Here is a 57,671-nt window from a genome sequence, read left to right as displayed (position 1 = left end):
AGCTTTCCGCGCGACGCTTAGAGCGTATTGACTCGCTTGCAGAGGCAGGTCTTCGGATGGGTGCCTATCCAGGCTGTCAGATCTTTGCTTTGCACGAAGGGCAAGTCATTTATGATCGTGCCTTTGGCTCAATGACCAAGCTCGGAGGGAAAGGTGAAGACCCGACAAATATTTATACGCTTTATGATCTCGCATCAGTAACAAAAGCTGCGGCGACAACACCAGCGTTGATGTTGTTGGTCTCAGAGCGTAAGGTAAAGCTAAATGCTCCGCTCTTGACCTACCTACCAGAGACGGGGGGGACACTACTCGGGATGGTTACCGTGAGGCAACTGCTCCTGCATCAGTCAGGCTTACCGGCTGGGATTAACTTCTACACCGATCTGATTGATACTGCCAGCTACGAAGGCGCACTGATACGTTACAAGGCGTTTAGTGGCGGGGTGCCGTTGGTTGGTAAGGCATGGGGCAACCCCAATTTCCGCTTCTTGGATGAATATATAGCAATGAAGCGGTCGGAGAAGCATGCGCTACGCTTTTCTCGAAATAAATACATCGCTCCAGACTTCAAAGAGCGTATGATGGAGCGCCTTCTCAACGTCCGAGTCTCATCAAACAAAAGCTACCGATACAGCGATTTGAACTTCCTGCTCCTACAGCAAATCATCGAGCGTGTATCAGGTCAGAGCCTTGATTCTTTCGTTGAGGAACGCCTTTTCCGTCCCATTGGAGCCCGACTTTATTATTGTCCTTTAGAGCATGGCGTGAAGGCCGAGGCAATCGCTCCTGCCCAAGATGATCGGTTCTTACGAGGAGAAGTGCTCAGAGGGACTGTGGATGACGAGACGGCAGCTTGCCTAGGTGGTGTCTCGGGGAATGCTGGTCTCTTCGGCTCGGCAAGGGAACTTGCCAAGGTTGCTCAGCTTCTTCTCCAGGAAGGTAAGTGGGAGGGCAAGACTATTATCCCAGAGCGCACGGTCAGGCTTTTCACCGAAACGCTCGGTGATGGCGGAATACGTGCCTTGGGCTTTGATAAACCTCGGCGTAGCGGTGGGCCTACGGGCGCGCTCGCTTCCTCTCGCACCTACGGTCACTTGGGCTTCACCGGTACGTGCTTTTGGGTAGATCCTGAGTACGATTTAGTCTTTGTCTTCCTCTCCAACCGCACTTATCCCTCGCGACAAAATACCCTGCTCATGCGAGAGCGTCTCCGACAGCAGCTGCAAGACTTACTCTACGAAGCAATGGGCATCTTCTCTCCTCGTGAATAAACTCCATCAATCTCCCTCTCTGTAATATCTTTCATCCCTATGAGTTCAACTATCTCGACCACGATTATTGGTGTGGCAGGCGGATCTGCCTCAGGAAAGTCCACGCTCGTACGCAAGCTCCAAGAGGCTTTTGTTGAAGAGCATGTCACGACGTTATGCCACGACTTCTACTACAAAGCTCATGATGAGCTGACATTAGAGGAACGAGCCAAGCTCAACTACGACCACCCTCACTCCTTTGATACTGATATGATGATCGAACATATCCGTCAACTCAAGCAAGGGGAAAGTATTCAGCGACCCGTTTATTCCTTTAATGACCACAATAGATTACCTCAAACCGTCCTCGTGCACCCAGCCAAGGTCCTTATCCTAGACGGAATTTTGATCCTAGAGAATAAAGAACTCCGAGAGCTCATGGATGTGAAGGTCTACGTTGATACTGATGACGACGTACGTCTAGCACGACGTTTGGTGCGGGATGTACAGGAGCGTGGGCGGGATATGAACTCTGTGCTCAAGCAATATTTCTCTACCGTCAAGCCTATGCACCGTGACTTCGTAGAGCCATCTAAGCGTTATGCCGACATCATTATCCCTGAGGGCGGGATGAACCCAGTAGCGCTCTCGCTCCTGGTTGAGAATATTCATTCGCTCCTTCGCTAAAGTTCTCGTTCCTATTTACTGGCTCCAGTGTGCTAAGTTCGTCCAAGTTGGATGTATTTAGCCTGCTGGAGCCAGTTTATTTAGAGCGTTATCGTAGGGAAAGTGTATTAAGCATCATAGAGAAACTCCTCAACGCTCCATCATAATTGCCTCTCCTCTCTACTGAAATTGCCTAATCTTTCTATCGAAAGCCGTTCTGCCCTCCACAGAAATTGCCTCATCTTTCTGTCGAAAGCCGTTCTGCCCTCCACAGAAATTGCCTCATCTTTCTGTCGAAATCCGTTCTCCGCTCCACCGAAATTGCCTTATCTTTCTGTCAAAAGCCGTTCTCCGCTCCACAGAAATTGCCTCATCTTTCTGTCGAAAGCCATTCTTTCCTCCACAGAAATTGCCTTATCTTTCTGTCGAAATCCGTTCTCCTCTCCACAGAAATTGCCTCATCGCTCTGTCATAACCTGCTTAGCTATCATAGAAATGTAGCTTAACTATTAAACTAAAGCCATTTCATGCTATATACGAAGTTACTAAGCTATAAAAGATAAGTACGTGAGGTAGATATTAGAATTAGCTCTAAAAGCAAAAGAAGGTACATTACAATTGTTTTCATTTACAAGTAAATCTAAACCTGAATAAACTGAGCAGACTAAGCGAATAAATTGGAGTTCTAAACGGAATAAATTGAGGTATCAATTGAGGTTAATTGATGCACCTTCTGAATTTACCTTATCAACCTAGAAAATTTACCTAATCAATCTGGAAAATTATTAGGTACTTTTTCCCGATTGATTAGGTACTTTCTAGAGGGTGGTCAGTTTCTTTTACTTGAATGGATGTTTACTTTCTGTTGTACAGTGAGTTACGTTGGGTTGAGAGTAGAGTGAGTTTGGGGTATAACTAGAGAAGATTTAGGGGGATTAGCAATGAAATCGCACGCAAAGAAGAGAAAGGCTAGAAGGGGACATTACCTTCTAGCCTTTCTCCTTGCAATGTAATGGCGGGAGCAAATTAGCTTTTACAAATGAAAAGTTCCTTTACATTATCCGCTCTTTACAGCCTCTTCTAGAGAGAATAGAGTATGCTGATGGACTCGTGATTAATGACTCGCTTGATGGCTTCAGCAAAGACAGCGGCGACAGAGACTACACGGATCTTATCAGAATGCTTACGTAGAGGGATCGAGTCAGTGAAAATCATCTCCGTTAATGCTGAAGCATCGATGCGCTCTGTGGCTGGGTCGCTGAGAACTGCGTGACTTGCGATGGCTCGTACACTGCGGGCGCCGTTCTTCATCATCAAGTCCGCAGCCTTACATATCGTACCAGCGGTGTCCACAATGTCATCAACGAGGATAACGTCCTTGCCCGTCACGTCGCCAATGATGGTCATTTCGGCCACTTCATTAGCCTTTGCACGGCTCTTGTGGCAGATGACCATGGGCACTCCGAGGAACTTTGCGTAGGAATTGGCTCGTTTTGCCCCGCCCACATCAGGTGTTGCCATCACGGTGCGATCAAGGTCGGAGGTCTTTCTTAAATAATCGATGAAGACCGTTGAAGCATAAAGGTGATCCACGGGGACGTCGAAGAAGCCCTGTATCTGGTCTGCGTGCAGGTCCATTGTGATGAGTCGGGTCACCCCGGCAGTGCTGAGGAGATCGGCCATGAGCTTTGCTCCGATGGAGACACGAGGTTTGTCCTTGCGATCCTGGCGTGCCCAGCCGAAGTAAGGTATTACAGCGGCGATGTAATGTGCTGAGGCGCGCTTGGCTGCATCAATCATGAGCAGCAGCTCCATAATGTTGTCCGAGGACGGATAAGTGGACTGTACGAGGAAGACATCCTTACCACGGATGCTGTCTTTGTAATAGACCGAAAACTCTCCGTCAGCAAAGTGCTCGACTTCCATGTCCCCTAGGTTGAGACCTAGGCCTTCTGCAATCTTGGTGGCAAGCTCCAGAGAAGCAGATCCAGCAAAGATGGCGACGTTCTTTGTGTCAATACTCATGAGGTGTATAAGTTTGTTTGTCCCATCACAAGCGGATGGGATGGGCCGTATTAATTGCGTTTTAGGACGAGTGCAGTGCGCGGTGGTAGGTAAAGTGAGATGGCATCCTTTACCTCACCATCGTAAGTGGTACTCTGAGTGTAGTGTGGCTGTGCATCATCAATAAGACTATAGCCACCGAAGTCCTTGGCATCGCTGTCTAGGATGATTGAATAATGCCCCTCAGGTACAGGAATGGCGTAGTCTGTATAGGCCAGCGTTGGGTGAAAGTTGAAGACGAAAATATAATTCCCTCGACCAAAGCAGAGGACTTGATCGTCTTCATGTGACCAGTATTGAGTGAGGGGTAGATTGTTGAATGAGCGGATACCATCGAGTAGATGTACCATTGCCTTATCGAAGTTCCTAAGGTCGTGGTAGAGGAGTTCACTATTGTCGGCAAGACTCCACTGGCGACGGGCATAGTGGTACGACCAGCCGTTACCCTCTCTGGGGAAATCAATCCACTCAGGATGCCCAAATTCGTTCCCCATGAAGGTTAAGTAGCCTCCGTTCATTGTTGCAGCGGTGACTAGACGTATCATCTTATGCAGAGCTACCGCACGATCCGTCGTGAGTGAACGTGTCGCATGGCTCATGTGCCAGTACATGTCGGCATCAGCGAGACGGAAAATGAGGGTCTTATCTCCAACCAATGCTTGGTCATGACTCTCTGCATAACTGATGGTCTTCTCATCCTCACGTCGGTTCGTGAGTTCGTACCATATCGCCCCAGGACTCCAAGCTTCGTCGGGGTGCTCCTTGATGAGCTTAATCCAGAAGTCTGGGATATTCATCGCAAGTCGGTAATCGAAGCCAAATCCTCCGTCCTCAATAGCAGAGGCTAATCCTGGCATTCCGCTTACTTCTTCAGCAATGGTTATGGCATGTGGGTGAACTTGATGAATGAGCTTATTGGCCAGGGTCAGGTAGGCCATGGCATCGGCATCCTGATGACCATTGAAATAGTCAGCGTAGGATGTGAAGGCTTCTCCTAATCCATGGTCGTAGTAGAGCATGGAAGATACTCCATCAAAGCGGAAGCCGTCAAACTGGAAGACCTCAAGCCAGTACTTACAGTTGGATAGTAAGAAATGAATGACGTTGTTTCGCCCGTAGTCAAAGCAGAGAGAATCCCAAGCTGGGTGGTCTCCACGTGGCCCTTCGTGGAAAAATAGAGTGCGAGATCCGTCATACTTGGCTAGTCCCTCAACTTCGTTCTTTACCGCATGGCTGTGTACGAGATCCATGATGACACGTAGGCCAAGACCGTGGGCAGTGTCGATTAGTTCTTTCAGTTCGTCGGGAGAGCCAAAGCGACTACTTGGGGCAAAGAAGCTTGATACATGATAGCCAAAGGATCCATAATAGGGGTGTTCCTGAATGGCCATAATCTGAATAGCATTATAGCCCAAGTCTACGATGCGAGGGAGTATCTGTTCCTGAAACTCTCGATAGCCACTTACCTTGCCTTCCTCTGATGACATACCGATGTGGCATTCATAAATCATCAGAGGTTCATCTTGGCATGTTGGGCGTGTATGTTTGAATTTATATTCTTCCTCTGGAGCCCATATCTGTGCGCTGAAGATGCCTGTTTCACTATCCTGTACAACTCGAGTTGCCCAAGCAGGGATACGCTCCCCACAGCCATGCCCCCAGTGCACAAAGAGGCGGTAGTGGTCTCCATGATGGAGGGCATCTTTCGCTACCTTGATCTCCCAGTTCCCATAGTCGTCGACGCGTTTAAGCTTCCAAACAGACATGGTTTGCCAACCATTGAAGGAGCCAATGAGGTAGACACTCTGTGCGCCAGGAAGCGACTCTCTGAGTATCCATGATCCTCGCTCATCACGATGTAGTCCGTAGTACAGATACCCATCGGCAAACTGCTCCAAAGGAATATCACCACCTTGTGTTATGGATCGTTCCCTTGCCCGAGTGAACTGCATGCGACGATGTATGCGCTCTTCGTAGGGCTTAAGCCAAGGGTCGTTCATTGCTAGCTTAGTCATAATTCTTTTGTGGTGACGGGTTAGCGACTGCGTAAGTCTTACTTGAGATTGAGGATAAGCGTAGAGGGAAGGCTGAGGAGCAACGCTTTATTATGATCAAAGGTGTCTCGCCAGAGCCTATAGTTGAGGATCATCAGATCGTATCCCTCTGGGGGCTTGCAACCATTATTGGGGCTTAGTCCCTTTTCAGAGTGAGTGTCAGGCTCTCTAGCAGTCCCCACGAAGCTATGGGGCAGTGTCGCTATTATCTCTTCACCTGTGTGTAGAGGTAGCTTTTCTCCTTGGAGAGCCTTGGATATGATGATGTGTAGTGTCCCCTGATTATTCTCTGCCATTGTGCGAGCATAGGGGAGCATACGTATATCTTCTCTAGTTGTTAGATAGAGTAGGATACGCTTGGGAGAATCAAAAGAGCGACTTAGGAAGATACCCACTGAGCAAGGGGCTTTCTCTATGAAGAACTCCATTTTATCTCGGAGCATACTATGTATGGACAGCAGAGCCTCTGTGGTACGGACAGAGAAGGCTCCCATACGTCTGCTCATTTGTTCACGCATCGTTGTTGCCTCGCGGTCATCTTCATCAGAGGAGAGACGTACACCAGCACCAACGATGAGTAGATTGTATCGCTCATTGATAAGCTTTGCGAGGATGGTGTTCTCTACGTTCCCAGAGACCTGGTAATCGGTCTCTAGTGGTTGGGCAAGTCGGTTTGCCTCCATAATGATGGGACGGAAGCTATCGTTGAAGTACTTGTCTGCATCAATGGAGTTAATGTCTTTATCGGTGGTGATATGTAGTGCCGTGACGTTGGGATGTGCTTCACCTCTCCTCAGGAGCTGATTTGTTAGACGGAGGAGGCTTGCTCCTGAGGCAGGACGACCAAAGGAGAGTAGCACCTTTGCTCCAGCCTGTTTACCAACTACATCGATTCGATCTGTTCGCCTTGTGCGTAGCTTATTGATTAGGTTAATCAAGTGGATCATGGGCATTGTCATTACCGTTGTAATGACGGTCATCATCACCAGAACGGTATAGATTGCGGGGGGAAGAATCCCCATCTCATAGCCAATCCCAAGGACAACGAGTTCCATTAGCCCCCTAGTATTCATGAATGCCCCTAGGTAGATGCTATTCTTTGGAGATTGACCACAAACTCGAGCCGAGATATATGTTCCTCCGACTTTCCCCACAATAGCGATGAGTGTGAAGGCTCCCAGAAGAGTCCACATGTCCACACCGCTGATGAGTCCCAGCTCAGTCTGTAGTCCGCTCGAGACAAAGAAAAGTGGTAAGAAAAGGAGAAGTGAAACGTCCTCAATCTTGTCCGAGATAATCTTACGAAACGATAGATCCTCGGGCATTACTAGTCCCAGCATGAAAGCTCCAAAGAGTGCGTGCATGCTGAGTAGCTCTGTGATATAGGATGATAGGAGAAGTAGAATGATGATTACCCCCACCATTCCATGGCTAATGACCTCGGTATTGTTGTACACCTTACCTGCCGCACGAAAGAGCGGACGAATGATGCCGAACATGACGAGGAGGTAGCCAATAAGGAAGAGAAGATTGTACCCAGTACTTAGGATACTGCCACTCTGTGAGATGGCAATAATAGCAGCCAGCATGAGCCAAGCGGTGATGTCTCCAGCCGCTGCTGTAGAGAGAGAAAGCTTGCCGAGGTGTGTACGCTGTAGGTTACTCTCCTGGATAATGCGAGCCAGCACAGGGAACGCTGTGATACTCATAGCAATCCCGATGAAGAGTGCAAAAGGAGTGAAGCCCGTGTATGCCGCTGCGTACTGGGTATAGATACTGTAGCTTAACGGAAGGGATAGTACAAAGGGTAGGAGGATACCTGCATGGCTGATAACTATACTCCCCTTTAGCTGGCGTCTTATGTCTCCGAGGCGGAGTTCCATCCCGACTGCAAACATGAAGAGGATTAGCCCAAAGTTGCTAAGCAGCTGGATATTTGGTAGACTTTCTTGTGGGAAGAGCATTGTGAAAAGCTCTGGCGAAAGCTTCCCAAATAGTGAAGGGCCAAGGAGAATGCCTGCTACAATCTCTCCTATGACAGCTGGTTGTTTGATTTTGCGAAAGAGCCAGCCCATGAGGCGGGCAGCAATCAGGATAACGAGTATTTGTAGGAGTAGTCGACCAATCGTAGACTCTCGGTGATGCGTGACGCTCTGCTGGAAGTCTGCAAAGGCTGAGGCAAAGGAGGCAGGACTTAGGTTTGTGTTGGCTGTGGCTGTAGTCGGTACTAGATGTTCACCTAACTGGAGCGTTCCCCAAAGGGCTGCCACAGAGGCGATCAGGATAATGAAGTAGAAAACAAAGGGCCAGAGGCCACGTTGCTTGGACATATATAAAGTACTCTATTCTTTTTCGTTGGCTCCTTGCTTGAGCTTCCAATAGCACGCTTGCTGAGCATACTTTCAAGCTCAAAGATACGAATTATCAGTTGAGTAGACGACTCCTACATGCCAAGTTCTCCCAAACAACTAGATAGTATACGACATATCCTAGCTATCAGGATTAAGCTCATTATTAGCATAGGTACAACCTAGCTAGGCTTTACGTCCCGAGAGATGTTTACTTACGCTAGACAGAGTAGAAGGTTAGCCTTTTCTCCCGTTCTGCCATTTCATTCTTGATGTGCTCTGTCGTTGTAAACAATATGCTCTCTTTGTACAGAAAGGACGGGAGAGTGATGATATAAAGACAGATTACTTCTTCCTCCAGTGGAAGAGCTCATGAGCTTTCGGGGTTTCTACTCCTCCTACGTAGTCGAGGATCACACGTAATGCTGGTGCAACCTCTGCTCCAGTGAAGCCCTTGATGTCTTCGTAGCCGACGTACTGCTGGTAATATTCGAGGTAGAGCTCTGCCGCAGGGAGGTAGGACCAATGCCACTTTTCTAGTTCGTAGCCTGGGCGCCCCTGCCCCTTATCAGTAAAGACTTGGGCAAAGCCATACTCATGACCATGCTTGCAGAGCCACTCATACTCGGCTTTACCCTTGCCAGAGGTGAAGTAAGAGTTCTCAAGATTATTGATGTCAATGTCTGTGCCCCAATGATGTCGAGAGGTCATGGGCATGGAGCTATAGCGTAAGATGTCACGAGCACGCTCCTCGGCTGAGCCCTTCCTGACAGCCCACTTTCTCTCCCATATACCTTTTTGTTGAGAGAAAGTGCGTGTGCCAGAGAGAGCTTTGAGGCTTATTCCATCCTTGGCTGCAGCATCGCTCATAGCCTCAAACTGATCAGCTACAACGTTCTGGAGATAAATCTGTCGAGAGGTGTAGCGTGAGCCAAGCTTTCGGAAGTGTGGACTCCTGAGGTAAGAAATCTGCCCCGTCACTAGAGCCTTGCTGGCAGGTAGGAAGGTTTTAGCCTTGATGCTATCTGTTGGGGCTTGCTCTTGTTTTGCCTTGGGCTGTATTGCTCTCCTCAAGCACTGAGCATTGAGGGGGGAGAGGCTGGGTGCAAGGGCTAGGACAAGCCCGAGGAGTAGAATAGGCTTAGTCCTCATACACAACGATACTATCATCGTCTACATCCTCAGCGAGATCAATGTAGCGAGCGAGTACCCAGCCCTTCGCTCCGGTTTTCTTGCGCTGGATGTAGTACCATTGCTCGTAGGTGATGGTCTTGACTGAGGTACGATCGAGCTTGGTATAGCCTTTCACACCTGCATTGACATAAGACACATGATACACGTCAGCCTCAGGGTCGAAGGCAAGGAGTTCGACGGCTTTTCCCTTAGGTAGAGTGAAGCGGTACTCGCCTTCTTGGGAATAGAACTTTGCGTCCTTTAGCAGGATGGCCTCTACGGCATCACTATTCGTACGTGATCGATTGAGGATTATTACATCTTCGTTTTTCTGTAGCTTTCCTACTACTTTAGACTGCGTCGTAGGATGGTTGCGCAGATTGACATTTGTAGCATTTACTTGCCCGAACTTGTCACTCTGTGCATGAATGTTTAGCACGAAACCAAGAGCTAAGCTAAGCCCAAGGAATGTTTTACAGATGTACTTCATATTGCTTGAAAATAAGAGTTATAGTTTGATGATTGAATGTAGGCCTAAAAACGGAAGAGATAGCTGAGGAAACCTCCAAAGCGTATCTCTGATGACTGCACATAGGGCTCTGTGCGCTCCGTACTCCAGATATTGCCAAAGCCATAAACAAACCGTCCCTCTAGCTCTAGGCGATGGTGTGTCCCGAGACCAAAGCTTAGTCCTGGTCCACCACCTAAACCCCAGAAGAACTTACTCTTGATACCTAGTGCATGGCGAGCAAGGTCTTTTTCGGACATATTGGCCTCACCAGATACAGAGCTTGTCTCGGAGAGTGCGTAGCCTATGAATGGCCCTGCATTGACAAAAACTCTTGTACTAGGGCTACCTAAGTAGAGGTGTGCCAAGAGTGGTGTCTCTATGTACGTGATATCTCGGGTATAGCTTGTGCCAGCAGCATCGTACTTCTCTCGCCATCCAGAGGTAAGATAGTTTGCCTCTAGTTGTAGTGATGCTCCACGCTCTACATCGTACCTGATCTTAAGACCAGCCATATTCCCGATATGGATACGCTGACTAACGCTAGGCACGAAGCTGAAGCGACTTGCTAGGACGCCACCGTGCACTCCTATGGAGAGGGCTTGATGAAAGGGCTCCACCTGCTGTGCCTGAGCCAAGAGGGGACAGAGGAGGAAGAGTAGAGTAGTGCGTATTACTCGAAAAGTTGTCATTAGAACGATTCTCGTAAGATGCTTCCAGAGCTGGTGTAGGTCACTAGGTAGAAACGCGTGTTTGAGTAGACACGACTACCATGAGGCTGTAGCTGGAAATCCAGCTGTAGCCCATCGTGGGGTAGGGTGGACGAACTGCTGATGAACCCTTTGCCATGAGCTGCATAGGCTCTAATGAAGTAGCGGGCAATATCGTAGCCTAGCACACTATACTTGGGGTATGTATTGCTGATTTTATGCCCAAACCAAGTATTGTATTGGGTGAGGAAATCCTTAGCCTCGGGCATCGTGGGGTCAAAGAAAAACGAGGAATAGATCGTCGTATTTAGCCTGTGTAGGCTCTGTTGAAATTGCCCCCCGTAGCTTTGCCATTGTGGATAACCGAAGAGTGTAACTCCAGTGCTTTGTGTGCCGATGGCGGCTACTGTTGCGAGGGCGAGATTGCGGTCTGCAGAGATGGGGACGACTACGGTATTGCTCCCGATACTAGGCATAGAGCCACTACCCACCTCAATCGTGCGCATCGTGATGCCAGCCTTCTGTAGTGCTGGGCGAAGCTGTGTGACGAAGGGCTCCTCTGTGTCTGTACGCCTCCGAGTGAAGACTACCTCACGCCCCTTGTATCGCTGAAGGAAGAAGGGAACAACACGCTCGATGATGTACGAGGACTGTGCATTGGCTAGGATGACATTCCCCGAGTGAGGAGTGAGATTGTCTATTCGGCTAAAGGGTACGATATAATGGTTGTAGCCCGAGGCATCAGCAATAGCTCGTATCTGAACGTCATTTACCCCACCAATCACAATATCTTGATCTACAAACTTGCCAGAGGAAATGTAACTAAGCAGGGTGTTGTCACTAGGTATGTCTAGTGTGGTAAGTTGGATGGAGATCCCGCTTTTCTTCAAATCATACATGCCAAGCAGGAAGCCCTCATAGAACTCAATGAACTTACGGTCCTTAGTCAGGGGCAAGAGCATCAAGACCCTTGTTTGTGCTGTTGCAACTTGGTTTGTAGGAGAACTCGGTTCTTCTGGCTCCTTTGCCTTAGGTGCGGTTGGGGTTACCTCAGCTTTACTAACGGGGATGAGGAGCTCCATCCCGACCTTGAGGCTTGATGTTGTTACCCCAGGATTAGCACGGAGTAGATCCGCTAGTTCTACACCATAGATTTTACTGATGCGGTACAGTGTTTCACCCCCCTCTACCTTGTGTCTCGTGGTTTTTGTGGGGGTGCTTCGACTTGTTTGTTGTGCACTGCTATCGGTAGGTATAAGGAGCTTGTCCCCAACCTTTATCTGCTTTTTTGCCCAAGGATTGAGTTCGTAGATCTTCTCAATTGAAGCGTTGTACCTGCGGGCGATGCTGTACACAGTCTCTTCGCGCTGCACCTCGTGCTCACGGATGCGCTTGGGTGTCTGAGCCCATGTCTCAATGGAGAGACTGAGGGTGAGGGCACATATCACTAGAGCAATACTGAGTCGTCTGAAACCAGCCATAAGGAGGTATATCTAAATGAATATCTTAGTCTATCAAAACAACACAAAGTTACAGAAAGACCTCCACACATACTACTACCCCTGTCTCATTATAGACACCTCATCCTCCAAATACCTCAATAACCTCATGGCATTGATGCTAAACCCTGCCTATTTAAGGACTTTGTACCAGAGGGGAGACGAGTTACCATAAGTCTTCGTTGCGAGTTACCATAACTCGTCGCAGAGACTTACCACAACTCTTTGGGACGACTTACCACAACTCGTCGAGGAGAGTTATAGTAAGTTGCTTGGCCGTCTTTGCACATTCCCATATCTTCTTTGCTCCCAACTTGTTATTAGGATGTTTAGGTGTGCCTTGGTTTGGGAATCTTATACCAATCTATTGCTGCCTAAATAGCATTGATGTCTACTTACCTCGCTTCCTTGTTGCCCTACGTGGATGAAGTTGGCTATGTAATCCTTTGAGGCTTTGGATGAATAAAAAAAGAAGTCGCTGTAAGGCTTTAATGTCTTACAGCGATCCTGGCGGTATGGACGGGACTCGAACCCGCGACCCCCTGCGTGACAGGCAGGTATTCTAACCAGCTGAACTACCACACCAGCTCTCGTTTGCTCAACAAAGATAGTACAAGAAATCATGACTGCCAAACACCTTGGATGTCAGGGAAGCAGTGCTAGCTCTCATTTGAAAAGTCACAGTACTCCTTAGGAAAAAGGATAAGCCTACTCTGGGGAGCCTTTGTTATGCCAATTCCCTCACGTAATGAGGCTCATTCCTTACATTATGCAGGGGCAGAAATCATGCTGTGGAATCTGATGCCCTTGCCTAGGTTGCGAAAGGTAAATGCAGAGTCTGTCTGGTATCCTTACAAGGAAGGTAAAACTAAAGCCCCCACTGCAGACATAGCATCTGCGGTGGGGGCTATTCGTTACTATCTCTCAGGGGAGGTAAAGGGATTACTCAGCAGAGAGTGAAGCACGCTTGAAGGCTGTGACCGTGAGGGTCTTGCTCTGAGCCTGAAGATACTGCTGGATGTTTACCTTGTTGTCCTTGACGAATGCTTGCTCAAGGAGGGTATTTTCCTTGTAGTATTTCTTTAGTGCTCCCTCGGCGATATGCTCGATGATGTTCTCGGGCTTACCTGCTTCACGAGCCTTATCACGTGCGATGGATAGCTCACGTTCCTTGATGTCAGCTGGTACGTCATCCTCGGTGATACCGGCAGGATTCATAGCTGCAATCTGCATCGCTACGTCACGAGCGACCTGAGCATCTACGGGTTCGTTGAAGGCTACGATGGTAGCAAGTCGATTACCTGGATGAATGTAAGAGATAGCAGATGCCCCCTTGACAAACTCGTAGTAGCCAAGCTCCATCTTCTCACCCGTTACGCCGCTACGCTCTGTGATGTGCTCCTGTACTGTACGCCCATCTGCGAGAGGCGTAGCCAGGAGTGCATCCTTAGAGATTTCGGGCTTGCTCTTAGCAACGTCTAGGACAGACTTGGCAAGAGCGATGAAATCTTCATTCTTTGCTACAAAGTCCGTTTCACACTTGATCTCGATAGCTACAGCATAGCCACCTTCGTGAGCAGCAAGGATACAGCCCTCTTCTGCTTCACGATCTGAACGCTTGGCAGCTAGAGCCTGACCACGCTTACGGAGTAGTTCGATAGCTTTCTCAAAGTCACCAGCAGCTTCTTCGAGAGCCTTCTTGACATCCATCATCCCTGCCCCCGTTAGCTTACGGAGCTTGGCGATGTCTTGGATTGATACACCCATTGTGTTTGTATAGTTTGAATTGTGTTTGACTTCTTTTGGATCTCTTATCCCCTCTAAATGAAGCGAGGACGAGCAACCTTGCGCTCGCTCATCCTCGCCTCTTTGGGGTGTCTACCTTTGTCCCTTATACAGCCTCCAAGAGGGGAGGGTAGAGGAAAGGTAGTTACACAGTTAGGCTTCTGCTTCTACTTCTGTTTCAGAAGATGCAGCGGCCTTACGAGGGCGACGTGCGGCACCGTTTCGAGAACGACCGTGCTCGATGCGCTTTACACCCTCTTCGTTTTCATCCTTCTCGTCACCCTTACCTTCAGCCTTACGCTCTTGTAGACCTTCGGAGATAGCAGCACATACTGCAGAGACGATGATCTCTACTGCAGCTGCCGAGTCGTCGTTGGCAGGGATAACGTAGTCGATATTGGAAGGATCGCTATTGGTGTCCACAATAGCAAAGACGGGGATTCCAAGACGCTTAGCTTCAGCTACTGCGATATGCTCCTTCATAACGTCTACGACGAAGAGAGCAGAGGGCAGACGCCTCATGTCAGCGATTGAGCCAAGTGTGAGCTCTAGCTTAGCACGCTGACGTGAGATCTGGAGCTTCTCACGCTTGGAGAGATTATCAAATGTACCATCTGCAGTCATCTTATCGATGTCGCCCATCTTCTTTACGGCCTTTCGGATCGTAGCGAAGTTTGTGAGCATACCACCTGGCCAGCGCTCAGTGACGTAGGGCATACCTACGGCCTTAGCGAGCTCTGCTACAGCTCCCTTGAGCTGCTTCTTAGTGGCAACGAAGAGGATCTTCTTGCCACCCTTGGCCATGGCCTTAGCGATTTCTGCTGCTTCGTCTACCTTAACAACAGTCTTGTGAAGGTCGATGATGTGAATGTCGTTGCGCTCCATGAAGATGTATGGAGCCATAGCTGCGTTCCACTTACGTGTGAGGTGACCGAAGTGTGCACCAGCTTCTATGAGTTGGTCAAAGGAAACTCTTGACATGATTTCGTTTACGTTCTATAAATGTAACAGGATTACTTTCAACTGCCTGGTAGGACAGCTCAGGAGCCGTAGCTCTAGGCAGTTTAGATACTAAACGCGAGATAACACCTAGTGGACTATCAGCTAGCCCACAACAAGGTATTAACGCTTGCTGAACTGGAAGCGCTTGCGAGCCTTGGGGCGTCCTGGCTTCTTACGCTCAACGACACGAGAGTCGCGAGTAAGGAATCCTTCTGCACGCAGAGCAGGCTTGTCTTCTTCGTTGATTTTGACAAGAGCGCGAGCGATAGCGAGGCGAGCGGCTTCACTCTGACCCTTGAATCCTCCACCCTTGAGGTTGATCTTGATGTCATACTTTTCTACAGCGTCGAGCGTCGAGAGAGGCTGGCGAACGATGTACTGTAGAATAGATGAGGGGAAGTAGACAGCGATGTCACGCTTGTTGATAGTGATCTTCCCGCTACCAGCAGATACATATACACGGGCTACTGCGGCCTTACGACGGCCAATGGCATTGATCAATTCCATAGTCCTAGTACTACTTTAGCGTGTTGAGATCGATGAGACGGGGCTGCTGAGCTTCGTGCTTGTGTTCTGCTCCGTCGTATACATAGAGATTAGCTAGGATAGCAGCCCCGAGGCGATTCTTAGGGAGCATACCCTTGACCACCTTGCGGAAGAGACGATCAGAGCCCTTAGCCTGTAGGAAGCGGGGGCTAAACTGACGCTGCCCACCTGGGTAGCCAGAGAACTTGAGATAAACTCGGTCGTCCCACTTCTTACCAGTGAGGACTACCTTATCTGCATTGATTACAATCACGTTATCCCCACAGTCTACGTGAGGCGTGAAGTTGGGCTTGTACTTGCCACGGAGCAACTTGGCGATCTTGGAGCATACACGTCCCAAGCTCTGACCAGAAGCATCCACGACCACCCACTCCTTTGTGACGGTAGCCTTGTTTGCAGAAACGGTCTTGAAACTTAAAGTGTCCATTCCTTCTGTCTTGTTGTTAGTTAAATTAGACGAAATGCGAGACCTCATGAGCGGACATTGTCTTCGTGTGCTGGTCATAAGAGTTGGACACAGACACATCACACATTACTCTCCCAGTACTGGGCGATAAGACTCTGTCAATCCTTCAGCTCGCAATGATACTATTTGATAAACAGCGCACAAAAGTACGAAAAAACAACCAACTATGCAATACTTATGAGCTGTACTTCGTGTGAGCTCCATCGTCTCTTCTCTAGGGGTGAGATCGGAGGGGGGGGAGCTGGGCAGGGGAGACGTCAAGAAAAGATGCGAGGCTAAAAGATTTGTAGGCTAATGGTTCCTGCGTGTAAGGTATTGGTATAGATCGCATATATGCCCCCTCAACTTGTACATTACGTATAGTTAGAGGGGGCGAGAGCTTTAATGGAATAGGCTCCCTAGAGGGAAGGGAAAAGGATAGCCCGTAGAGTCTAGGTAGCTTATCTTATAGTAGTGGGAGGAGCTCAGAGAGGTGAATGCTGTTTGAGCCTTTAAGTAGAATGAGGGTATCGTTTAGCGGGTGAGCTGTGAGGTAGTCTTTAAGCTCTGATACTGAGGGGAAGATGTTGGGTTCACTCCCGAGCAATGCCTGCCACTTAGGCCCACAGAGAAGAAACTCTAGAGGGTGTTTCATAGCCTCGTTTCGGAGCATCTCTAGGAGTTGCCGATGGGCATCCTCAGAGGCTGTACCCAGCTCATTCATATCTCCGAGGATGAGGGTGCGCGGGGTACCTAGAGGGAGGATGCTAAGGAAATTCTCGATAGCCTTCTTCATACTCGAGGGGTTAGCATTGTAGGCATCTGCGATGATGCGGTTCCCCCGATCGGAGAGGATGAACTGAGATCGGCTGTTGCTCGGTGTGTAGGCTCTGAGGGCTTCACTAATCTTTTTAACAGGGATGTCGAAGAAGAGCCCAATTGTAATTGCTGCTAGAGCGTTGGGGAGGTTGTATGCCCCGACTAAGTGTGTTGTGACCTCCTGCTCTGGGAGTGAGAGGGAGGGACAGGTCCAGCTAAAGCTCAAGAAGAGTTGGTGTTCCACAGCCTTTACTTCGCCTTGTACAAGGGGGGTGCTTTTTGTAGATGGTTGATGGAGTTTGTCTGTCCCATAGAGTACCCTTTGCACACCTTCGCTCATCTGTAGGAGGGTGGTATCCTCAGCATGAACGAAGAGTACACCTCCATGCGTACGCACATAGTCGTACAGCTCACCCTTAGTCTTCCTCACGCCCTCGATTGAGCCAAAGCCCTCGAGGTGTGCTTGACCAATGTTAGTGATGAGTCCATAGTTGGGCTCAGCGATGGCACATAGCTCTGCGATATCGCCAGGCTTGCTCGCTCCCATCTCAATGAGAGCAAGCTGATGCTTCTGTGTGAGGCGAAGGAGGGTAAGTGGGACGCCAATATGATTATTGAGGTTGCCCTCGGTGAAGAGTAGCTGGTAGCCCTGAGCCAGCACAGAGGCGGTTAGCTCCTTTGTGGTGGTTTTCCCGTTCGTACCCGTGATTGCGATTACAGGGGTCTTGAGTTGGTGTCTGTGGTGACGAGCAAGCTGTTGTAGGGCGTAGAGGACGTCAGGTACTAGGAGTAGTCGATCATCCTTGTCCGCTAGGGTGCAATCGTCGATGACAGCATAGGCAGCCCCTGCCTCTAGGGCTGAAAGGGCATATTTATTCCCATCAAAGTTTGCCCCTTTCAGTGCAAAGAAGAGGCAATCTTTAGGGAGCTTTCGGGTATCGGTAGAGACTGTGGAATGCTGGAGATAGAGGGTATAGAGCTCTTCTATTGTAGTCATTTTGATGAGGATAGTTGTGGGGAGTGTGGGGCTAAGGGACTTGGGGTAGCTCCACCCCGAGCTCGGTGAGACCTAGGCGCAGGTAGGGGCGACTGAGGTCACGAGGTTTCAGTATCTGCTCATCCCATGTGATGAGGTCAATATCAATAGGTATCTCTTCTGGTCGTGTAGCTCTTTGCTCGGGGGTACGACCAGCTTCTTGCTCTAGCTCCTTGAGCTTTCTACTGAAAAGGGTAAGTTCATCGTGTGTGTCCCCAACAATGACGACATCAGTGAAGGGGGTAGAGGAGAGGGGAAACTCCACAGGTGCTGAGCGGCGAGGAGTGGAGCAACGTAGCCTACAGCCTCCGAACGAGAAGAGGCGTTTCTGCACATAGGCTATATGATGCTCCGCTTGGGTGTTGCTCCCAAGGGTGAGGATGAAGCGATGGGGGGTACTCATGACTCGCTGTGGCTATGGGTGTGCTGGACGTGTACTGATGCCTCGTGGATGGAGCTGAAGAGTTCGTGGAGGAAGCCCTCCTCTAGACCCAAAGCCTTGCCGTCGCGGAGCCGTTCCTCAATGAGGTAGCGGTAGCGTTCAGGCTGAACAATCGGTAGATGTGCCTTGGCCTTGATTGTTCCGATGTGCTGGGCATACTTCATTCGTTCGCTCATGAGGCGAAGGAGCTCGTGGTCTATGCGATCAATCTCTCCACGTAGCGCTCGTAGCTCCTCGGAGTCTGCGGTGTTGCGTGTCGGGTGGATGTCCAGTGCATCTAGGAGGGAGACGAGTGCTGCAGGAGTGAGCTGCTGGGCAGAGTCACTCCATGCTTCATCGGGGTGTGGATGTACCTCCACCATGAGCCCAGAGAAGTTCATCTCCATGGATGCTCGGCTCACGACGGGGACGAGCTCCCTACGCCCTGCTATGTGGCTGGGGTCACTTAGTATGGTAAGCTCAGGATGTCTCCTGCTGAGCTCGATGGGTATTTGCCAGAGCGGTGTGTTGCGGTATTGCCCTTTTCCGTAGGTACTGAAGCCTCGGTGTACAGCTCCAATCTGAGTGATACCTGCATGGAGGAAGCGCATTAAGGCTCCCTCCCACAGCTCGATATCAGGGTTTAGTGGGTTCTTCACAAGGAGTGTTACCTCTGTGCCACGTAGAGCCTCGGCAAGCTCGGCAATGGCGAAGGGGCTAGCGGTAGTCCTTGCTCCAATCCAAAAGGTGTGTAGCCCGGCCCTTAGAGCAGACTCCACGTGTGAAGGGGAGGCAACTTCGGTCAAGGCTTGCATGCCCAGCTCTGTCTCGATCCGCCGAAGCCACGGTAAACCTTCTTCTCCTACCCCCTCAAACGTACCAGGGCGGGTACGAGGCTTCCATAGGCTTGCCCTAAAGAGGCGTATCCCGCACGCTTGAAGTTGCTTCGCTGTCTCATAGGTCTGAGCCTCCGTCTCTGCGCTACATGGGCCTGCACAGATGGTGAAGGGATAGGGTGAGGGATAATCGAAGCTAAGCGGAGTAAAGAGGTCTGTGGACATAAAGGGAAGGTGCGGGGGAAGGGATGGGGTGAGAGTAGATTGGGTGGGGTGGGTAAAGAATGAAAAGTAGCTAGAGATGGGCGGAAGGATTATACTCCGAGGACAGAGGACTTGTTGTGTAATCTCTAAGCTCTAGGTGTTGGCCTTGCTTGGAGAGAAGGCTCTGTTGTCGGTGTAGGGGAGGTATGATTGCTCTGCTCTGACGCCTCTTGGTCTATCTCCTCAATGAGGCGGAGCATCGCTCGGTAGAGGACGGAGTGCCAAGGGTGCGTCTTATGCGAGAGTAGGTCGTTGTGCCATAGCAGGGTCAGCTCACCATTGTAACGAGCCGTTGTGCGAATCAGTTCGCTGGCTACTCGCTCTGCCTCGTCGTAGGTGAGCCCCATGTATCGCTCTTCGCTGAGGGTGAGGTCTCGAAGGGTGAGAGGGTGTAGTACCAGCTCGGTGAGGAGCTGGGTATTGGGGTTGATAAACTTCACGGGGCGACAGGTGCCAAGGCGGAAGCCTGCCACGTCTGCATAGCCCATTGTATAGTCGTTACGAAAGCCTGAGAAGAAGGTCTGCAGGAGATCCTCTGGCTCGCAAGAGGCAAGCTTGTTGTGCCGTATGCCCTGAGGAGGCAGACGAAGATAACGCTCGAAGACTCTGCGCTCCTCGCTGATACGCTCTACGTGTTGCCCTGAGGCGAAGCTACACTGTAGCCCCAGCTTCACTCCTGCACGCTTAGCCTCGAGTAGTACCCGATGGAGGTAGGCTGACTTCAGGTGATACCGTGGTTTATCTAGCGGGTGACGTGAGGGCATACGTACGAAGAAGCGAATGAAGACCCTCTTGTCTCCCAGCTGATCTCTAAGCCTGCTATCCCACCCTAGGAACTTAGGGAAGGTATAGTAATCATCCTCCGTATCTCGAGAGAAGGAGAGGCGCAGAGCCTTCAGCGGATTTTGCTTTTCCTTCAGCCACGCTCTGAGGAAGCTTCGCCAGCCCCTATAATTGTATGGACGTGCTAGGTCATGCGTGAGGTTCACAGTACTAAACGTAGCTGATCGCTCCTCCATCCTGAGGTGGTGTCGCTCTAGGAAGCCTTCGTCTCTGAGTAGCGCTCTAAGGGCGGCTCCATATTCGTCCACGATGGGACGATGAAGGAACCCTGCTCGGTAAGGGAGCGAACTCTTGCCTGGAAATCGCCCATAGCTATCTCGTTCATGTCTGAGATACATCTCCTCATAACGTGAGATGAGGAAAAAGGTAGAGGCTATTAGGTCTGCGTGGATAACCAGTTGGGTCCTCGAGGCGTTCCATTCCTCTCTAGGCTCCCCGAAGAGGATGGGGATGCCCCGCCACTCTGCTAGTGGTAGGCTGGGGTAGCTCTTAGGGGTACCGTAGCTTGTCCGATCAAAGAAGCCTGAGGGGCGGATGATGATCGGATAGTGCTTCATTTCCTCGGGGTCATTGGTATATCCAATGGCCTCAAAGCGACGCTGGTACCGATCCTCCCCTTGTCCTTGGACGAAGAGTGGCCCGATGAGGAAATCTATGATATATTGGCGGATCTTGCTATGGAGCATCGTCTGCTATTTTTAATGTACTTGGATGACCTTCATGAAGTACTGAGGGAAACTACTCAGAGGTACCGAGGGAAACCTTGAGGAGTTTACGGGGATACCTCTTGGAAGGTTGTGGGGATACCCATCATCCTGCCTTTCGTCTCTCTATTCACCGGCTTGCTCGGTATCTCTTAGAGTGAGTACAGCCTCGATGGGGTAATGATCTGACTCGGTCGCTCGCTTGTCTACCTCACAGCTCACGGCACGGAAGGCCTTGCCATAGATGATGTGATCAATGCGTACGACAAAAGGACGTGTATGGAAGGTGAACCCAAAGCCATTCCCGCGCTCTACGAAGGCATCCTCCATCCCCTCAGAGACCTTCCTATGGACGTAGGAGAGCGGGGTGTCGTTGAAGTCTCCACAGACAATCACGCGTCCCTCCGAGCTATTGGCACGGATGTATTCACTTAGGACATTTGCTTGCACGTTATGTGCCTTAATCGTAGGGCTAAGCTTGGCTCTGAGGGCATCTTGTAGCCGTACTGCCTCGCCTTGCTTGGCTAGGTGCAGGTATTGCTCCCCATCGACACGCTTGAGATGGAAGGACTCTAAGTGGGCATTGATGAGGAGAGTTTCCTTGCCCCCGATGAGCACCTTGGCTGCGATAGCTCCGTTGACCCATGAGGAGATGGGGATCTCCTCTATGCGCATAATTGGGTGCTTGGAGAGAATGGCAAGGGTACTACCACCTCGATTGACACGGATGACACGGATGAAGGGATAGTCCTTGTTTAGATAGCTTTGGAGTGTCTTGGTGACAACCCCAGCGAAGGGATTCTGATTGAGCATAGCCTCCTGAAGACATACGAGGTCAGCTCCACTGCTTTTGATGTATTGCAGGACGGCATTGGGCTGGGTAGCTGAATGGGGCTTGAAGCCGAAGGCGCAGACGTTGTATGAGAGTACCCGTATCGTAGTGCTCTCTTCTGCTGCGAGCAGTTTGTCTGCTCGGTTGATGGGGAAGTAAATAAGCAGCTGAGGTAGGGCTATGAGCCAAACGGCAAGGACCGAGAGTAGCCAGCGCCATTCCCTTACCAGCATCCATACTAGGGTAATGATGAGCTGGAGGATCAGTAGGATAGGGAAGAACAGCCCCAGAAAAGCTGGGATAATCCACTTGATGGGTGGAATGTAGCCTGAGTAAGCTCCTAGGAGGAAGAGAGAGCATTGTATCACCGTCAGGGTCACGAGCGTGACCTTGATAATGCGTGAGCTGATCTTAAGGAACGAACTTTGTGTTTGGCTCTTCTTCATTGGCTAGGATTGATGTGCTATTCGCTCCCCAATGAGGCGTAGCTTTGCTCGCTCTACCTCGGTTAGGCTACCATAGCCAGAGTGGCGAAGCTTCTTGAGGATTGCCTCCTCCTCGGGGGAAAGAGGGAGAGGAGGCTCAGACGAGGTTGGGGGTGTAGATCTGTTGTTTGAGGCTCGTTGTATGAGGCGCACTAGGGGGGCAGTCATGTCGATGCCTCGCCCCAGAAGTAGAGCGAAGAGTACCCCGCAGGCTATCCCTCCTGCATGAGCCAGGTGTCCCCCGATATTACGGTAGCTGAGTAGTCCCCACAGCAGGATCAGCCCCAGAGCTATCCAAAGGGACTTATCTTGAGTAGAGGATGCCGTGCCGTGGGCTCGTCCCCGATAGCGTAGTATAAGAGTCGCAGTGAGTAGAGTGAGGATGGCCGATGATGCACCCATCAGCTCTAGGGGGAGTAGGATAAAAAGACCTAGTGATCCCCCGACGTAATACCCTGCGAGATAGCCTAGGGCTCCTGCTACTGCTCCATATAGATAGAGCACGATGGTGCGACGAGGGTTTAGTCGTGGCTCTACAGGACGCTGTAGCACCCAGAGCAGGAGCATGTTCCCAATCAGGTGCAGGAGGCTATCGTGGGGAAGAATATAGGTTACGAGGCTCCATGGATGAGAGGCTAGGTAGCTCAACTCGGGGCGGAAAGAGAGGAAGCTCCCCACATGCCACCAGCGAAGGGGGGAGACGAGTGTACAGACGAGGTCAATGAGGCTGAGGGCTAGGTACACAACGACCTGTACGGCTATGATCCAATAGATCATAGGCGCATCTGCCCTGAGGAAGGGGAGGTAACGGCTAATAGTTCTGCTGGGAGATCTCACCTTTCTTACGCCATAATAGGATGAGGATGAGCCCGCCAATCATCCCTCCGAGGTGGGCAAAGTGTGCTACACCACCGCCCGTGTTGTGTACCCCGAGGTAGAGCTCAAGTGCTCCGTAGAGGAAGACAAAGTACTTCGCTTTCATCGGGATAAAGAAGCCCACGAAGACATAGGCATTGGGGAAGAGCATCCCGAAGGCAAGCAAGATGCCGAACACCGATCCCGAAGCCCCAACTGTAACCAAGAGATTAAGGAAGTCCTTCGTTGAATAAAGTCCAGCTTCCGTGCGTATGAGTTCGTAGCCGCTGAGGTCACCCAACTCGTACATCCAGCTCAACTCTTGCATCAGTGCTGCACTAAGCCCCGACACGATATAGAAGAGTAGGAAACGCTTCGCCCCCCATACCTGCTCGATGGTAGAACCAAAGATCCAGAGAGCAAACATGTTTGAGAAGACATGCTCTATGGAGCTGGTGCTGTGCAGGAACATATAGGTAAAGAACTGGACGAAGCTAAACTTCGGGGCAGAGAAGTAATGCAAACCCAGTAAATCATTGACGTCAATCCCTCGGCGCAGCAGCACCATAGAGGCAATCCAGATGATGAAGTTAATGACGATGAGGTTACGCACAGCGGGCGGAGCCCAACGAGACCAAGCTGAGGAGGGTTGTTGCATCATCTTGTCTTATCTTTTCTCTTCTTTCTTTTTCGCTTAATACGTTGCAGTGAGGCTTACTTTCTCTCACGACTAATACAAAGATAACCATTCTATGGCTCTTGGGTTTTGTGCCATACCTTGGTGTGGGGAGGCTCTGTTTGGCTCGGGTGTTTTACTTCGTATGTTCATCGGGGGGGGGGAAGTCTCCTCTGATAGGTATTGATCTGGTTTCGTGTGCGTTTCTCCTGTTTCGTGTCCTTTGCCTTTGGCTCTTGATAAGAATAGGTGCTTTAGATGCCCTTGATACCCTACGTTTACAGCCCTTCAATAGGTGCCCTCGGTACCTCTCTAGAGTTATCCCCGGTACCTCTAGAGAGGTTACGGGGATACCCTTAGGGTGATTACGAGGATACCTCTGTGGGGTTTCCCTTTGTATTTCTTTAGGGGAGTTTTCCTCACAGAGACAAGGTCAAGCCTTGGGGTTGTGACCTAGCAAGAGGGCTACTTTATCCATTACTTATCGTATTTGCTCTATGAATAATGCAAAAAGCCTAGACGGTGCTCTGCGGAGCTTCGTCTAGGCTTCTTTATTGAAGGGGGAGCTGTTACTCGCCGTAGTACTTGGCCTTGAGTTCGGCTACCGTAGGATCGGTGATGTAGTCATCGTAGTCCATGATCTTGTCGATGATGCCGTTTGGTGTCAGCTCAATGACACGAGTCGCCACGGTCTGGATGAACTCATGGTCGTGGCTGGTGAAGAGGACATTCCCCTTGAAGACCTTCAGCGTGTTGTTGAAGGCTTGGATGCTCTCTAGGTCGAGGTGGTTCGTGGGGCTGTCAAGAACAAGGACATTAGCATTCTTGAGCATCATCCTTGAGATCATACAGCGCATCTTCTCGCCCCCAGACAGTACAGATGCACTCTTGAGGATCTCTTCTCCCGAGAAGAGCATACGACCGAGGAAGCCCTTGAGATAAACCTCGTTCGTGTCAGCGGCGAACTGCGAGAGCCACTCGACGAGGTTCATGTCCGTATTGAAGTACTCCGAGTTGTCTAGTGGCAGGTAGGCCTCGGTAATGGTCTGCCCCCATTCGTATGTCCCTTCGGTGGCTTTTTCCTCTCCATTAATAATCTGAAAGAGGGCAGTCATCGCACGGGGATCTCGGCTGATGAAGACGATTTTGTCGTCCTTCTCGACGTTGAAGTTTAGATCACGGAAGAGCAAGGTGCCATCGTCAGCGTAGGCAGTCAGCCCCTTCACCTCTAGGATCTTATTCCCTGGGTCACGATCGGGTGTGAAGATAATGCCTGGGTAACGACGACTGCTGGCCTTGATCTCCTCGATGTTGAGTTTCTCCAGCATCTTCTTGCGGCTAGTGGTCTGCTTACTCTTAGCAACATTAGCACTGAAGCGGCGGATGAATTCCTCAAGCTCCTTTTTCTTCTCCTCGGCCTTCTTGTTCTGCTGCTGTTGCTGGCGCAGGGCTAGCTGGCTGGACTCGTACCAGAAGCTGTAGTTCCCTGCGAACTGCTGGACACGGCCAAAATCAATGTCCACCGTGTGCGTACATACGGAGTCAAGGAAGTGACGGTCGTGGCTGACAACCAAAACAGTCTGCTCGTATTCGGAGAGGTAATGCTCCAGCCAAGTGACTGTCTCGAGGTCAAGGTCATTCGTGGGCTCGTCGAGCAGAAGGTTATCGGGCTTGCCATAAAGAGCGCGAGCCAAGAGGACACGCACCTTCTCCTTACCGCTAAGCTCCTTCATGAGTTTGTAATGAAGGTCTTCCTTGATGCCGAGTCCGCTGAGGAGCATGGCAGCGTCACTCTCGGCGTTCCAGCCCTCCATCTCGGCGAACTTATCCTCCAGCTCCGCCACACGGTTCCCGTCCTCATCGCTGAAGTCGGGCTTGGCATAGAGAGCGTTCTTCTCCTCCATGATCGCCCAGAGTACGCTATGCCCCATCAGGACGGTGTCCATGACGGTGTATTCGTCGAAGGCGTAGTGATCCTGGCTCAGCACGGAGAGGCGTTCGCCTGGGCCGAGGGTGATGGAGCCACGGGTTGGGTCGAGGGCGCCGCTGATTGTGCGCAGGAGGGTGGACTTCCCTGCACCATTGGCACCGATGATGCCGTAACAGTTGCCAGGGGTGAACTTGAGGTTCACGTCTTGGAAAAGAATGCGCTTGCCAAACTGGACGGCCAGGTCGCTAACGGTAATCATATTACTTCTTGATTTGCTGAATTAAAGGCTTTCGAAAGGGGAGAAAGGAGGAGAAGAAAATTAGGTATATAGGGTGCACTCGCACCCAATATACGGTGCGTTTGCACCCAATATACGGTGCTGTTGCACCCTATATACCTAATTTTAGCACCTAATTGAGGTTAGTCTAACACGCTTTATTATAGCTAGTTGCAAGGATTGTTTATTAGCCTTGCTTCAGGCTTGCTTAGTTTGCCAAGTTAGCACCCTCACTTGAGTCACTTGGGCTTGATCCCAAGCCTCCCTATCCGAAAGAAAAGATCGCTTATAAAACGACAGTCTCCCTACAAGGCTGTGACCCTGAAGAGAGACCATCGGAAGTGGGGGATGAACTAGGCTGCTGCGCCTTCGCTCATCAGAGCATTGAACTCCTCTGGGCTGACTTCCTTCTCTTCGACTGCTACTTTTTCCTTGGCGATGGCAGCGAGCTTGGAGTCGGCTACTCGGTCGATGAGGTTCTCCTTCGTGCGGTTGTCCTTGAGCATGTTCTCAGCGTAGCCTGCCAGCACGTCATCGGGCACGCTCGTCATGCCGTACATAGCGAACTGGTTCTTGGCAACCACGAGGGCAAACTTCTTCACGTCCTCTTCTTCGATCTTCACACCAGCAGCTTCGAGCATCTGTGCCTTAATGCGGTCGAAGGTGATATCATCGAGGATCTTGGGAAGGTCACGGTCGAGTTCGTCTTCCTTGACGTCCTTGTTGCGAGCGATGAAGATACGCTTGAGCAGGGCTTCGTCGTAGGCTACTTTCCCAGCCTTCTTCAGCAGAAGAGCACGGAGATCACGTGTGAACTTATAGTCGCTCTCGGTAGCGAACTGCTCAGCGAAGCTCTCACGGATGTTGGCACGCAGAGCTTCCTCGGTGCGAATATCACTAGCCTCTCCGAAGGCCTGTGCGAAGAACTCTTCGTTCATCTCGGCTGGTACGTGGCGAGAGATCTTGTGGATCTGGTAGGAGAAGCTGACGCCATCGAGTGCGGGGACAGCTTCCTTCTCGATGCTAAGTAGGGTAGCGATGTTGGCTACGTCACCTTCGTAGAGCGCAAATGGTTCGATGGTGAGCGTATCACCAACCTTCGCACCGATGAGCTTAGCCTTCTCGGCTTCGTTCTTTGCGTAGCGGGGGAGAATCAATGCCTTCTCAGCTTCGATGCCGCCTTCCTTGACTTCTCCATTCTCGAGCTGGAGCATGCGGCCGTAGACTACGTCATTATCTTCTACACTCTCGACGTCTACCTGCTTGCCTGCGCTCTCGAGCATGCGTTGGATCTGTTCGTCCTCCATCTGCTTGGTAGCAGCAATGCGGTAGTAAGCGAGCTTATCTCGCTTAGTTAGCTTGATCTCCAGCTTGGGGGCGAGGGCAACGTCATAGGAAAACTCGAAGTTCTCTTCGGTAGCGAAGTCATACTCCTTCTCATTCTCTACGGGGATAGGGCTACCGAGGATGTCGAGCTTCTCTTCGTCAATATAGCTGAAGAGTGCGTTGACTACAGCTCGGTTAATCTCCTCTACCTTCACCGATGTGCCGACCTGCTTCTTGATTAATCCCAGCGGTGCATGCCCTTTGCGGAAGCCGGGGATGTTTGCACGCTTCTGGTAGTTCTTGATTTCTTTTTCTACTTGGGGTAGGTAGTCAGCTGGTGCTAGGGTGACCGTGATCACTGCTGCTACGTCTGAGGTCTGCTTAATCGATACAGCCATTCGTCTTATATTATTTAATGTATACTATACTTTGCTGGAGTGAGGACTTACCTTGAGGTAACCCCCTTAACAAATTGACTACAAAAGTAGTGCAATTACCCCACTTAGGCAAACAGAAAACCTTCGTATCAAGAAAGGAAACAAAGGCTAAGAAAACCCTATGGGAAAAGAGTAGTCTAGGGACGATAAAAGGTAGAGACACTGAGAAGCCAAGCTCCTTAGTGTCTCTGCCATAAGAATACGTTGCTCTCCTATCCAAGGAGGCAAGCCTTAGTACTGAGGACTAGCTAGAAGCGAGGCTTACCCATAGGCATAGAGGGCATCTTAGGCATCTTGCCACCCTTGAAGCCCTGGAGCGTTTTCATCATCTTGCGGGTCTGGGTGAACTGCGTCAGGAGCTTATTGACGTCCTGCACCGTTGTACCACTCCCGAGTGCTATACGCTTGCGGCGATGTCCATCGAGGATGTGTGGCTTTGCTCGCTCCTCGGGTGTCATCGAGTAGATGATTGCTTCGATGCTCTTGAATGCATCGTCATTGATGTCAATATCCTTGAGGGCCTTGCCTACGCCGGGGATCATTGCTGCCAGTTCCTTGATGTTCCCCATCTTTTTGATTTGATGGATCTGTGTAAGGAAATCGTTGAAGTCGAACTGATCCTTCGCTATGCGCTCCTCGAGACGGCGTGCTTCTCGCTCGTCATAGAGCTGCTGAGCACGCTCCACAAGCGAGACAATATCTCCCATGCCGAGGATACGATCTGCCATACGCTCGGGGTGGAAGACGTCCAATGCATCCATCTTCTCGCCCATCCCAACAAACTTGATTGGCTTATCTACGACCGTGCGGATAGATAGTGCTGCACCGCCACGTGTATCTCCATCGAGCTTTGTGAGTACGACTCCATCGAAGTCCAAGCGGTCGTTGAACTCCTTCGCCGTATTGACTGCATCTTGCCCTGTCATAGAGTCTACGACGAAGAGCGTTTCACTTGGTCGGATAGCCTCCTTCACGGCTTGTATCTCGCGCATCATCTCTTCGTCAATGGCCAGTCGACCTGCGGTATCGATGATTACAACGTCACAACCCTGTGCCATTGCTTCAGCCACGCCTCGTCGAGCGATGCTTACGGGATCCTTACTCTCGAGGTCAAAGTACACAGGCACAGCAATCTGCTCTGCCAAGACTCGCAGCTGCTCGATAGCTGCGGGACGATAGACGTCACAGGCGACGAGTAGAGGCTTCTTGCTTTGCTTTGTCTTGAGCAGATGAGCGAGCTTCCCCGAGAAGGTGGTTTTCCCAGAGCCTTGGAGCCCCGACATCAGGATGATGGCAGGTGTCCCTTTGAGGTTGATTTCGGTGGCCTTGCTCCCCATGAGCTGAGCCAGCTCATCGTGGACGATCTTTACCATCAGTTCGCCTGGGCGCACAGCGGTAAGTACGTTTTGTCCTAGGGCTTTCTCCTTGACCTCTTCGGTAAATTTCTTTGCTACGTTGTAGTTCACGTCTGCCTCGAGGAGTGCACGGCGTACATCCTTGAGGGTTTCGGCGACGTTTAGCTCGGTGATCTTGCCTTCGCCCTTTAGGATTTTAAAGGACCGCTCAAGGCGTTCACTAAGGTTCTCAAACATATATTGCTATGGGATAAGTCTGTTTGTTTCCGTATCGGGGAAGACGACAGCGGGCTTGAAGTTCTGAGCTTCCTCTTGAGACATCCAGGCGTAGGCCATGATGATTACGATGTCGCCAGGCTGCACGAGGCGTGCTGCTGCACCATTGAGGCACACCACACCTGAGCCTCGCTCCCCTGCGATGACGTAGGTCTCAAGGCGTGCCCCATTGTTGTTATTTACGATTTGCACTTTCTCCCCAGGGAGAATGTTTGCAGCCTCTATGAGGTCTTGGTCTAAGGTTATGCTCCCTACATAGGAGAGATTGGCCTCGGTGACAGTAACTCGATGAATTTTTGATTTGAGTAGTTCGATGAGCATCGTTTAGATTTCTTTGATCCAAGCACGACGGGTCTTATGGTGCTTGCGCTCGAAATAGTTCCACTGCATTTGTACAGCGGCGTTGGTCTCTAGCTCGGGGTTGCTCTCGGCGTAGCGTATCCCGTTCTTGTGGAAGATAGGGATGAGGTCATCGAAGAGCAGGGCATTGACACCTTTGTTCTGGTATTCAGGGATAACGCCGATGAGATAGAGGTCTACGACAGGGTTTTTCATTTTCAATGCACGTAGGAGGTGCGCCCAACCGAAGGGGAAGAGGCGTCCCTTTGCCTTCTGGAGGGCACGACTAAGGTTAGGCAGTGTGATGCCAAAGCCTACCACCTTATCATCCTCCTCACGCACGATTACAGTGACATAGTCGTAGCGTAGCATGGGGATATACATGCGTACGTAGTAATCAATCTGTTCACGAGAGAGCTCGGAGACTCCATAGAGTACGGAGTAAGCCTGGTTGAGGGTATCGAAGATACGATGGGCATAGGGGAGAATCTCCTGCTGAGAACGGAACTTTAGAGTCTTTAGCCCGTACTTCTTGCGGACAATCTCTGCGATGCGACGATGCTTCTCTGGCATCTCATCAGGCACGAAGATCTTGTACTCCTGCCAGTCCTGATCCTTGATGAAGCCCATACGCTCCATTTGCTTGGGGTAGTAGGCGTAGTTGTAGATTGTGGCCATCGTGCCGAGCTGGTCAAAGCCCTCAATGAGCATCCCTGCGTGGTCGAGGTCTGTGAAGCCCATAGGCCCCTGAAGCATTTCCTTACCCCGTTTCTTCGCCCAATCGATGACGGCACTAAAGAGAGCATCTACGACCTCATTATCGTTGATGAAGTCCACGAAGCCGAAGCGAGCATTATTCTGATTCCACGTCTCATTGGCTCGATGGTTTATGATGCCAGCGATACGCCCTACGATACGTCCATCCTTGTAGGCAAGGAAGTAAGCGGCTTCGCAGAACTTAAAGGCGGGGTTTCGTGCTGGGTCTAGTGTCAGTAGCTCGTCTTCCACTAGTCCAGGCACATGATATGGGTTGCCACGATAGAGGCGGAGGTTGAACTTTACGAACTTCCTCATATCGGACTTCTCCGTGATCTGTCTTATTTCAACTGCCATATGTCTATGTCTCATTGCACCCCGTCACGGGTGCTAATTAATTGACCCACAAAGATACGCCAAAAAGTCTATATGCCTTATTGTACCCCCGATCTCTATGGGCCGGTTGAGATAAGGTCTCTGATCCTATCGCATTGGTTCCACGGGAAGAGAAAGGGACGAATGCAGAGAGGGTGAAAACGCAGTGCCGATAGGGTAGGAATTTGTATTTGTATATGGTTGGTTTATAGTCTGTTGTAGAGGGTGCTAACGAGTTACCATAAGTCGCTTCATCGAGTTACCATAAGTCGTTCTGGAGAGTTATGGTAAGTCTCTAAAACGAGTTATGGTAACTCGATGAAGCGACTTATGGTAACTCGTTTCAGGGGGAGTTGGAGAGGTGCTGGATAAACTTCTTTTATTTTGTGTCAATTCGCTGTTTTATAGTGGGTTATTACGCTATGAAAGGTTGGAAGGGAAGCCTCCCCAATTCCCAGAGAAGATGCCATCTGTTTTTACCTATATTTGTGTTAGGTTTTTGTACTTAATACAAGTGAATATGCCTTACTTAGAAGTAAAGCAGGTGAGCAAACGCTATGCAGCACACACCGCTTTGGATGCTGTCTCACTGAGCGTTAGGGAGGGTGAGATCTTTGCCCTGCTTGGACCCAATGGGGCAGGTAAGAGTTCCCTCATTCGTATTATTAACCGTATCACGGCTCCCGACAGTGGAGAGGTGCTCCTCGCTGGGAAACCTATCCGTGAGGAGGATCTACGTAATATAGGCTACCTCCCAGAGGAGCGTGGGCTATACCCTAAGATGAAGGTTGGAGAGCATGCCGTTTATCTTGCTCGCCTCAAGGGTCTCGCCAAGCACGATGCGGAGGAGCGGATACGCCACTGGTTTCAGCGACTAGATATCGAGCCTTGGTGGGAAAAGAAAGTGGAGGAGCTATCCAAGGGGATGCAGCAGAAGGTGCAATTCATCTGTACGGTCATCCACGAACCGAAGCTCTTGATTTTTGACGAACCATTCAGTGGCTTTGATCCCGTGAATGCTGAGATTTTGAAACAAGAAATCCTAGCACTGAAGGCTCGGGGGACAACACTTATCCTCTCCACGCACAACATGCAGAGCGTCGAGGAGCTATGTGATAGCATTGCTCTCATAGATCGGGCACATGTCGTCCTCTCAGGTGACACAGAGGAGGTTCGTCGCTCCCACAGCAAGGGGACGGCTCTTATTAGCTACGATGGTATGCTACCTGCAGAGTTTGTGGAGCAGCTTAGCCCAATTGAATATGAGCCCAATGCCCGAGGTGGCATGCTTCGTCTATCGCTTGGGGCAAACGAAGATCTCCGCCAGCTCCTTGCACACCTTCCTTCACATATAAATATCCTTCGTGCTGAACGAGAGTTCCCCTCTATGCACGAGATTTTTCTAGAGACAGTACAAGCAAGATCAGACCGCCATGAATAAGCTGAAACTTGTTATTGCACGAGAGTTCCTATCTCGTGTACGTAAGCGTTCCTTCTGGGTTATGACCCTCCTCCTCCCGATCATCATGCTGGGGGTGTCCATCGTGCCTATACTCCTCGCGCAGAGTGGTACGGATAGCCAGCGAGTAGCTATCATAGACCATACGGGGAAGTATCTATCGCTCTTTAAGGATCGTGATGCCTATACGTTCGTCACGGCTGACCGCAGTATCGAGGGCTATAAGGCTGCAGATCGCCCAGAGGACATCACAGCAATCCTTGAGATACGTCAGGATCTATTGGAGGAGCCTAGTGCAATTAGTCTCTTCTCCTTCAAACAGCTTCCTCGAGGGCTGGAGGACTACATCAACACCACACTCTCTGGCTATCTAACCGACCAAAAGATCTCGTCCTATCAAATCCCAGGTCTCAAAGAAGCAATCGCAGAGAGTAAGGTGAATATCTCCGTCACGACATATAAATGGAACGAAGAGGGCGACGCTACGACTTCGTCCAGTGCTATGGCATCAATCATTGGGATGGGACTCACACTGCTCAGCTACATGTTCATCATGACCTATGGGGGAATGGTGCTACAGGGCGTGCAGGAGGAAAAGAAAAGTCGTATCCTAGAGATCATGGTATCCTCCGTAAAGCCCAAAGACCTCATGATGGGTAAGATCATTGGTATAGGCCTTGCAGGGATTGTGCAGATCTTCGTTTGGATCGTACTGCTTACGGCTGGGGGGATAGCTTTACAGTCTGTGCTGGGCATGAGCACAGCGGAGTCTACTGGAGCTATGAACCCCGCATCGACAAGTGAGATGATCCAAGCCTTGCAGGCTCTCAGAGGTGTGAACTTCGTAGAGATAATTCTCTGCTTTGTCTTGTTCTTTGTCGGTGGGTATCTTTTCTACGCATCTATCCTAGCAGCTCTGAGTGCAACGGTCTCCTCCGATGAGGATAGCTCGCAGCTCATGATACCCGTCCTGCTGATCATGGTCTTCTCTATCTACGTTGGGATGGCCAGTGCAGATAACCCTGATGGAGCTTTAGCATTCTGGTGCTCTATGATTCCAATCACCTCGCCTGTCGTTATAATGGTTCGCCTTCCGTTTGAGGTACCACTCTGGCAAGTCGTATTAAGCTTAGTGCTACTCTTCCTTTCATTTCTTGGGACGAGCTACTTTGGTGGGAAGATCTACCGTATAGGAATACTGATGTACGGTAAGAAGCCGTCGCTCAAGGAGCTATGGCGCTGGGCAAAGTATAAGTAGCATATAGGAAACTAAAGAAGCAAGCAAGGGAGGTAGATAGGCGTACACCTATCTACCTCCCTTGTCTATTTTCGGGGATTAGTCTCCTTACTTCACGGGGTCTCCGACCTTTATTTTGCAGAGCTGGTCACCCCTGATATGGAATGCCTCACCAAGCTCACCTGCCCAGAAGCGGATTGCTTTGACTGTGTCCAGCGGATGAAAGGGGAGCGAGGAGACAAATGTCTCAATTGGATAGCTGTCTGCCTCTGCACTGAGAAGATGCTTGTCTAGCTCTTCCTTCACTTCGTCAATGATGTGTTGGGTTAGTCCCGTTGGGTGTTTCCTGAGACATACATCACAAGCACCACATGGAGCACTATCCTGCTCTCCAAAATAAGCCAGTAGCATACGTGAGCGACAGGTATTCTCTTCCTCTATATAGGTACGTACAGCACCTATGCGGTCACTCATACGCTCTTGCCGTTGAGTGTAGGCAGCATAGGGAATAGTCAGCAGTCGGCTATCCTCACGACGGATGCGGAAGGATACACGGGGGACATGCTTCTGGGGTATATAGTGCAAGATGCCCTTCACAGTTAGATCGACGAGGAAGAGATACACCTCTTCGCTCGTGTAGCCTGTGAGCTCGGCTAGGTCACCCTCGTTGATGGTGACGTAGCCCGAGAAGAGTCCTGTATAGGAGCGTAATAGAGCACGAATGAGACTGTCGGGGCGGACACTCTTCTCGTAGAGGCGTGAGCTTGGTACGAGGAACATCAGGCGAGAGTGGCTATCGTCATCGTTGTACTCCAGCCAACCAGACAGCTGCATGATCTCTATGGCATATCGTGTCTGCACAGGGCGCATCCTGAAGCGTCGTATGAAGAGATCAATGTCGAAATCATACGTTCGCCCCAGTCCCTCACCTTCGCCAATGGAGAGGAAGTTGCACATTTGGTCATAGACATGGCGTATATAGTCCTTATCAGGGAAGGTATCCCTCAGCCTCTTGGTCAGCAGTTGGGAGTCTATGCCACTCGTGATCATCACAGCATAGGACTTCTCTCCGTCACGACCTGCACGACCTGCTTCCTGGAAGTATTCCTCAAGAGACGAAGGAACTGTCAGGTGAATAACCAGACGTACATTGGGCTTGTCGATGCCCATGCCGAAGGCATTTGTGGCGACCATGACACGCACCTCATCCCGCATCCACCGTGCCTGCCGAAGCTCTCGCTCCTTATAGGTCAGCCCTGCATGATAGTAGGTAGCACTTATGCCGTAGGAGAGGAGTTCGTCAGTGACCTTGCGTGTCAGCTCTCGGTCTCGGCAGTAAACAATCGCTGATCCTGAGACACGGGAGAGGATGTGTAACATCATAGCGGTCTTATCTTCACTACGACGGATGGAGTAGGATAGGTTGGGGCGATGAAAGCTCTTCCTCAGGTATGTATAGCCTGGCCGGAACTCTAAGACCCGAATGATATCCTCTACGACTTCCTCTGTCGCAGTAGCTGTGAGAGCAAGGATAGGTACCTCCTCCAGCTCGTGGCGTACAGATAAAATCTCTAGATATGATGGACGGAAGTCGTAGCCCCACTGGCACATACAGTGACATTCATCCACCACGATGAGTGAGATCGCTAGCTCAGATAGCCAAGAGCGAAAAAGGGGTGAACCCAATCGCTCGGGGGAGATGTAGAGGAACTTATACCGACCATAGAGGCAATTGTCCAGAGCAACTTGTATCTTCTCCTGAGACATACCCGAGTGAATGGCTGTAGCTCGTATGCCCTGTGTGTGCAGACGGTCTACTTGATCCTTCATCAGTGATATGAGAGGGGTGATGACTAAGGTGAGGCCTGGGAGCATCAAACCTGGTACCTGGAAGATGATGCTTTTCCCTCCACCCGTGGGGAGTAGCCCAAGGGTATCTTTCCCGTCAAGGATTGATGTGATTAGTTCGCGCTGTAACGGGCGGAAAGATGTGTAACCCCAGTAACGCTCTAGCACCTGCTCGGGGAGAAGAGCATCATCTGCTACCCCTGGGCAAGGATCATGCCCTAGGCTGATGACGGAGGATGGTGTGGTGATGAGGTCGAAGAGATCCTCAGGCCAAAGCATTTGCTCGGACTGCTCTTCGTGTAGGGTGGACTCTGCGTAGAGCAGGGCATCCTCTTCGTCAAGTGCTTCCTCTTGGCTCTGTGGAGGTAGCTTTCCCATGGTCGTAGAGCTCTAGTGGAGCCGGTCATCTAGCTCCGTCTCAAGGCATATATCCTTTACTCGGAGCTGTAGAGAGGCCTGCGTATAGAAATTGTTTTCCTCTAGCTCGTAGCACAATGCGAAGGGAGCATGGCGAGCTAAGGCTGGGAGATAGTGTGCCTGAGCAAGGGCAAAGCCGTGGAGAGGACGTATGCGTTGGTAGTAGTCGGTGATGCGGAGGCTTAGGTGCTGACCATTCTTCCCTACAGCTCTTGTACCACCTGCATCCCTGAGTTGTGCGGTGAGGAAGACAGGACGCTCATTACCCATACCGAAGGGGTAGAAGAGGTCGATTTGCCGAAGAAGATTACGGGAAATCTCCTGCGCATCCAGTCGGGTGTCAATATGTAACTTGGGAAGGAATGGATGGTTGGTGTCTTGGTGCTCCTCGGTGTACTGCTCTAGTCGTCTGCGGAACTCTGCCAAGCGGTCGGGTGCAACCGACATACCTGTTGCGAACATGTGTCCCCCGAAGTTCAGCAGACAGTCGCTACAGGCTTGTACAGCTTGATACAGATCATAGCCTCCGTACGAGCGACCTGAGCCCGATAGGTAGTCACCGCTACGTGAGAATATTACCACGGGACGGTGTAGCCGATCTGCTAGACGTGCTGCGACGATGCCCATTACACCCTTATTCCAGCTTGGGTCATAGAGTACGAGGACTTTACGATCTAGTAGCGTTGGATCTGCCTCAATGTGTGCTAGGGCCTGCTGTGTGACCTCTTGGTCGAGGTCTTGACGCTTGCGGTTGTAGGCATCGAGGATAGCACTCTGCTCCTCAGCGATGTGGAGTGAGTCTGCGATGAGTAGCTTGACTGATTCTGCTCCATGAGCCATACGACCAGCTGCGTTGATTCTTGGCCCTAGTTCATAGTAGATACTAGCCATGTCCACGTGTCCAGGGCGTATCTTCCCCTCTCGCATAAGCTGTGCGATGCCAAGGGAGGGGGTAGTATTCATCACTTGGAGTCCATGATAGGCTAGGATTCGGTTCTCTCCTAGGATAGGGACACGATCCTGTGCTATGCTTAGTACCAGAAGCTCTAGTAGGGGGAGGAGTGTATCGAAGGCAAGTCCGCGTCGTGAGGCGAGAGCCTGAAGGAGCTTGAAAGCAACACCACAACCCGAAAGATCTGTAAATGGATAGCTATTGTCTACCCGCTTGGGGTTGAGGATAGCTACAGCATGAGGGAGTGTTTCGGCTGGGGTATGGTGATCACAGATGATGACATCTATCCCTAGGGACTGGGCATAGTCGATTTCCTCAATGGCCTTGATACCTGTGTCAACAGCAATGATGAGTCCAGCACCCATGTGGTGTGCTTGGTCAATGCCCTGTTGGGTGATGCCGTAGCCCTCGTCGTAGCGGTCTGGGATGTAGTAGGCTAGTTGCTCTTTGGGGACAAAGTGATCCCTTAGGTAGCGGTAGAGTAGTGCTACAGCTGTTGTCCCATCTACATCATAGTCCCCATAGATGAGGATCTTCTCCTTTCTGTTGAGGGCTAACTCCACACGCTCCAGAGCCAGGGGCATGTCCTGCATCAGAAGGGGATCATGTAATGCATCGAGTGAGGGTGAGAGGAAAGCCTCTGCGTCTGCCATGGTGCGAATACCTCGAGCGACAAGTAACCGCCCAACCACGGGGTACAGCCCTAGCTGTTTGGCCAGTGTGCTAGCGACTTGCTCCTCCTCTTCGGTATAGGAGCGTAGCTCCCATTGCTTCGGCATTTTGGGTTACTTCTTGCTGGAGGTGGGGTCTGTGGTGAAGGTGGAGCGTAGTAGGTAGTAGTGATCCTCGCTCTTCCCCTTGTCCTTACCTCGGATGGTGACGATGAAGTAGTTCTTCCCTTTAGTACTCTCCTCTCGTGTGGAGGTGATATCCTCGCGTGCAGTCTCATTCCAGTGAACTTCAAAGAGTAGAGCATCAGAGGTGGAGCGTACCTCTATAGCTTTCTCTCGGGAGCTAGCATCTCCCGTATGGGCTAGCATGCTTAGGAGCTCAACGAGTTGGTACATATAGCTCTCAAAACGATTGCTCTTCAGATGAAGGGAGAGGTCACAGGCACGTTTGATAAGTCCAATATGGGTGGGGGTACGCCAGAGACCCTGTTGGACGACCTTCAGGGCATCTGCGAACTTATGTTCATTGATGAGTGCATCTGCTTGCTCCTCGATTTTGGAGAGGAAGGGAGCTGTATCAGGGCGCCCATCAACGGCGAAGTATAGCTCATGTACTTCGGAGCGAGTCAGGGTGCTATCGGCTCGGCGAAAGCGTGTCGTCAGCAACTCCAGAGGTCGTGCAGTGGGATCGCTGACCTTCTGTATGGGCTCTGACCCTCCTGTGCGCAGACGGATACTATCCTGTCGCATCTGCTCGAGCTGCTCTGCTGTGGGGACATATACCCTACGGGAGCGGTGACGAGAGCGACTGTTGCGTGAGGTACGCTTTGATGAGCTAGCCTTCGTCTTCTTCTTTGAGGAGGAGGATTTACTTTTTGTGGTCTTTGTGGTTTTGGGCTTCTTGCGTGGAGAGGCTGCTCCGAGGTTATCTGGAGCAACAAGGCCTACCCCCAGCGCAAGGAGTAGTAAGGTGAGCTTTGAGCATATAGGCTTCATTCTTTATATCTACTTCGTGTGGTGATCCCGACCCATTCCGAGTGACCCAGAGGCGCCTCGAGGAGGAGTGCTTCCCTATGTGGATATAAGTACCCCAAGGGGAGCTACCACCTACGGTGAAACGAATATTGCTGACCTCATCGTATGCACTACGCTACCTCCACTAGGGGGCAGTTTGCCTAGCCAGCTCTACAAAGATACACAAACGAAGCTAATCCCTTTGCCTAATGATGCGAAAGGGAGTAGGGGTAAGTTGGGGGGAGGGAAGACAGACTATAATCTTTCTCCTCGTGAGATGAAAGGTCTCTCCTTATATCCATCTTTGGGTCAAAAAGCTACCCACGGGTGGGTTATCTTTGCTACCCACGGGTAGGTTGTCTCTGTCACCCACTCATGGGTTTCTTTGCATACCCACGAGTGGGTACTTTTTCTCTTAGAGGTGGGGGCGAAAGATGCTTCCTCTATGGGGCTGAAAAGAAGGCTTTTGTATCTTTGCTCTTGGTATCTAACACCCCGATATGCACCGATGATTACACTAGATAAAACTATGCTCCGGTATCAGATTGCCCTCTCCTTGGTCAAGGGGTTGGGGACTAAGGGTACACGTCTCTTCCTGCAACATATCCATAATCTGGAGGAGGCTTTTACCCATCCTGAGTGTATCCGTACGGCCCTGCCTCAGTTGTCAAATCGTATTTATCACCAGTTCCTTGATACAGCAGTGCTGGGTGAGGCAGATCGTATCCTCTGCTTGTGTGAGAGCGAGGAGATAACGCCTCACTTCATTTTGGATGAAGAACACTACCCAAGTAGGCTGAGTGAATGTCCTGATGCACCTATTATCCTCTACTCCAAGGGGACATTTGAAGCATGGGATGAGCGACATGGGCTGAGTGTGGTGGGGACACGAGGGGCGACAAGCTACGGCAAGTCGGTCACGAGCGCGCTTATCGGGAGTCTTTCGGAGCAGGTATCTGGATTGGTCATTGTGAGTGGCCTTGCCTATGGGATCGACATACAAGCGCATCGCTCGGCTCTAGAGCTTGGACTACCAACGGTGGCGGTACTGGCACACGGGTTAGATACTATCTACCCTGCCGTACACCGAAGGGAGGCTATTGCGATGCTGGAGCATGGGGCTTGGGTGAGTGAATATGCGCCTGGTGTGAGGGCTCGCCCATCAAACTTCCTAGCTCGTAACCGTATTATCGCTGGACTTACCGAGGCTACACTCGTCGTCGAGGCAGGGCAACATAGCGGTTCACTCTCTACGGCACGTCTCGCCTTAGAATATAATAGGGAGGTTTTTGCTGTGCCAGGTAGGGTTAATGACTTGATGAGCGTTGGTTGTCATCAGCTCATTGAGGGAGATCGGGCGCACCTACTCTCTAGTGCTGAGGGGTTAATCGCAGAGATGGGTTGGGGTGGAGAACGGATAGCAAACTCCCGACCTAACTTTGTCGCTCCTTCAGCCCCCAAGGCGGTCTCATACAGTCATCCAGTCTTGCGAGCCCTTGATGAGGGTGGGGCATTGACGCTAGATGAGTTGGCTCGGCTACTGGGTCGTACTATTGCCGCGATGAGTGACGAGTTGTTTGAGCTCGAGATGGAGGGGCTTATCCAAGCGCAACCTGGGGGAGCCTACCGCCTGAGCTAGTTTGCTCCTAGTACATTTCCTATCCTATACCTAGCCCTCCTCCTTACATCCATTTTTCTACGCTACTGTTGTACAGCTTGCTCTATTCCTCAGCTACACTCTTCTCTCCTCTGATTCATATCTACCCCTTAGTCCTCTTCCCCGTATTTCGGTTGGAGGGGAAGGAACAAAGGAACAGCCCCCAATGGATCGCACAATCCATTGGGGGCTGTTCCTTCTTTTAGGGGACTAGAGACCAAACGCCTCCCGTACCCTATCTACATAGTCGAGTTTCTCCCAAGTGAAGAGTTCCACCTCTTGCTCAATAATTCCTTGACTACCTGTCGAGAAGCGTTTGGTGACTGTGCGTGGTGTACGACCGAAGTGACCATAGGAGGCTGTCTCCTGGTAGATAGGAGCACGGAGCTTCAGACGCTGCTCAATGATGTAGGGACGCAGGTCAAAGAGGGTATGGATGCGCTGGGCGATTTCCTCGTCAGTTAGATTTACGTGTGCAGTGCCACTCGTCGCTACATAGATGCTGATAGGCTCTGCAACACCGATGGCATAGGCAAGCTGGACGAGTACTTCGTCTGCCACACCTGCGGCAACGAGGTTCTTGGCAATATGACGTGCGGCGTATGCGGCAGATCGGTCTACCTTCGAGGGGTCTTTACCTGAGAAGGCCCCACCTCCATGGGCGGCTTTTCCTCCGTATGTATCTACGATGATCTTCCGTCCTGTGAGTCCGGTATCTCCGTGTGGGCCTCCGATAACGAACTTTCCCGTGGGGTTTACAAGGAGCTTAATGTCGCCAGCAAAGATTTCCTTCATCTCCTCGGGGTACTTAGCGAAGACTCGAGGTAGGAGGATATGACGTATATCTTGAGCAATTCGCTGTTGCATTGCTTCATCAGCCACCGCCTGTGCCTCGGGGGTGGAATCTTGGGGAGTCACGAAGTCGTCATGCTGTGTGCTGATGACGATGGTGTCTATGCGTAGAGGCTTGCCTTCGTTGGAGTACTCGACTGTTACTTGACTCTTGGCGTCGGGGCGTAGGTAGGGCATCAGATGAAGCTCCTCCTTGCGTATATGGGCCAGCTCCTCTAGCAGAGCATGAGACAGATCTAAGGTCAGAGGCATGAGCGAAGGTGTCTCTCGACAAGCGTAACCAAACATGATCCCTTGGTCTCCTGCTCCTTGTTCCTCGGGAGCGGTACGCTCCACTCCACGGTTGATGTCTGCGCTTTGACCATGGATAGCCGATAGTACGCCACAGCTGTCCGCATCGAAGCAGTAGGCACTCTTGTCGTAGCCAATAGAGCGAATAACACCCCGTGTAATGTCCTGGAGCTCTACGTAGGCTTCGCTCTTGACTTCCCCTGCGAGCATGACTTGCCCCGTAGTAACTAGTGTCTCACATGCCACCTTTGCATGTGGGTCAAGAGCCATGAAATGGTCTAGTATTGCATCCGATATTTGGTCAGCCACCTTGTCTGGGTGACCCTCTGAGACAGACTCAGATGTGAATAGATAGCTCATATATGCTGTCTTTTGATGAATAGGATAATACGTAACCCCTAGACGTGAAAAGACCTCAATCGCTAGAGGATAGCAACCAAGGTCAAGTAATGCTTATTACTCTTCCTCCCAGCGATTAGGGAGCTTTGAGTAGCTCGTCACAAAGGAGAGGAGTGACGGGTTTAGCATTTTTTTGTGTGGTTGCAATCATCTCAAATCTATCCACGTGCATAAGGGTGTTTCTTCGGGGACAAAGGTACAAAACTTTATATATATACTTACCCGTAGCCGATGAGGAGACATACTCTTTCATTCAACTACACCATGGTGCTTAGATAGAAAATCCGGGGCACAGCAGGCGATTAATCGCTTTGCTGTGCCCCGGTCGTAGGTGCTAGATACTAGATAGATGAGAGTCTATCTTAGTATGGGTTTAGTGGGAATATGCTTATTTCTCGTTGGTGGCCAAGAGGCGAATAATGTCTGTGATTAACTTCAGAGGGTTATCCTTCGTTGTGAGCTTCAGCTCCATCTGTCCTTCTTCCCCATTTCCTGACATGGATAGATAGGAGAAGGTCTTTATCTTCTCGAAGATTTTGGGGGGAAGGAAGGCTCCTATCATACCACCAATGGGAGATCCTGTGAAGATGTAGTTGAAGTCTACAGCCATTGCCATGCTATGCCCCTTCAGGATAGATGCATAGGCTGCATCCTTCACAGAGGGAGCTTGTTCCTTGAAGAGAATATCCTTCCCTTCAGTACCTACAGCTAGATAGTTTACACCATCCTTATGACCGAAGTAGAGCTCTGGATCATTCCCTTTCTTAGCCATGTACTGATGCTCACCTTGGGTCTCAAGAGTGATACGATCAGAGTAATAATAAAGCTCACCATCAACATCCCCCTTGTCTGCTAGTCGCTCCAGTGAGTCCATACCATTTATATAGCTTCGTATAGCAGAGGCTATTTGGTCTACGGCTGTAGGGGTCTTTCCCTGCGAATAGAGTACCATACCAATCTTTCCCCCTACGGGCATGAAGCTGTTCACTGTGAAGGCGACTTCTCCATCAAACAGAGAGGAAAGTTGATTTGGATCTAGACCCATCTCTGAAAGCGCTTCAAGGTATGGAGTGAACTCTGGGCTATCCTTATAGAATGAGCTGGCCTTAGTCCCATCAATGAAGCCATTTAAGATAAAGAAGTTATTCTTTGGTAGATACTTCTCAAAGACATTCTTTGTCTTTTGGGGCATGAGGCTTTTGTAGAGCTCTTGGTACTTCTTTAGAGCATCTTTGTTCTCAGAGGTGTACTTGAAGTTCCCCACCATACGCCCCTTCTCGAAGGTGAAATGCATGACTGTCTGTATGTCAGTCAGCCCTTTCTGTAGGGGAAACATCGGGGTGGCGTAATCAGATGCTAGGCGCTGTAATCTAGAGTACTCAAGGATACAAGCTATGTCGGCATCTTTACTTTTGAGTTCCTTGAAGGCTGCACGTTGGTAGTACCGTTTACCCTCCTTGAGGTTGATGAGGCGAGTCAGCTCGGCTCTGACGTCCTTGCTACTGCTGTCAGTTCGAGAGAGTATGAGTAGGGCATCCTTGCTGAAGGCACACGCACTATTCTCGCCTCCCTTGTCATCTACGATGAGGGTTATCCCATCTTTCTCCACCATTTGAGGCTTATTCTCTCCAAGCTCGATGATTTGCTTGATGAAGTCACGAAGCTTTCCTTGGTCAGAGACACGAGCCAGTATCCCGGCTTCGAAGTCTGGAGTCTGGAAGAAGTAGATCGGACTAGAGAAGTCTAGTCCAGACTTCTTCGGGTCTTCGACGATGGGCTTGAAGACCTTGCCCACGTTCTCTTTGGATTTGGAGAAGATTACTTCTCGGAGGGCTTTGTTCTCGCTGGAGAGGATCTCAGACTTTTTGACGAGCTGATTTACGGAGATGGCGATGACGAAGTCTGCATCATCAGGAATCACTTGTTCGTAGACTTTACTCTTGCTACAGCTACTGAGTGCGATCGCTAGGACAGCAAGTGCACTCATGAAGTGACGGAGCTTTGCTTTCATAAACTATATGATTGATTAGGATGAACTATTAAGATATAGTGATAACAGGCTAGGCGCGGAGAGGCCTGCTGCCTATTTGTCTACGTCCATGCCTCTCTATGAGGTGAGTAATCTTAGGGCTTAGTTCACTCAATAATATCATGTTCGTATATGTACCTGTACATCGCTCCAAAGATAGCTAAATTTCTCTCAGAAGGCTGTATGTAGTAGGTTGCTACTTATTTCTTTTGGACTCTTCCCTCTTTCGTATAGATTACCTTCCTCCCAAACGCCCTAGATAGGGGGAATATGAGAGGGAGGCAAAGAGTTACAATAAGTCGCCCAAACGAGTTACCATAACTCTCTTCGACGAGTTACTATAACTCGTTTGAGCGAGTTGCCATAACTCTTTGTGGCGACTTATGGTAACTCGTCACTTCTGCTTTATGTACAAGGGATAAAACATGGAGTAATAACCACCTCTCATGGTGTGCGAAATCTTTAATTTGAATAGCCAAGCAGAGGCATATATTCTCTTAGTTATCGCTACCTTTGTACGTATTTCAATAGATATTAGTATATAAAGATGACAGGACAAGACCTATACCCTCTGACCTTTGAGCCCCTACTAAAGGAAGTGATTTGGGGAGGACAAGCAATTCGCCCATTCAAAGGTTTGACACCCGATGAGAAGAAGATTGGTGAGAGCTGGGAAATATCACATGTGGATGATAACTACTCTGTAGTGGCAGAGGGTGTACTGAGAGGTAAGAGCCTCGATGAACTAATACGGCTCTATGGAGATCGACTTGTCGGTAAGAGTGTGTTGGAGCGTTTTGGTTCACGCTTCCCTCTGCTTATTAAGTTTATCGATGCTCGTGATTATCTTTCCATCCAGGTGCACCCAGATGATGAACTGGGAATGAAGCGACACAACTCCTTTGGCAAAACAGAGATGTGGTACGTAATCAATGCAGCCAAGGGAGCTAAACTCTACAGTGGCTTCGCCGTACAATCCTCACCCGAAGACTACGTGAAGCGCATAGCTGATGGGACAATTGCCGAGGCATTGGCAGAGTACGAAGTGCACTCTGGGGATGTTTTCTTCCTACCTGCTGGGCGTGTACATGCCATTGGTGCTGGGTGCTTCATCGCTGAGATACAGCAGACATCCAATATCACCTACCGTATCTACGACTATGACCGTACCGATGCTGCAGGAAATAAACGTGAGCTACATACAGAGCTAGCTAAGGATGCCATCGACTACCGCTTGGAGAAAGACTACCGTACGACCTACACGCCGCAGGTAGACAAACCAGTGGAGCTGGTCTCTTGTCGCTACTTCGAGACGAACCTACTTGACCTAGATGAAGCAATCGAGCGGAATTGGTCAGGTCTAGATAGCTTCGTTATATACATTTGCATGGAGGGTAGACTAACATTGCGTGATAGCTCGGGCAATGAAGTCTCTCTTCATCAAGGGCAGAGCGTGCTTGTGCCAGCAGAAAATAAATCGGTACAACTCACTCCTCAGGGTAAGTGTAAGCTCCTAGAGACCTATATCCCAGGGGCTAAGTAGCTAAGACGGCAGGACTATGGCGAAGCGGTTATTCTTCCGTATTAAGGAGGTTGCACAGCTCTTGGGTGAGGAGCCATCCACCATCCGGTACTGGGAGACGGTCTTTCCTCATCTGGTTCCTAGTACTACACCAAATGGCGTACGCCAGTACACCGAGCGAGATATTCAGAATATTGAGACCATCCGTTATCTCCTTCGAGTAAAGAAGTTGACCATTGAGGGAGCGAAGTCTGAACTAGCTACTCGTCGTAGTCAGGTGGAGCTGCGTGTCGATACGATTACACGGCTCAAGTACATCCACAGCCAGCTCACTGATCTCCGTGAGTCGCTAAAGGAGTAGCAGACAAAGAGCCTCAAGTGACGTGCGCCAAGTTTCCCTACTTAGGAAACTTGGCGCACGTTGTTTGTAACTTATCTTGGCTTGGACCTTTTAGATGGAGGTGGATTAAACAGCCTGATCTTGCTGACCTTGGAGCTGAGGCAGAGGAGTGTAATTCTTGGTCAGGAGCTCCCACGAGAGTCGTAGCCAAACGAGGGTCGGTGGAAGAGCCTTTAGTGCATAGGGGAGGACGTAGCTCTCTCGGAGAGACCTTGGGAATAGATCCGAAGGGGAAAGACTGGTGAGAATGAATGTAAAGACAAGCAGTGCTATATCCCATCCATTGCGCTTCCAAGGGGATGTCGTATACCACAAGGCAACCCCAGCAAGGGCTATAATATAGGTGCTGGACTCACTCCCCGTACTAAAGAGTACGGCGAACAGTAGCGTTGCGCTTAGGATGGCGTAGCGGAAGGCTAGGTGCTTGTACTGCTTGATGCGAAGGTAGGGAAGGGCAAAGACTGCCAGCCCTGGCAGGATCACAGCCAGATCAGAGTAGGTCGCACAGCCTGACCCCTTGCGTATCATCCCGAGGAGGGATATGTTTTGCATAAGCGAGAAGTGGTTCTCGCTGTTCTTGGCTGCTAGCCTTGTGAACCATTCGACATATTGCCCAAGTACATAGTCTGGGCTACTCAGAAGCATCGGAGCAACAAAGCACACTACCGACCACCCAATAAGAGCTAAAATGAAGCGGGGCTTTCGCTTGACAAAGAAGAAGAATGCTAGTCCTACAATGCCGTAGAGCTTGACGAAAGTCCCCAGGATGATGAGGAATGCAGCCAATACCTCTTGCTTTCGTTCGATAGCAGCAAAGGCTCCGATAATGATTGCAGCGATGGCTATGTTAAACTGCTGCATTTGTAGAGCAGTCAAGAGCTCGTGAGCACAGAACCAATAGAGGAATATTTGCTTTCCTTGCTCCAAGGGTAATCGGCGTACAGCATAGTACATCACCAGCGAGAGAGCGACAAGCCATAGGAGCAAGCCGATGGCATCAGGTACCAGCGCAAAGGGAGCGATCACGAGGCTAAAGAACGGCCCATAGTGGTTATGGTCGTTGTACTCGCTGGGGTAAAGGTCGTAGAGTGAGACTTGCTGAATGGTATGCCAGAAGACACCACGGAAGATTAAGAAGTTATTATGCCTATGTGCTGCTATCTTGGTTAAGCCTGCTAGGATAGGAAGCAGAGTCCAAAGACCAAGTAACGTGCGAGGGTCAGAAAAGAAAGGTCGTCGGAAGAAGGAGTAGACCTTATTCCATAGGATAACAAGCTTATCGATCATCGTCATTGTGCTTGAGGAACTGTGCGATATGGTAGCGGGGACGTTGCTTGATCTCTATATAGATCTTGCCGATATACTGCCCTATGACCCCCATGGATAGTAGGAGGATACTCCCGATGAACCATAGGGAGAGCATTAGCGAAGCCCAGCCTGGCACAGAGAGATGCTCTACGTAGGAGACCACGACATACACAGCCATACATACGCTGATGAGGAGGAAGGCTAAGCCCATACCAATGATCCAGCTAATGGGGCGTGTAGTGAAGGAAGTAATCCCATCTACGGCAAGTAGGAGCATCTTGCGCAGTGTATATTTTGATGATCCTGCAGTGCGCTCACGAATTATATCCTTTACCGTCGTAGAACGGAAGCCTAGTTGTGGAATTAAGCCTCTTAGATATAAGTTGCGCTCGGGGTACTGTGCTAAGGCATCTAGTGCTTGACGGCTGAGTAGACGAAAGTCTGCGTGGTTAAATATAGCCTTAATGCCCATCGATCGCTGTAATCGATAGAAAGTAAGGGCGGTGGTTCGCTTGAGAAAGGGATCAGCCATTCGTGATTCCTTTACCCCGTAGACTATATCATAGCCTTCTGCTAGACGATCCAACATTTCCTCGACTGCATCTAGGTCGTCCTGTAAGTCTGCATCAATGGTTACTACAGCATCAGAGTACTCCCGTGCAGCAAGCATACCTGCCATGATCGCAGACTGGTGCCCCACATTGCCCGATAGCGAGAGACCGTCAATAAGGATATTTGTACTATGTAGCTCCTTAATGATAGGCCATGTCTGGTCTTGGCTCCCATCATTGACGAAAAGGATACGACTCTCGGGGGTAACCTTCCCTAGGCTAATCATACGCTCAAGGAACGCCGAGAGTTCGTTAGCAGAGTGGGGAAGTGTTGCCTCCTCATTGTAGCATGGGGAGACGATCGTAAGGCGAGGGGGCATGTTAGCTAAGGCTATTTAGGCTATCAGTAAATTCGGTGAAGGTGACGAAGGTTGTCCCTTCCTCCTTGAAGGCAGAGATCCATTTGCTGAGACGCTCCTTCATCCCTTCTCCTGAATTATTGCGAACGATAAAGGGGAGCTTGAGCTCGGGATGGTCACCCAGCGGATAGAATTCCCAAGGGTGGAAGTAGACAACGAGGTAGCCATCGTGCCTAAGCGTGCGCCGACAGAGCCAGCGATATAGCCCAAAGGGTAGATTGTGACACGATAGCCAAAAGAGCGGGAAACGTAAGATGGGGGTTACCGAAGCAGGGATCTGAAGTATCCCCTCCTTCATGAAGTAGGTACGGGGTGTGGACAGGTGCATGTATCGCCCTGGGATGAAGGTGGGGTTTAGGGAGGAATTGTAGGTATATCCAGCCCTTTGCACCTCTTGCTCTGCTACGGGCATCATGCGTGCTTGACGATAGCCACGTATGGTGACACCAGTCTGTGCCTCTAGGGTATCCTTGCTTCGCTTTAGATCTGCAGTCTCAAAGGTCCAGTGGTAGTAGCCATGTGAGGCAAGCTCGTGCCCTTCGTCGAGGAGACGTGTGATGACGGCTGGGGCAAGTTGGGCAAAGTTAGCCGTAGAGAAGAAAGTCGCTTTTACCTGATGCTCCTTTAGGATATCTAGGATAGCCTCTGTCCCTGCTACCGAAATGCGTGCTTGCTCCTCCATCGGTAGCTCCACACCATGCTCCCTCGGTACGTCGAACTCCTCAATGTCGAAGCTCAAGAGGATGCGCTGTGGGGATGCCTGTCCCTTGCCTCCGCTCATCTGTGCATGGGGATAGCGATTGTTTTCCACAGGGTGACTTTACTTAAAGAGCGCAGCTAGCTTCGTGATGCTTGCCTCAACTGGGGCACCCTCGTAGAGGATTTCATAGACAGTGTCGCAGATGGGCATGGTTACTTGGTAGCGTTGGTTGATTTCGTGGATGCACTTAGCTCCATAGTAGCCTTCGGCCACCATGTTCATCTCCATCTGGGCTGCACGTACGCTGTAGCCCTTCCCGATCATGTTCCCAAAGGTGCGGTTACGGCTGTAGCTTGAGTAAGCCGTCACGAGTAGGTCTCCGAGGTAGACGGACTCAGTGACATCACGGTTCAAGAGGTGAACTGTCCCGACGAAGTGACTCATCTCTGCGATAGCGTTCGAGATAAGGACAGACTGAAAGTTGTCCCCCTTGTTCATGCCATGGCATATTCCTGCGGCGATGGCATAGATGTTCTTGAGCACGGCTGCGTACTCTATGCCTACGACGTCACGGCTTACGGCACAGTGGACGTAGTCATTGCTGAAGAGCTCCTCGCTAAGTACCTTGGCCTTGCCGAGGTCGAAGCATCCTACAGTCAAGTAGGACATCCGATCCTTAGCTATCTCCTCGGCATGGCAAGGCCCTGCGATAACACCGATCTGACCTGGGCGTAGCTCCTTGTACTCCTGTAGGTAGTCGGAGATAAGGATGTTCTCCTCAGGTACCATCCCCTTGATCGCATTGATGATGAGCTTGGGGCGGATGACCGAGGTGCGTACACGCTTGAGGTAGTAGCGGATGTAGGGGGAGGGGGTGGCCAAGATCACCGTGTCACAGGCACGGAAGAAGTCATTGACATCTGAGTCGGTGAAGAATGTGATACGAGAGGTATCGAACGTCACCGAAGTCAGATAGTTGGGGTTATGCTTGAGGCGGGTAAACTCCTTGATATGATTGGTCGTACGAAGGAGCCAGTTGAGGTGTGGCTGTCTTGTTAGTACAATCTTAGCCAAGGCTGTTGCCCAGCTCCCTCCTCCGAGGATGCCTATACGTCCGGGTAGGTTTGAAGAGACTTCTGCCATGATACTAAATCCTTGCAGTGCGGTGAATAGGGTACTCCAAAGCTAGCGGAGCTATCTGTGACTCTGCCCAGTGGCGGTCACTCAGATGGCTCGTGATACCTGCAGTGGCACTACATATATTATGTTTTTGCGCTCTATATGTACCCTGTAGTGTAGAGTTATTAACGAGTGATGCTACGTACATCTTCGCTATTGACGTGATTATGGAGAGAGCCTATTCTTTAGGTCTCTCCATAATCCTTTTACTTAGTCCAAGCCGTCACCTCATCGAGGGTAATGGCTGGGAGCTCTAGCTTATACTTCTTCTTGAGGTCCATGAGCTGCTGGAGTAGGCGACCGGGCTTGTCCTCGTCCTTTACAGCAGCGAGAGTCAGGTAGCCTGCCTTATGCAGTACGGGTACCCATTCCTCCGGAATACCTGCGGAGGTAAAGACCTCCTTCTTGTCACGAGGTAGGACCTTCTCGGGTCGCATCTGGGGGAAGAGTAGCACTTCCTGAATGCTTTCCTGTCCAGTCAGGAGCATGACCAGACGATCCATACCTATGCCCATACCACTGGTGGGGGGCATGCCGTACTCTAGGGCACGGAGGAAGTCAGCGTCGATGAACATAGCCTCATCATCGCCCTTCTCCGAGAGACGGAGCTGATCTTCGAAGCGCTCACGCTGGTCGATTGGGTCATTGAGTTCGGAGTAGGCGTTGGCAAGCTCCTTACCGTTGACCATGAGCTCGAATCTCTCGGTGAGGAGTGGATTCGTGCGGTGCTCCTTGGTCAGAGGGGACATCTCCTTGGGATAATCCGTAATGAAGGTTGGCTGGATATAGCTTCCCTCACACTTCTCTCCGAAGAGTTCGTCGATGAGCTTACCCTTGCCCATTGTATCATCGACCTCTATGCCGAGGCTCTTGCAGGTAGCACGTAGCTCCTCCTCGTTCATTCCACTGACATCGATACCTGTATGCTCGTGGATGGCATCTAGCATCGTGACTCTGCGGTAGGGTGCCTTGAAGTCAATCTCACGCTCTCCGACCTTGACCTTTGTGGTACCAAGTACGCTAAGGCAGATATATTCGAGCAACTGCTCCGTGAAGTTCATCATCCAGTCGTAGTCCTTGTAGGAGACATAGATCTCCATGGCCGTGAACTCGGGGTTGTGCATACGATCCATGCCCTCGTTGCGGAAGTTACGGCTGAACTCATAGACCCCCTCGAAGCCACCCACGATGAGACGCTTGAGGTAGAGCTCATTGGCGATACGCAGATAGAGGGGGATGTCTAGTGCGTTGTGGTGTGTGATGAAGGGTCTAGCTGCTGCACCACCAGGTATGGGCTGTAGGACGGGTGTATCGACCTCGATATAGCCACGGTCGTTGAAGAACTGACGCATGGCATTGAAGATGCGAGTACGCTTGAGGAAGATCTCCCGTACGTGCGGATTGACTACGAGGTCTACGTAACGTTGGCGGAAGCGTAGCTCGGGGTCGGTAAAGCTGTCGAAGACCTCGCCGTCCTTCTCCTTAACGACGGGTAGGGGGCGCAGAGCCTTCGATAGGAAGGTGAGTGAGTGAGCTTGTACGGAGATCTCGCCCATCTGTGTGCGGAAGACCTCCCCTGATACACCGATGAAATCACCAATGTCCATGAGCTTCTTCACCACACTATTATATAGGGTCTTGTCCTCACCTGGGCAAAGGTCATCTCTCGTGATGTAAATCTGGATACGTCCAGTCGAGTCCTGTAGCTCTAGGAAGGAGGCCTTGCCCATGATACGGCGGCTCATCACTCGACCAGCTACACTGACGGCTCGACGAGGAGCCTCGTCCTCGAATGTGTCTAGGATCTCTCGGGCATACCCTGTGACCTTATATTCCTCTGCGGGATAGGGGTTAATACCAAGGCTACGAAGCTCCTCTAGGCTACGACGGCGGAAGATTTCCTGCTCGCTCAGCTCTAATATGTTCATTACGGAAATATATTGTCTAACTGAATTACCATTTAACTAGCTTGCACAAATATACGGCAATTCTCCGATAGGAATGGGGTTGCGGGTAGTATACAATGGGGATTGTGTCAGATTTGCTCCTAGGTAAAATAAGGGCAATGGCTAATCGGATAGTACGCTCTGTATAAAGGTAAAAGATCCTCAGCCCTCTGGTAAGGTATACTTAGGGTGTACTTGGCACCTCTATCAACGTATGCTTTTCACCTCGAACGAGGTGTACTCGATACCTCTAGTGGGGTATACCCGATACCTCGAACGAGGTATACTTGGTACCTCTAGTGGGGTATACTTAGTACCTGAAATGATGCTTATAGGGTATCACTAAATAGCACACGTTCGTGAGTTTGGGTATGCTTTTCCCCGGCACTAAAATACCTCCGAAGGGGATAAATAAAGAGGGAGGCTGTACCTTAGTACAGCCTCCCTCCTTGCTGTTATGCCCTGGGGCTAGGTGTGATTAGAGTTCGTCAGTGCTTGTGCTATCAGCTGCAGCTGCAGGGAGTACCTTCACAAGCTCGATCTCAAAGACAAGTGTGCTGAAAGGAGGAATCTTTTCCCCAGCATAGCGAGCGCCATACGCAAGGTCTTGTGGGATAACAACCTTCACCTTGCTACCAGCCTTCATCAGCTGAAGGATCTCTGTCCAGCCCTTGATGACGCCATCCACACGGAACTCTGCAGGCTTACCCTTGGATTCGTCGAAGACTGTGCCATCGATGAGCTTCCCAACATAGTTAACTTGCACCTGATCGGTTGCTGTAGGTGTAGCACCATTACCTTCCTTGATGACTTGGTAAGCTAGGCCACTTGCAGTGGTCTTTACGCCAGCTTCCTTCTTGAACTCAGCGATGAATGCAGCACCCTTGGTCTTGTTTTCACCATACTGCTCTTCCATCTGCTTCTCCATCTCAGCTTCGTACTTCTTACGGTCAGCTTCAGCCTTTAGTTCGTAGTACTTCTGAGCGATGATATTCAGGCTATCGGATAGTACGACGCGGGTAGCTGAATCTACGCCAAGAGCCTTCTTGAAGCCAGCCATGAACATGGCCTTGTTGAGCGTAGAGTCATCCTTGAAGCGCTGTGCAGCCTGTACACCCTGCATCTGGCCAACATAGTACCAGAGCTTGGTGGTATCGCTGTTAAAACCTTCCTCGAAGCCTTTGAAGAAGAGAGCAGAGTCGACATCTTGACCTTGTGCCTTTGCACCTTGGATAGCGTTAAGCAGTTCGCTAGCATTACCAAAGCCTACAGCATAGGATACGCTGTCAGAGTTATCCTTGAGGTTTGTTGATCCTTCCTTGTTACAAGAGGAGAGACCTAGAGCCATAGCTGAAGCAGCTAGGAGGATTGAGATTTTCTTCATTGTTGTTTATGGAGTTTATAAAGTGTTATTATTCTCTATTATCGTTTTGCCCGAGGGGCTTTCTTCTTGATCTTGATGCCTTGTTTAGGCTCAGCGGGGGCTTTCCCTTCGCTGGTGGTAGCTTCCTCTGCCTTTACGAAGGGCTTGATGTCCACAAGTTCAATCTCGAAGAAGAGTGGAGCATTGGGGGGAATCATATTCCCTGCACCTCTCGCTCCGTAGGCGATGGAGGGAGGAAGTAGGAACTCATACTTGGCACCTTTGTTCATCAGTGCAACAGCTTCAGCCCAGCCTGGGATGACTTGATTGAGTGCGAAGGTTGCAGGCTCTCCTATCCTGTCTGTGCTGTCAAATACTTTACCATCAGCGAGACGCCCCTTGTAGTGTACTACGACGGTATCCTGCTCGGAGGGATGCGCGCCCTGTCCAGCACGAAGCACACGCCACTGGAGGCCACTCTCTGTCACCTTCACGCCTTCCTTCCGTTGGTTGGCATTAAGTACAGAGTCCGCTTCTGCTAGCTGCTTCTTCGCTTCTTGGTCACGAAGCTCTTGGTGGTATTGCTCAAAGAGCTGGTGTGCGTCCTTGGCTGAGAGACGTACGTCCTTGCCGAGGAAGCTGTCGCTAAAGCCCTGGACGATTTGCGCTCTGTTGAGTGTATCGCCTGGAACTTCTTTCACCGCGGAGCTGAATGCCTCACCGTTGAGTACCCCGAAGGCATAGGCGATGCTATCCTGACGAGATTGCAAGCCTACTGAGCGCACCTTGGTGCGAGTCGAGCAAGCGCCGAAGGTAAGGCTTAGGCCTCCTACGAGGAGTAGGGAGAGCTGATGCTTCTTCATCGATTACTTATTTACGATGGCGATGAGCTCAATGATGAAGATGAGCGTACTCCCCGGCTGGATCATCTGCCCTGCACCTCTGTCTCCGTAGGCGAGGTCAGAGGGGATAGTTACTTTCCACTTAGAGCCGACAGGCATGAGTTGTAGGATCTCTGTCCAGCCCTTGATGACGCCCTGCAGAGGGAACGTCGCTGTCTCACCTCTATCCATCGAGCTATCGAATACCTGACCATTAATCAGCGTGCCATGGTAATGACACTCTACGGAGTCGGTAAGCTGAGGCTTGGGGCCATCGCCCATCTTGATGACCTCGTACTGCAGTCCGCTGGGGAGCGTTGTGACGCCAGCCTTGTGGGCATTGATCTTGAGGAATTCTTCCCCTGCTTCCTTGTTCTGTGCCACCGCTTTCTTTTGTACTTCTTGGAAGTATTCGTTGATGATGGTCTTGGCTTCATCGTAGCTCATCGCAGGCTCACTCTGGTTGTAGACGTCACGGACGCCAGAGAGGAAGTCCTCGAAGTCGATCTCGTCGAAGCCCGAGGCACGGAAGTTTTGGCCAATGCTCAGCCCGAGGGCGTAGCTTACTTTATCCATTTCTATAAATAGTGTATTCTGTGAAATCTTTTCTACTCTCTACTTTGGGGCAAAAGTGCTATTGCGCCCTTTGTATGCGCCACAAAGTTAATGATTTCTCTTAAAGAGAGAAAGAGGGATGAGGAATGAGGATCTGGGCAGGTCATAGGCCATAGGAAGTAAATAGCATTGCCGACGAGCCTGCACGAGAGTAGGGAGAGGCTAAGAGGGGCGGATTTTATCGCTTTTGTATCCCCCCGAGAGCCCTGTCTCATCTATGCTCTCTCCTAGAGCCTTTTATCCAGCAGAAGCCCCCGACCAGCTACGGCTGGTCGGGGGCTTCTGCTGGAAATGTGAAGGGGCTAGATACCGATACCGCCACCCGAAGGGGGATTGAACTCACTACCTCCGGGTTTCTTCGGTGCGGGCTTCTTCGGGTTGTGCAGGGGCTGTGCTTGCTCGAAGCCTAAGCCACGTAGGGCGTACTTCAGTGCCATGCGTGGGGTGAAGACCACCCGAGGAGGGCGAATGAGACTAACGTTGAAGTCCTTGGCATTCTCGACAGGTTGGGAACCAAAGGAAGCACGAAACGTCCCAAGGTCACCGCAGTCTACCGAGTAGCCCAGCTCGAGGAAGTGGGGGATGGTCTCTGCCAGTCGTGCGATCACAGCCTTAACGTCGGCCTTGCCCACGGTGGTATTCTCCGCCAGATGTTTGCAAAGGTCATCGAAGGAGACCTTCCCGAGGTGAATAGGCTGGGCGGTGTAGGTTGTTTTGCCTTTGAGTTTGCCTAGTTGCGCCTTGCGCTGGATGAGGTGAAACTTTAGTGTTGCCATCGTAGTATTACAGAGCGAAAAATTTAGGTATATACTAAAATTTCTCTAGGTATATACCTAAATTTATTTTAGTATATACATAAATATATTTTGGTATATACCTAAATTTTACGCTGTGGGATTTGCACCCACGAGCCTTCCTTTACCGGCTCAATTAAGTGTTGTTACATAGCTGGTTATGTATAGACGGTTACGTCGTTGCTTAGGCTCCACCGCCATCTTCCCAATCCTCGAGGTCACCGCTAGCGGAGAAGTCGATGAGTAGGGTGAGTGGGTGACGTAGCTCTATGAGTTCAGCTGTGGGCTGTTGATATATTTCCTTTTCCATTGTCGCTTATTTCTTGAAGAGGTAGACAGGTGAGGTTTTAATTTCTCCGACGTAGTCGAACCCCCCTCCTCGTCTACCCATGTCCATGGGATAAAAATTGCTATTCTGCAAGCAATAGTTCCCAAAGTCTTTTGCAAACTCTAGTGTGCCAGGTTTGTCTATCGTGGTGGTAGCACCCACAGATGGAGCTACCCAGGAGTACACACTGGCACGTTTAGGAGCTGCGAGACTGTTTATTCTGTTTAAACTAGGGTCAGCACCATAGGCTGGGAATGACTTGGATGGCGTTACTGTAGCCCAGTCAATCTTTCCACCTAGGGAGATATCTTGGATATCATCGACTGTCTGGATGGCAGGATCTGCCCCAACATATTTGGCTTGTACTGTGTATAAGCTGTTCCCGCCATTATATGAATAGCGATAGCGAAATGCGTAGCGCTTGCTATTGCTCATACTAGTTCCATAGCTTGCAGGCTTCGCTGGGATTTGGCAAAAGCGTAGTCCGTACCACTCGAAGTCTGACGGAGAAGCACCTCTAATTATCCGTTTGTAGTAGGCATAAGAGACGAAGAAATGATTCCCTATTTGAACAAACTCATCACGATTTGTCGTGCCAGCGAAAATAGTATATCCAGGGAAAATAGAGTTCATCTCTAGGGCAGTAGGAAGATACCATTGCCCTGTGGCCCCGCTATACGTACGTGGCTGAGTAAATCTATTCCTGACACTTTCCTTGTTGAAGTAGCCTACTTGGTCGAAGGTTGCAGGGTAGCCTCTGGAATTGTCGACAAACTTTTCTCCCGTCTTATCTAGTGGTGAATCAGAGATACGTTCTAGAGGATTCTTGAAGGAGCGAAGTGCGAGTTCACCTAAGTAGATATGTCCTTCCTGATAATAGGACCGTTCCTTGGTTAGGAATGAGCTCATATCTGTGTAATATCCTTCTGTAATGGAAGTCGTGGGGGCGACGATTAGTTCAACCTTCTGATTTTGCGCTATCCTGTATGGATCTTTGTGGTGGTAGTAGAAGGTTGGGAGCCAGACCAAGAAAGTCTCGTTGCTGACTGAATGGGCATTGATATGGATTGTACCATCGGCGAACTCACACTCTTGGTATCCTGCGTATGGACCAGAGCCGCCTCCAGGGGTGCCATCCCCTTGGTTCGTAAAATATAGCTTCCCTCTATGCTCTCCTTCTGTAACGATAAATGCCGTTTTGGGCATAAACAGGCTGTTCATGAATGTGTTGATGTCCACTGCCTGATCAAGTTCGTTCCGAATCTTGAACTTGAGGAAGGCTCCCATAGGCCTAAACTTACGGACTTGGGCAGGTAGCTTATCGGAGTGTAGCTGTTGTGGTGCTTGGCTACGATAGTTTAGCTTGAACTCCATCTTGTAGGGGACATTGATTGGAGAGGTTGCTGAGCCAAGTTGGTGGATCTTCTGGTCCAGTAGAACGGAACTATGTAGCTGATTTCCGATAAGTTTTGTATTAGGATCATCCCTATCTCCTGCGATGATAGCGATAAGTGTTATGTTTGAATAGCCGTAAGTAGCGGGGATAGGTAGATCGCCCTGATAGTAGATCTTCTTTCCGTCCTTGACTTTCCAATCAAGCCATTCGGAGTAGATGAGCCTGTCTCCGGCATAAATAAATGTCCAGACAGGGACTGTGGTACGTCCATCAAGCGACACCTTGGGAAGGCCATCCTTCAAGACAAAGTCCAGAGCTCTGGGGCTAGACACTTCCCCCGAGACATCGACATGGATAGGAGTGGTCACACCTGCGCTCTCCTTTCCTTTGGGCTCATTAGCCTCCTTGCTACACGAGGCAAAGGCAAGGAGGGCGAAGAGAGCCAAGAGTACTTTCTTCATAATTACTAATTGATTGTGATTGTACATAACGAAGCAGGGACACCACATGGCGATACGTGCCATGCAGTGCCCCTGCTTCTACTCTTTGTT

General features: G+C 50.4%; 47 protein-coding genes and 1 tRNA gene (1 of these 48 running past the window's edge). 7 read left to right on the top strand and 41 right to left on the bottom strand.

The genetic code is table 11. The features are described 5' to 3' along the window. Window positions 1-1,271 carry the 3' portion of a serine hydrolase domain-containing protein gene (locus HMPREF0636_RS04305; protein ID WP_044168740.1) on the top strand. Its footprint begins 136 nt before the window's first position, so only the last 1,271 of its 1,407 coding nucleotides appear in the window; its start codon lies beyond the left edge, outside the window; it ends in the stop codon at window positions 1,269-1,271. A 39-nt stretch (window positions 1,272-1,310) separates the two neighbouring features. Beyond that, window positions 1,311-1,937: a uridine kinase gene (gene udk, locus HMPREF0636_RS04300; RefSeq protein WP_005469374.1), complete on the top strand. Its 627-nt coding sequence runs from the start codon at window positions 1,311-1,313 to the stop codon at window positions 1,935-1,937. Window positions 1,938-2,996: 1,059 nt separating this feature from the next. Here the strand turns inward: udk and HMPREF0636_RS04295 are convergent. The 24 genes from HMPREF0636_RS04295 to HMPREF0636_RS04180 form a co-directional block, all read right to left on the bottom strand. Beyond that, window positions 2,997-3,941, bottom strand: coding sequence for a ribose-phosphate pyrophosphokinase (locus HMPREF0636_RS04295; RefSeq protein WP_005469372.1), 945 nt, complete (start codon window positions 3,939-3,941; stop codon window positions 2,997-2,999). Window positions 3,942-3,991: 50 nt separating this feature from the next. Then, complete coding sequence (locus tag HMPREF0636_RS04290) at window positions 3,992-5,995, bottom strand: alpha amylase C-terminal domain-containing protein (RefSeq protein ID WP_044168739.1); 2,004 nt, start codon at window positions 5,993-5,995, stop codon at window positions 3,992-3,994. Window positions 5,996-6,033: 38 nt separating this feature from the next. After that, entirely contained in the window at window positions 6,034-8,364 is a 2,331-nt protein-coding gene (locus HMPREF0636_RS04285) for a cation:proton antiporter (protein WP_044168738.1), read from the bottom strand. Between the two features lie 363 nt (window positions 8,365-8,727). Then, complete coding sequence (locus HMPREF0636_RS04280; protein WP_044168736.1) at window positions 8,728-9,534, bottom strand: M15 family metallopeptidase; 807 nt, start codon at window positions 9,532-9,534, stop codon at window positions 8,728-8,730. Continuing rightward, window positions 9,524-10,045 (bottom strand): SH3 domain-containing protein, encoded by a 522-nt coding sequence (locus tag HMPREF0636_RS04275; protein WP_005469360.1) that lies wholly within the window; start codon window positions 10,043-10,045, stop codon window positions 9,524-9,526. Before HMPREF0636_RS04275 ends, HMPREF0636_RS04280 begins: the two co-directional genes overlap by 11 nt. Window positions 10,046-10,089: 44 nt before the next feature. Next, window positions 10,090-10,755, bottom strand: coding sequence for a porin family protein (locus tag HMPREF0636_RS04270; protein WP_044168735.1), 666 nt, complete (start codon window positions 10,753-10,755; stop codon window positions 10,090-10,092). After that, window positions 10,755-12,254: a PBP1 and LysM peptidoglycan-binding domain-containing protein gene (locus HMPREF0636_RS04265; protein ID WP_044168734.1), complete on the bottom strand. Its 1,500-nt coding sequence runs from the start codon at window positions 12,252-12,254 to the stop codon at window positions 10,755-10,757. The genes HMPREF0636_RS04270 and HMPREF0636_RS04265 overlap by 1 nt, the downstream gene beginning before the upstream one ends. Window positions 12,255-12,780: 526 nt before the next feature. Further along, window positions 12,781-12,857, bottom strand: a tRNA-Asp gene (locus HMPREF0636_RS04260). A 357-nt stretch (window positions 12,858-13,214) separates the two neighbouring features. After that, window positions 13,215-14,039 carry a translation elongation factor Ts gene (gene tsf / locus HMPREF0636_RS04255; RefSeq protein WP_044168733.1) on the bottom strand — a complete coding sequence of 275 codons (825 nt, stop codon included), beginning with the start codon at window positions 14,037-14,039 and terminating at the stop codon, window positions 13,215-13,217. Window positions 14,040-14,210: 171 nt separating this feature from the next. Next, window positions 14,211-15,038: a 30S ribosomal protein S2 gene (gene rpsB / locus HMPREF0636_RS04250; protein WP_044168732.1), complete on the bottom strand. Its 828-nt coding sequence runs from the start codon at window positions 15,036-15,038 to the stop codon at window positions 14,211-14,213. Window positions 15,039-15,179: 141 nt separating this feature from the next. After that, a complete protein-coding gene (gene rpsI / locus HMPREF0636_RS04245) occupies window positions 15,180-15,566 on the bottom strand; it encodes a 30S ribosomal protein S9 (protein WP_005469347.1) in 387 nt (128 codons plus the stop codon). A gap of 10 nt (window positions 15,567-15,576) precedes the next feature. Beyond that, entirely contained in the window at window positions 15,577-16,032 is a 456-nt protein-coding gene (gene rplM, locus HMPREF0636_RS04240) for a 50S ribosomal protein L13 (RefSeq protein ID WP_005469345.1), read from the bottom strand. 484 nt (window positions 16,033-16,516) lie between these two features. Continuing rightward, window positions 16,517-17,866 (bottom strand): UDP-N-acetylmuramoyl-tripeptide--D-alanyl-D-alanine ligase, encoded by a 1,350-nt coding sequence (locus tag HMPREF0636_RS04235; RefSeq protein WP_044168731.1) that lies wholly within the window; start codon window positions 17,864-17,866, stop codon window positions 16,517-16,519. Window positions 17,867-17,897: 31 nt separating this feature from the next. Continuing rightward, window positions 17,898-18,308, bottom strand: coding sequence for a 2-amino-4-hydroxy-6-hydroxymethyldihydropteridine diphosphokinase (locus HMPREF0636_RS04230; protein ID WP_044168729.1), 411 nt, complete (start codon window positions 18,306-18,308; stop codon window positions 17,898-17,900). After that, entirely contained in the window at window positions 18,305-19,387 is a 1,083-nt protein-coding gene (locus HMPREF0636_RS04225) for a bifunctional 3-deoxy-7-phosphoheptulonate synthase/chorismate mutase type II (protein WP_044168727.1), read from the bottom strand. Before HMPREF0636_RS04225 ends, HMPREF0636_RS04230 begins: the two co-directional genes overlap by 4 nt. A 125-nt stretch (window positions 19,388-19,512) precedes the next feature. Next, a complete protein-coding gene (locus tag HMPREF0636_RS04220) occupies window positions 19,513-20,955 on the bottom strand; it encodes a UDP-2,3-diacetamido-2,3-dideoxy-alpha-D-glucuronate deacetylase VimE (protein WP_044168725.1) in 1,443 nt (480 codons plus the stop codon). A 144-nt stretch (window positions 20,956-21,099) separates the two neighbouring features. Then, on the bottom strand, window positions 21,100-22,251 hold the full coding sequence (locus HMPREF0636_RS04215; RefSeq protein WP_005469326.1) for an endonuclease/exonuclease/phosphatase family protein: 1,152 nt from the start codon (window positions 22,249-22,251) through the stop codon (window positions 21,100-21,102). 3 nt (window positions 22,252-22,254) lie between these two features. Then, a complete protein-coding gene (locus HMPREF0636_RS04210; RefSeq protein ID WP_044168724.1) occupies window positions 22,255-23,067 on the bottom strand; it encodes a rhomboid family intramembrane serine protease in 813 nt (270 codons plus the stop codon). 34 nt (window positions 23,068-23,101) lie between these two features. Beyond that, window positions 23,102-23,806 carry a rhomboid family intramembrane serine protease gene (locus HMPREF0636_RS04205; RefSeq protein WP_081748397.1) on the bottom strand — a complete coding sequence of 235 codons (705 nt, stop codon included), beginning with the start codon at window positions 23,804-23,806 and terminating at the stop codon, window positions 23,102-23,104. 584 nt (window positions 23,807-24,390) lie between these two features. Beyond that, window positions 24,391-26,010, bottom strand: coding sequence for an ABC-F family ATP-binding cassette domain-containing protein (locus HMPREF0636_RS04200; protein WP_044168723.1), 1,620 nt, complete (start codon window positions 26,008-26,010; stop codon window positions 24,391-24,393). Between the two features lie 371 nt (window positions 26,011-26,381). After that, window positions 26,382-27,752, bottom strand: coding sequence for a trigger factor (tig, locus tag HMPREF0636_RS04195; RefSeq protein WP_044168722.1), 1,371 nt, complete (start codon window positions 27,750-27,752; stop codon window positions 26,382-26,384). Between the two features lie 287 nt (window positions 27,753-28,039). After that, on the bottom strand, window positions 28,040-29,383 hold the full coding sequence (ffh, locus tag HMPREF0636_RS04190; RefSeq protein ID WP_044168721.1) for a signal recognition particle protein: 1,344 nt from the start codon (window positions 29,381-29,383) through the stop codon (window positions 28,040-28,042). 6 nt (window positions 29,384-29,389) lie between these two features. After that, complete coding sequence (gene panD, locus HMPREF0636_RS04185; protein WP_044168720.1) at window positions 29,390-29,743, bottom strand: aspartate 1-decarboxylase; 354 nt, start codon at window positions 29,741-29,743, stop codon at window positions 29,390-29,392. 3 nt (window positions 29,744-29,746) lie between these two features. After that, window positions 29,747-30,874, bottom strand: coding sequence for a GNAT family N-acetyltransferase (locus HMPREF0636_RS04180; RefSeq protein ID WP_005469292.1), 1,128 nt, complete (start codon window positions 30,872-30,874; stop codon window positions 29,747-29,749). Window positions 30,875-31,412: 538 nt separating this feature from the next. Here HMPREF0636_RS04180 and HMPREF0636_RS04175 point away from each other — a divergent pair. Beyond that, window positions 31,413-32,333 carry an ABC transporter ATP-binding protein gene (locus tag HMPREF0636_RS04175; RefSeq protein ID WP_044168718.1) on the top strand — a complete coding sequence of 307 codons (921 nt, stop codon included), beginning with the start codon at window positions 31,413-31,415 and terminating at the stop codon, window positions 32,331-32,333. Beyond that, entirely contained in the window at window positions 32,326-33,609 is a 1,284-nt protein-coding gene (locus HMPREF0636_RS04170; protein ID WP_044168717.1) for an ABC transporter permease, read from the top strand. Before HMPREF0636_RS04175 ends, HMPREF0636_RS04170 begins: the two co-directional genes overlap by 8 nt. 87 nt (window positions 33,610-33,696) lie before the next feature. On the opposite strand, the gene HMPREF0636_RS04165 is transcribed toward HMPREF0636_RS04170, so the two are convergent. From HMPREF0636_RS04165 to HMPREF0636_RS04155, 3 genes are read right to left on the bottom strand one after another with little or no spacing between them, the layout of a single operon-like run. Beyond that, window positions 33,697-35,814, bottom strand: a complete 2,118-nt coding sequence (locus tag HMPREF0636_RS04165) for a RecQ family ATP-dependent DNA helicase (RefSeq protein ID WP_044168716.1) — start codon at window positions 35,812-35,814, stop codon at window positions 33,697-33,699. A gap of 12 nt (window positions 35,815-35,826) precedes the next feature. Continuing rightward, window positions 35,827-37,584 (bottom strand): single-stranded-DNA-specific exonuclease RecJ, encoded by a 1,758-nt coding sequence (gene recJ, locus HMPREF0636_RS04160; RefSeq protein WP_044168714.1) that lies wholly within the window; start codon window positions 37,582-37,584, stop codon window positions 35,827-35,829. 6 nt (window positions 37,585-37,590) lie between these two features. Continuing rightward, window positions 37,591-38,472, bottom strand: a complete 882-nt coding sequence (locus HMPREF0636_RS04155) for a DUF4919 domain-containing protein (RefSeq protein WP_044168713.1) — start codon at window positions 38,470-38,472, stop codon at window positions 37,591-37,593. A gap of 526 nt (window positions 38,473-38,998) precedes the next feature. Here HMPREF0636_RS04155 and dprA point away from each other — a divergent pair. Then, window positions 38,999-40,129 (top strand): DNA-processing protein DprA, encoded by a 1,131-nt coding sequence (gene dprA, locus HMPREF0636_RS04150; protein WP_044168712.1) that lies wholly within the window; start codon window positions 38,999-39,001, stop codon window positions 40,127-40,129. Between the two features lie 228 nt (window positions 40,130-40,357). On the opposite strand, the gene metK is transcribed toward dprA, so the two are convergent. After that, entirely contained in the window at window positions 40,358-41,650 is a 1,293-nt protein-coding gene (metK, locus tag HMPREF0636_RS04145) for a methionine adenosyltransferase (protein ID WP_044168710.1), read from the bottom strand. A 427-nt stretch (window positions 41,651-42,077) separates the two neighbouring features. Beyond that, window positions 42,078-43,700, bottom strand: a complete 1,623-nt coding sequence (locus tag HMPREF0636_RS04140; RefSeq protein WP_044168708.1) for a DUF4836 family protein — start codon at window positions 43,698-43,700, stop codon at window positions 42,078-42,080. A 565-nt stretch (window positions 43,701-44,265) separates the two neighbouring features. Between HMPREF0636_RS04140 and HMPREF0636_RS04135 the strand changes: the two genes are divergently transcribed. Next, window positions 44,266-45,261, top strand: a complete 996-nt coding sequence (locus HMPREF0636_RS04135) for a type I phosphomannose isomerase catalytic subunit (protein WP_044168707.1) — start codon at window positions 44,266-44,268, stop codon at window positions 45,259-45,261. A gap of 16 nt (window positions 45,262-45,277) precedes the next feature. Then, on the top strand, window positions 45,278-45,601 hold the full coding sequence (locus HMPREF0636_RS04130) for a MerR family transcriptional regulator (protein ID WP_044168706.1): 324 nt from the start codon (window positions 45,278-45,280) through the stop codon (window positions 45,599-45,601). 105 nt (window positions 45,602-45,706) lie between these two features. Here HMPREF0636_RS04130 and HMPREF0636_RS04125 read toward each other — a convergent pair whose 3' ends face one another. From HMPREF0636_RS04125 to HMPREF0636_RS04080, 12 genes are all read right to left on the bottom strand, one after another. Beyond that, on the bottom strand, window positions 45,707-46,933 hold the full coding sequence (locus tag HMPREF0636_RS04125) for a glycosyltransferase family 87 protein (protein WP_044168704.1): 1,227 nt from the start codon (window positions 46,931-46,933) through the stop codon (window positions 45,707-45,709). Further along, complete coding sequence (locus tag HMPREF0636_RS04120) at window positions 46,917-47,879, bottom strand: glycosyltransferase family 2 protein (protein WP_044168703.1); 963 nt, start codon at window positions 47,877-47,879, stop codon at window positions 46,917-46,919. Before HMPREF0636_RS04120 ends, HMPREF0636_RS04125 begins: the two co-directional genes overlap by 17 nt. A gap of 1 nt (window position 47,880) precedes the next feature. After that, window positions 47,881-48,699 (bottom strand): polysaccharide deacetylase family protein, encoded by an 819-nt coding sequence (locus HMPREF0636_RS04115; protein WP_044168702.1) that lies wholly within the window; start codon window positions 48,697-48,699, stop codon window positions 47,881-47,883. Window positions 48,700-48,738: 39 nt separating this feature from the next. Further along, window positions 48,739-49,761 carry an NAD(P)H-dependent glycerol-3-phosphate dehydrogenase gene (locus HMPREF0636_RS04110; RefSeq protein WP_005469261.1) on the bottom strand — a complete coding sequence of 341 codons (1,023 nt, stop codon included), beginning with the start codon at window positions 49,759-49,761 and terminating at the stop codon, window positions 48,739-48,741. Window positions 49,762-49,765: 4 nt separating this feature from the next. Beyond that, complete coding sequence (locus HMPREF0636_RS08450) at window positions 49,766-49,945, bottom strand: hypothetical protein (protein WP_155807285.1); 180 nt, start codon at window positions 49,943-49,945, stop codon at window positions 49,766-49,768. A gap of 58 nt (window positions 49,946-50,003) precedes the next feature. Next, on the bottom strand, window positions 50,004-51,725 hold the full coding sequence (gene lysS / locus HMPREF0636_RS04105) for a lysine--tRNA ligase (RefSeq protein WP_044168701.1): 1,722 nt from the start codon (window positions 51,723-51,725) through the stop codon (window positions 50,004-50,006). 496 nt (window positions 51,726-52,221) lie between these two features. Next, window positions 52,222-53,127, bottom strand: coding sequence for a BamJ family beta-barrel-assembly machinery protein (locus tag HMPREF0636_RS04100; protein ID WP_044168700.1), 906 nt, complete (start codon window positions 53,125-53,127; stop codon window positions 52,222-52,224). A gap of 38 nt (window positions 53,128-53,165) precedes the next feature. Then, window positions 53,166-53,969 (bottom strand): FKBP-type peptidyl-prolyl cis-trans isomerase, encoded by an 804-nt coding sequence (locus HMPREF0636_RS04095; protein ID WP_044168698.1) that lies wholly within the window; start codon window positions 53,967-53,969, stop codon window positions 53,166-53,168. Between the two features lie 3 nt (window positions 53,970-53,972). Continuing rightward, on the bottom strand, window positions 53,973-54,563 hold the full coding sequence (locus HMPREF0636_RS04090) for a BamJ family beta-barrel-assembly machinery protein (protein WP_044168696.1): 591 nt from the start codon (window positions 54,561-54,563) through the stop codon (window positions 53,973-53,975). A 341-nt stretch (window positions 54,564-54,904) separates the two neighbouring features. Then, a complete protein-coding gene (locus HMPREF0636_RS04085) occupies window positions 54,905-55,378 on the bottom strand; it encodes an HU family DNA-binding protein (protein WP_005469250.1) in 474 nt (157 codons plus the stop codon). A gap of 202 nt (window positions 55,379-55,580) precedes the next feature. Then, on the bottom strand, window positions 55,581-55,706 hold the full coding sequence (locus tag HMPREF0636_RS08545; RefSeq protein ID WP_005469249.1) for a hypothetical protein: 126 nt from the start codon (window positions 55,704-55,706) through the stop codon (window positions 55,581-55,583). Between the two features lie 6 nt (window positions 55,707-55,712). After that, entirely contained in the window at window positions 55,713-57,581 is a 1,869-nt protein-coding gene (locus tag HMPREF0636_RS04080; RefSeq protein WP_044168694.1) for a hypothetical protein, read from the bottom strand. Window positions 57,582-57,671: the final 90 nt, after the last annotated feature.

This window comes from Porphyromonas catoniae ATCC 51270 (assembly GCF_000565015.1).
Taxonomy (GTDB): Bacteria; Bacteroidota; Bacteroidia; order Bacteroidales; family Porphyromonadaceae; genus Porphyromonas; species Porphyromonas catoniae.
Note: the sequence above shows the minus strand (reverse complement) of the source record. Positions and strands in the feature narration are given on the sequence as shown.

Coding starts and splice junctions, on each gene's coding strand:
- udk (WP_005469374.1), top strand. CDS start 1,311: ATGAGTTCAACTATCTCGACCACGATTATTGGTGTGGCAGGCGGATCT.
- HMPREF0636_RS04295 (WP_005469372.1), bottom strand. CDS start 3,941: ATGAGTATTGACACAAAGAACGTCGCCATCTTTGCTGGATCTGCTTCT.
- HMPREF0636_RS04290 (WP_044168739.1), bottom strand. CDS start 5,995: ATGACTAAGCTAGCAATGAACGACCCTTGGCTTAAGCCCTACGAAGAG.
- HMPREF0636_RS04285 (WP_044168738.1), bottom strand. CDS start 8,364: ATGTCCAAGCAACGTGGCCTCTGGCCCTTTGTTTTCTACTTCATTATC.
- HMPREF0636_RS04280 (WP_044168736.1), bottom strand. CDS start 9,534: ATGAGGACTAAGCCTATTCTACTCCTCGGGCTTGTCCTAGCCCTTGCA.
- HMPREF0636_RS04275 (WP_005469360.1), bottom strand. CDS start 10,045: ATGAAGTACATCTGTAAAACATTCCTTGGGCTTAGCTTAGCTCTTGGT.
- HMPREF0636_RS04270 (WP_044168735.1), bottom strand. CDS start 10,755: ATGACAACTTTTCGAGTAATACGCACTACTCTACTCTTCCTCCTCTGT.
- HMPREF0636_RS04265 (WP_044168734.1), bottom strand. CDS start 12,254: ATGGCTGGTTTCAGACGACTCAGTATTGCTCTAGTGATATGTGCCCTC.
- tsf (WP_044168733.1), bottom strand. CDS start 14,039: ATGGGTGTATCAATCCAAGACATCGCCAAGCTCCGTAAGCTAACGGGG.
- rpsB (WP_044168732.1), bottom strand. CDS start 15,038: ATGTCAAGAGTTTCCTTTGACCAACTCATAGAAGCTGGTGCACACTTC.
- rpsI (WP_005469347.1), bottom strand. CDS start 15,566: ATGGAATTGATCAATGCCATTGGCCGTCGTAAGGCCGCAGTAGCCCGT.
- rplM (WP_005469345.1), bottom strand. CDS start 16,032: ATGGACACTTTAAGTTTCAAGACCGTTTCTGCAAACAAGGCTACCGTC.
- HMPREF0636_RS04235 (WP_044168731.1), bottom strand. CDS start 17,866: ATGACTACAATAGAAGAGCTCTATACCCTCTATCTCCAGCATTCCACA.
- HMPREF0636_RS04230 (WP_044168729.1), bottom strand. CDS start 18,308: ATGAGTACCCCCCATCGCTTCATCCTCACCCTTGGGAGCAACACCCAA.
- HMPREF0636_RS04225 (WP_044168727.1), bottom strand. CDS start 19,387: ATGTCCACAGACCTCTTTACTCCGCTTAGCTTCGATTATCCCTCACCC.
- HMPREF0636_RS04220 (WP_044168725.1), bottom strand. CDS start 20,955: ATGCTCCATAGCAAGATCCGCCAATATATCATAGATTTCCTCATCGGG.
- HMPREF0636_RS04215 (WP_005469326.1), bottom strand. CDS start 22,251: ATGAAGAAGAGCCAAACACAAAGTTCGTTCCTTAAGATCAGCTCACGC.
- HMPREF0636_RS04210 (WP_044168724.1), bottom strand. CDS start 23,067: ATGATCTATTGGATCATAGCCGTACAGGTCGTTGTGTACCTAGCCCTC.
- HMPREF0636_RS04205 (WP_081748397.1), bottom strand. CDS start 23,806: ATGATGCAACAACCCTCCTCAGCTTGGTCTCGTTGGGCTCCGCCCGCT.
- HMPREF0636_RS04200 (WP_044168723.1), bottom strand. CDS start 26,010: ATGATTACCGTTAGCGACCTGGCCGTCCAGTTTGGCAAGCGCATTCTT.
- tig (WP_044168722.1), bottom strand. CDS start 27,752: ATGGCTGTATCGATTAAGCAGACCTCAGACGTAGCAGCAGTGATCACG.
- ffh (WP_044168721.1), bottom strand. CDS start 29,383: ATGTTTGAGAACCTTAGTGAACGCCTTGAGCGGTCCTTTAAAATCCTA.
- panD (WP_044168720.1), bottom strand. CDS start 29,743: ATGCTCATCGAACTACTCAAATCAAAAATTCATCGAGTTACTGTCACC.
- HMPREF0636_RS04180 (WP_005469292.1), bottom strand. CDS start 30,874: ATGGCAGTTGAAATAAGACAGATCACGGAGAAGTCCGATATGAGGAAG.
- HMPREF0636_RS04175 (WP_044168718.1), top strand. CDS start 31,413: ATGCCTTACTTAGAAGTAAAGCAGGTGAGCAAACGCTATGCAGCACAC.
- HMPREF0636_RS04170 (WP_044168717.1), top strand. CDS start 32,326: ATGAATAAGCTGAAACTTGTTATTGCACGAGAGTTCCTATCTCGTGTA.
- HMPREF0636_RS04165 (WP_044168716.1), bottom strand. CDS start 35,814: ATGGGAAAGCTACCTCCACAGAGCCAAGAGGAAGCACTTGACGAAGAG.
- recJ (WP_044168714.1), bottom strand. CDS start 37,584: ATGCCGAAGCAATGGGAGCTACGCTCCTATACCGAAGAGGAGGAGCAA.
- HMPREF0636_RS04155 (WP_044168713.1), bottom strand. CDS start 38,472: ATGAAGCCTATATGCTCAAAGCTCACCTTACTACTCCTTGCGCTGGGG.
- dprA (WP_044168712.1), top strand. CDS start 38,999: ATGATTACACTAGATAAAACTATGCTCCGGTATCAGATTGCCCTCTCC.
- metK (WP_044168710.1), bottom strand. CDS start 41,650: ATGAGCTATCTATTCACATCTGAGTCTGTCTCAGAGGGTCACCCAGAC.
- HMPREF0636_RS04140 (WP_044168708.1), bottom strand. CDS start 43,700: ATGAAAGCAAAGCTCCGTCACTTCATGAGTGCACTTGCTGTCCTAGCG.
- HMPREF0636_RS04135 (WP_044168707.1), top strand. CDS start 44,266: ATGACAGGACAAGACCTATACCCTCTGACCTTTGAGCCCCTACTAAAG.
- HMPREF0636_RS04130 (WP_044168706.1), top strand. CDS start 45,278: ATGGCGAAGCGGTTATTCTTCCGTATTAAGGAGGTTGCACAGCTCTTG.
- HMPREF0636_RS04125 (WP_044168704.1), bottom strand. CDS start 46,933: ATGACGATGATCGATAAGCTTGTTATCCTATGGAATAAGGTCTACTCC.
- HMPREF0636_RS04120 (WP_044168703.1), bottom strand. CDS start 47,879: ATGCCCCCTCGCCTTACGATCGTCTCCCCATGCTACAATGAGGAGGCA.
- HMPREF0636_RS04115 (WP_044168702.1), bottom strand. CDS start 48,699: ATGAGCGGAGGCAAGGGACAGGCATCCCCACAGCGCATCCTCTTGAGC.
- HMPREF0636_RS04110 (WP_005469261.1), bottom strand. CDS start 49,761: ATGGCAGAAGTCTCTTCAAACCTACCCGGACGTATAGGCATCCTCGGA.
- HMPREF0636_RS08450 (WP_155807285.1), bottom strand. CDS start 49,945: ATGTACGTAGCATCACTCGTTAATAACTCTACACTACAGGGTACATAT.
- lysS (WP_044168701.1), bottom strand. CDS start 51,725: ATGAACATATTAGAGCTGAGCGAGCAGGAAATCTTCCGCCGTCGTAGC.
- HMPREF0636_RS04100 (WP_044168700.1), bottom strand. CDS start 53,127: ATGAAGAAAATCTCAATCCTCCTAGCTGCTTCAGCTATGGCTCTAGGT.
- HMPREF0636_RS04095 (WP_044168698.1), bottom strand. CDS start 53,969: ATGAAGAAGCATCAGCTCTCCCTACTCCTCGTAGGAGGCCTAAGCCTT.
- HMPREF0636_RS04090 (WP_044168696.1), bottom strand. CDS start 54,563: ATGGATAAAGTAAGCTACGCCCTCGGGCTGAGCATTGGCCAAAACTTC.
- HMPREF0636_RS04085 (WP_005469250.1), bottom strand. CDS start 55,378: ATGGCAACACTAAAGTTTCACCTCATCCAGCGCAAGGCGCAACTAGGC.
- HMPREF0636_RS08545 (WP_005469249.1), bottom strand. CDS start 55,706: ATGGAAAAGGAAATATATCAACAGCCCACAGCTGAACTCATAGAGCTA.
- HMPREF0636_RS04080 (WP_044168694.1), bottom strand. CDS start 57,581: ATGAAGAAAGTACTCTTGGCTCTCTTCGCCCTCCTTGCCTTTGCCTCG.